General features: G+C 53.6%; 45 protein-coding genes, 1 pseudogene and 2 other annotated features. Of the genes and pseudogenes, 1 reads left to right on the top strand and 45 read right to left on the bottom strand.

The window, feature by feature from the left end:
- Nucleotides 1-473: 473 nt before the first annotated feature.
- From C162_RS34625 to C162_RS24880, 36 genes are all read right to left on the bottom strand, one after another.
- Nucleotides 474-2,018 (bottom strand): LysM peptidoglycan-binding domain-containing protein, encoded by a 1,545-nt coding sequence (locus tag C162_RS34625; protein ID WP_051493907.1) that lies wholly within the window; start codon nt 2,016-2,018, stop codon nt 474-476.
- Nucleotides 2,019-2,232: 214 nt separating this feature from the next.
- Complete coding sequence (ilvE, locus tag C162_RS25050; protein ID WP_036698996.1) at nt 2,233-3,114, bottom strand: branched-chain-amino-acid transaminase; 882 nt, start codon at nt 3,112-3,114, stop codon at nt 2,233-2,235.
- A gap of 4 nt (nt 3,115-3,118) precedes the next feature.
- Nucleotides 3,119-4,006 carry a prephenate dehydratase gene (pheA, locus tag C162_RS25045; protein WP_036698994.1) on the bottom strand — a complete coding sequence of 296 codons (888 nt, stop codon included), beginning with the start codon at nt 4,004-4,006 and terminating at the stop codon, nt 3,119-3,121.
- Nucleotides 4,003-4,983 (bottom strand): homoserine kinase, encoded by a 981-nt coding sequence (gene thrB / locus C162_RS25040; protein ID WP_036698992.1) that lies wholly within the window; start codon nt 4,981-4,983, stop codon nt 4,003-4,005. The genes pheA and thrB overlap by 4 nt, the downstream gene beginning before the upstream one ends.
- A 64-nt stretch (nt 4,984-5,047) precedes the next feature.
- Nucleotides 5,048-6,334 (bottom strand): homoserine dehydrogenase, encoded by a 1,287-nt coding sequence (locus C162_RS25035; protein ID WP_036698991.1) that lies wholly within the window; start codon nt 6,332-6,334, stop codon nt 5,048-5,050.
- A gap of 8 nt (nt 6,335-6,342) precedes the next feature.
- The gene (locus C162_RS25030; RefSeq protein WP_036698990.1) at nt 6,343-6,780 is read right to left on the bottom strand and encodes an ACT domain-containing protein; all 438 of its coding nucleotides are present in this window, start codon (nt 6,778-6,780) and stop codon (nt 6,343-6,345) included.
- Between the two features lie 271 nt (nt 6,781-7,051).
- On the bottom strand, nt 7,052-7,807 hold the full coding sequence (locus C162_RS25025; protein ID WP_036698989.1) for a hypothetical protein: 756 nt from the start codon (nt 7,805-7,807) through the stop codon (nt 7,052-7,054).
- 15 nt (nt 7,808-7,822) lie between these two features.
- Nucleotides 7,823-8,563, bottom strand: a complete 741-nt coding sequence (locus C162_RS25020) for a hypothetical protein (RefSeq protein ID WP_036698988.1) — start codon at nt 8,561-8,563, stop codon at nt 7,823-7,825.
- 5 nt (nt 8,564-8,568) lie between these two features.
- On the bottom strand, nt 8,569-9,744 hold the full coding sequence (locus C162_RS25015) for an SPFH domain-containing protein (protein ID WP_036698987.1): 1,176 nt from the start codon (nt 9,742-9,744) through the stop codon (nt 8,569-8,571).
- 225 nt (nt 9,745-9,969) lie between these two features.
- Nucleotides 9,970-11,277, bottom strand: a complete 1,308-nt coding sequence (gene obgE, locus C162_RS25010) for a GTPase ObgE (RefSeq protein WP_036698986.1) — start codon at nt 11,275-11,277, stop codon at nt 9,970-9,972.
- Nucleotides 11,278-11,292: 15 nt separating this feature from the next.
- Complete coding sequence (locus C162_RS25005) at nt 11,293-12,033, bottom strand: Spo0B domain-containing protein (RefSeq protein ID WP_036698985.1); 741 nt, start codon at nt 12,031-12,033, stop codon at nt 11,293-11,295.
- Between the two features lie 239 nt (nt 12,034-12,272).
- A complete protein-coding gene (gene rpmA / locus C162_RS25000) occupies nt 12,273-12,584 on the bottom strand; it encodes a 50S ribosomal protein L27 (protein WP_020429282.1) in 312 nt (103 codons plus the stop codon).
- A 17-nt stretch (nt 12,585-12,601) separates the two neighbouring features.
- The gene (locus C162_RS24995) at nt 12,602-12,937 is read right to left on the bottom strand and encodes a ribosomal-processing cysteine protease Prp (protein WP_036698984.1); all 336 of its coding nucleotides are present in this window, start codon (nt 12,935-12,937) and stop codon (nt 12,602-12,604) included.
- Nucleotides 12,938-12,949: 12 nt separating this feature from the next.
- Entirely contained in the window at nt 12,950-13,261 is a 312-nt protein-coding gene (gene rplU, locus C162_RS24990; RefSeq protein ID WP_036698983.1) for a 50S ribosomal protein L21, read from the bottom strand.
- A 14-nt stretch (nt 13,262-13,275) separates the two neighbouring features.
- Nucleotides 13,276-13,361: a sequence feature (ribosomal protein L21 leader region), on the bottom strand.
- A 105-nt stretch (nt 13,362-13,466) separates the two neighbouring features.
- Complete coding sequence (locus C162_RS24985) at nt 13,467-14,708, bottom strand: Rne/Rng family ribonuclease (protein WP_036698981.1); 1,242 nt, start codon at nt 14,706-14,708, stop codon at nt 13,467-13,469.
- A gap of 33 nt (nt 14,709-14,741) precedes the next feature.
- Nucleotides 14,742-15,584, bottom strand: a complete 843-nt coding sequence (locus C162_RS24980; RefSeq protein WP_036698979.1) for a M50 family metallopeptidase — start codon at nt 15,582-15,584, stop codon at nt 14,742-14,744.
- Nucleotides 15,577-16,443, bottom strand: a complete 867-nt coding sequence (locus tag C162_RS24975) for a M23 family metallopeptidase (RefSeq protein ID WP_036698977.1) — start codon at nt 16,441-16,443, stop codon at nt 15,577-15,579. The genes C162_RS24980 and C162_RS24975 overlap by 8 nt, the downstream gene beginning before the upstream one ends.
- Nucleotides 16,444-16,609: 166 nt before the next feature.
- Nucleotides 16,610-17,404 (bottom strand): septum site-determining protein MinD, encoded by a 795-nt coding sequence (gene minD, locus C162_RS24970; protein ID WP_036698975.1) that lies wholly within the window; start codon nt 17,402-17,404, stop codon nt 16,610-16,612.
- 5 nt (nt 17,405-17,409) lie between these two features.
- Nucleotides 17,410-18,069, bottom strand: a complete 660-nt coding sequence (minC, locus tag C162_RS24965; protein ID WP_036698972.1) for a septum site-determining protein MinC — start codon at nt 18,067-18,069, stop codon at nt 17,410-17,412.
- 81 nt (nt 18,070-18,150) lie between these two features.
- Nucleotides 18,151-18,681, bottom strand: coding sequence for a rod shape-determining protein MreD (gene mreD / locus C162_RS24960; RefSeq protein ID WP_083678233.1), 531 nt, complete (start codon nt 18,679-18,681; stop codon nt 18,151-18,153).
- Nucleotides 18,681-19,550: a rod shape-determining protein MreC gene (gene mreC, locus C162_RS24955; RefSeq protein WP_235218519.1), complete on the bottom strand. Its 870-nt coding sequence runs from the start codon at nt 19,548-19,550 to the stop codon at nt 18,681-18,683. Before mreC ends, mreD begins: the two co-directional genes overlap by 1 nt.
- A 67-nt stretch (nt 19,551-19,617) precedes the next feature.
- Complete coding sequence (locus tag C162_RS24950) at nt 19,618-20,652, bottom strand: rod shape-determining protein (protein ID WP_036698969.1); 1,035 nt, start codon at nt 20,650-20,652, stop codon at nt 19,618-19,620.
- A 39-nt stretch (nt 20,653-20,691) separates the two neighbouring features.
- Nucleotides 20,692-21,381 carry a RadC family protein gene (radC, locus tag C162_RS24945; RefSeq protein ID WP_036698968.1) on the bottom strand — a complete coding sequence of 230 codons (690 nt, stop codon included), beginning with the start codon at nt 21,379-21,381 and terminating at the stop codon, nt 20,692-20,694.
- A gap of 26 nt (nt 21,382-21,407) precedes the next feature.
- A complete protein-coding gene (locus C162_RS24940; protein WP_036698967.1) occupies nt 21,408-22,010 on the bottom strand; it encodes a Maf family protein in 603 nt (200 codons plus the stop codon).
- Nucleotides 22,011-22,046: 36 nt separating this feature from the next.
- A complete protein-coding gene (locus tag C162_RS24935; RefSeq protein WP_036698966.1) occupies nt 22,047-22,292 on the bottom strand; it encodes a DUF4321 domain-containing protein in 246 nt (81 codons plus the stop codon).
- A gap of 227 nt (nt 22,293-22,519) precedes the next feature.
- Nucleotides 22,520-23,875 (bottom strand): SPOR domain-containing protein, encoded by a 1,356-nt coding sequence (locus tag C162_RS34620; RefSeq protein ID WP_051493906.1) that lies wholly within the window; start codon nt 23,873-23,875, stop codon nt 22,520-22,522.
- 76 nt (nt 23,876-23,951) lie between these two features.
- Nucleotides 23,952-25,139, bottom strand: coding sequence for a glycosyltransferase (locus C162_RS24925; protein WP_036698965.1), 1,188 nt, complete (start codon nt 25,137-25,139; stop codon nt 23,952-23,954).
- 174 nt (nt 25,140-25,313) lie between these two features.
- Nucleotides 25,314-26,495, bottom strand: a complete 1,182-nt coding sequence (locus C162_RS24920) for a glycosyltransferase family 4 protein (RefSeq protein ID WP_036698963.1) — start codon at nt 26,493-26,495, stop codon at nt 25,314-25,316.
- Between the two features lie 182 nt (nt 26,496-26,677).
- Nucleotides 26,678-27,874, bottom strand: coding sequence for a GGDEF domain-containing protein (locus C162_RS24915; RefSeq protein ID WP_036698961.1), 1,197 nt, complete (start codon nt 27,872-27,874; stop codon nt 26,678-26,680).
- A 17-nt stretch (nt 27,875-27,891) separates the two neighbouring features.
- Entirely contained in the window at nt 27,892-29,091 is a 1,200-nt protein-coding gene (locus C162_RS24910; protein ID WP_036698959.1) for a GGDEF domain-containing protein, read from the bottom strand.
- 259 nt (nt 29,092-29,350) lie between these two features.
- Nucleotides 29,351-30,727, bottom strand: coding sequence for a UDP-N-acetylmuramate--L-alanine ligase (murC, locus tag C162_RS24905; protein ID WP_036698954.1), 1,377 nt, complete (start codon nt 30,725-30,727; stop codon nt 29,351-29,353).
- A gap of 7 nt (nt 30,728-30,734) precedes the next feature.
- Nucleotides 30,735-32,111, bottom strand: a complete 1,377-nt coding sequence (locus tag C162_RS24900; protein WP_036698953.1) for a bifunctional folylpolyglutamate synthase/dihydrofolate synthase — start codon at nt 32,109-32,111, stop codon at nt 30,735-30,737.
- A 5-nt stretch (nt 32,112-32,116) separates the two neighbouring features.
- A complete protein-coding gene (locus C162_RS24895; RefSeq protein WP_036699001.1) occupies nt 32,117-34,753 on the bottom strand; it encodes a valine--tRNA ligase in 2,637 nt (878 codons plus the stop codon).
- A 159-nt stretch (nt 34,754-34,912) separates the two neighbouring features.
- Nucleotides 34,913-35,197: a binding site (T-box leader), on the bottom strand.
- Between the two features lie 92 nt (nt 35,198-35,289).
- Complete coding sequence (locus tag C162_RS34615; protein WP_051493905.1) at nt 35,290-35,952, bottom strand: stalk domain-containing protein; 663 nt, start codon at nt 35,950-35,952, stop codon at nt 35,290-35,292.
- Between the two features lie 239 nt (nt 35,953-36,191).
- Nucleotides 36,192-37,445, bottom strand: a complete 1,254-nt coding sequence (locus C162_RS24885) for a LysM peptidoglycan-binding domain-containing protein (RefSeq protein ID WP_036698952.1) — start codon at nt 37,443-37,445, stop codon at nt 36,192-36,194.
- Nucleotides 37,446-37,580: 135 nt separating this feature from the next.
- Nucleotides 37,581-39,002 (bottom strand): glycosyltransferase family 4 protein, encoded by a 1,422-nt coding sequence (locus tag C162_RS24880; protein WP_036698951.1) that lies wholly within the window; start codon nt 39,000-39,002, stop codon nt 37,581-37,583.
- Nucleotides 39,003-39,200: 198 nt separating this feature from the next.
- On the opposite strand from C162_RS24880, the gene C162_RS24875 reads away from it, so the two are divergent.
- Nucleotides 39,201-40,442, top strand: a complete 1,242-nt coding sequence (locus tag C162_RS24875) for a GGDEF domain-containing protein (RefSeq protein WP_036698950.1) — start codon at nt 39,201-39,203, stop codon at nt 40,440-40,442.
- A 242-nt stretch (nt 40,443-40,684) separates the two neighbouring features.
- Here the strand turns inward: C162_RS24875 and ypfJ are convergent, their stop codons facing one another.
- From ypfJ to C162_RS24825, 9 genes and pseudogenes are all read right to left on the bottom strand, one after another.
- A complete protein-coding gene (gene ypfJ / locus C162_RS24870; protein ID WP_036698949.1) occupies nt 40,685-41,545 on the bottom strand; it encodes a KPN_02809 family neutral zinc metallopeptidase in 861 nt (286 codons plus the stop codon).
- 195 nt (nt 41,546-41,740) lie between these two features.
- On the bottom strand, nt 41,741-42,292 hold the full coding sequence (locus C162_RS24865) for a hypothetical protein (protein ID WP_036698948.1): 552 nt from the start codon (nt 42,290-42,292) through the stop codon (nt 41,741-41,743).
- Nucleotides 42,293-42,410: 118 nt separating this feature from the next.
- Nucleotides 42,411-42,854, bottom strand: a complete 444-nt coding sequence (locus C162_RS24860; RefSeq protein WP_036698947.1) for a hypothetical protein — start codon at nt 42,852-42,854, stop codon at nt 42,411-42,413.
- Between the two features lie 776 nt (nt 42,855-43,630).
- Nucleotides 43,631-44,434, bottom strand: a pseudogene (locus tag C162_RS24855) (RluA family pseudouridine synthase); the annotation flags it as partial.
- Between the two features lie 41 nt (nt 44,435-44,475).
- On the bottom strand, nt 44,476-45,777 hold the full coding sequence (gene hemL, locus C162_RS24850; RefSeq protein WP_200869236.1) for a glutamate-1-semialdehyde 2,1-aminomutase: 1,302 nt from the start codon (nt 45,775-45,777) through the stop codon (nt 44,476-44,478).
- An 18-nt stretch (nt 45,778-45,795) separates the two neighbouring features.
- Nucleotides 45,796-46,794: a porphobilinogen synthase gene (hemB, locus tag C162_RS24845; protein WP_036698946.1), complete on the bottom strand. Its 999-nt coding sequence runs from the start codon at nt 46,792-46,794 to the stop codon at nt 45,796-45,798.
- A gap of 122 nt (nt 46,795-46,916) precedes the next feature.
- Nucleotides 46,917-48,473 carry a uroporphyrinogen-III C-methyltransferase gene (gene cobA / locus C162_RS24840; RefSeq protein WP_036698945.1) on the bottom strand — a complete coding sequence of 519 codons (1,557 nt, stop codon included), beginning with the start codon at nt 48,471-48,473 and terminating at the stop codon, nt 46,917-46,919.
- A 98-nt stretch (nt 48,474-48,571) separates the two neighbouring features.
- On the bottom strand, nt 48,572-49,516 hold the full coding sequence (hemC, locus tag C162_RS24835; RefSeq protein WP_036698944.1) for a hydroxymethylbilane synthase: 945 nt from the start codon (nt 49,514-49,516) through the stop codon (nt 48,572-48,574).
- Between the two features lie 611 nt (nt 49,517-50,127).
- The gene (locus C162_RS24825) at nt 50,128-50,766 is read right to left on the bottom strand and encodes a precorrin-2 dehydrogenase/sirohydrochlorin ferrochelatase family protein (protein ID WP_036698997.1); all 639 of its coding nucleotides are present in this window, start codon (nt 50,764-50,766) and stop codon (nt 50,128-50,130) included.
- Nucleotides 50,767-50,851 lie beyond the last annotated feature (85 nt).

Genomic DNA, 50,851 nt, shown 5'->3' with positions numbered 1-50,851 from the left:
CTCTCCAAATTGGTATTTAGAAAGAGCGATTGCTCATTTTGAAACATCTGACGAGAATTTACATTCTCTAATTTGGATCTCACCGAAGCGATCTCCAGATACTCACTCGTTGTTCAGTTTTCAAAGATCAAGCTCGTTGTCAGCGCCGCTTACCGCGTCACCAGCAACTTTTATAATATAACATATCCTTCTTCTGAATGCAACACTTATTTTCGATGAAGCGAAATGTGTATTCATGAGAGCAACATGTCCAATCTTCTTGCAAGGCACCCGCCTTGCGACTGGATATATAATATATCATGATATGTACCTGCTAACAACCCTTAATTTTATACCATTTTTGAGATAGTACTATGGCCTTTCATAGATATCCTATACAAGCCTCTGTACCTGCATAACATTGCCCGAAAAGCACATGCCGGCCCTCATCTAGCAGGACCTGCATGTGCCACTCTCTCTTAGGGACTCTTCTCTTAATTCGGAATCCAAGGAGTCTGATTCTTTTTAGCTGTACTAGAACGTCCGCTAGAGTTCGAACGCGGCTTGGCGTGGGCTTTATCCTTGGCGGCAGAACCCTGGCTGGAGGTTTTCGCTTTTGCCGCTGCCGGTTTCGACTTCCCTGGTTTTGTATCCTTTGCTGCTGTGACTTCAGTGCGCCCCTTATCCGGTAACTCCTCCGCTTCCTCTACTACAGGCTCAGGAATCTGAATCTCAGGTACGCGGTTGTGAGCGAAGTTCTCCATGCCCGGATAAGCAGGATATGGTGGAATGTTAGATACCATAGGCGGTTCATACATCGGTGACACTGCGTTAGGCATGGCATTCATTCCTCCGGCATAAGGAGAAACCATCCCCATCTGCGGCATGCCATACACCGGATACCCGTTATACATCGGCTGCTCATAAGGATAGGGCTGAATCGACATTGCGCCGCATCCGCAGGATGGCCATGGAAGATTGACCTGTTCACTCTGGTACTGCGGAGCAAACGCAGCATTGTCACTGAAAGGGCTGACTGCAGACATATTCACATTGTTATAATCCGGTGCTGCATTAGGATACCATGCTTCGGGATATTGTCCAGGCGGACAAGGATTAACCGGTTGAGCATAGAACGGCGGGCAATCCGGCATAAACGCTGCGGGCTGAGCATAACTCGGAGCGTTATTCATGTTATTCATGTTGTTCATATTGTTCATATCCATATTGGCCATTGGCTCATATATCGGATACACGGGTGCATAATTCATGAAATACGGATTCTCGCTGAGGCCGGGATAGCCATCGGTCTTTCCCCATGGCGAGGTTTTACCCTCATCCCAGGCGGCAGGCTGGACCTCTGTCTTATTATGATGCACTTCTTTGGTTTTCTCTTCCTGCGCGGGAACAGAGATTTGCACATACAAACTTTGTTTCTTATGGACGACTTCCTGAACCGGCTTGACTTCCGGCATTTTATTAGGTGCAGGGTTAGGTGCAGGAACCGCCAACGGGATAGGGACTGCTTCTGCAGCAGGTGCAGGAGCTGGCGCAGGAGCCGGCTTTTCGATAACACCGGTGTAGGTTTTACCGCCAATCGCCGTTTTATCGACCACTGCCGGAGCGGTTGACTGAGCCTGAATCGGGGTCGTATTAGCTTTTACCGGATCGATGGATTGGGCCTGGATCGGAGAAGTACTGACTTTCTTAGGGATTTTCACGACTTCACCCGTCATCAGTGCATTAGGGTTCTTAAGCTGCGGGTTGGCATCAATCATATCCTTGAGTGTAACTCCCCAAGCTTTGGAGAGCTTCCATAAAGTATCGCCTTGCTTGACTGTATGCTTATAGTAGATATCGTTGTTGTCCGGAACAGGCAGAGCTACGGGCGCAGCCGGGATCTTAACCTTGTCTCCAACCGCAAGCACATCTGGATTGGTGATTTGCGGATTGGCCTCGATTATTTTTTGCAGCGGCACTCCATACTTCTGTGATAACGCAAACAGCGAATCACCTTGCTTAACAATGTGTATTTTCACGCAGCATTTACCTCCTAAAAGTATCTATTGATCGGCACTGCACCCCGGTTCAGGGATGATAGCCCTCCAGATTCGGTAGTTGCGGTACAGCCGCCTCCTTCGTTACTACATCTTATGCAGCCCATGGGCGAATGACATCCCTATATGCAAAAAAAATCCTTCCATGCTTGGCATGAAAGGATTTTTCTCTGTTCGCTCCTACGAAACTAATGTACTATTCCCAAACCTTATAGCCGTCTTTATCAACCACATTGCGGAATTCTTCCAGCAATTGCAGGGTAATCGGTCCGGCCTGACCGGAACCAATGACTCTGCCGTCGATCTCACGGGCAGCAATAACTTCAGCCGCTGTTCCGGTGAAGAAAACTTCATCGGCAATATAGACATCATGCATGGTGAACGGCTCTTCCTTAAGCGGCAATCCCAGCTTCTCACACAGCTCAATGATCGCCAGACGGGTGATTCCCTCCAGGGCACCCAGGTAACAAGGCGGTGTATAGACTACCCCTCTTTTGATAATGAAGATATTATCGCCGGAGCCTTCGGTTACATAACCCTGGGCGTTCATCATGATCGCTTCATCGGCTTCCGCCAGATTCGACTGAATCTTCACCAGAATATTGTTCAAATAGTTCAACGATTTGATCTTCGGATTCAGGGCATCCGGGAGATTGCGGCGCTGGGAGACCGAAACGGCACGAAGTCCGTTCATATAAGCCTCCTCCGGGTAGATGGCTAACTGCTCAACAATGATGATTACACTTGCTTTGGGACAACGGCGCGGATCAAGACCCAGGTTGCCGGGACCGCGTGATACGATCAGCCGGATGTACCCGTCCCGCATTTCGTTCAGGCGGATCGTCTCGGCCATAGCCTCCAGCATCTCATCATAGGCCAGCGGAATGTCCAGCATAATCGACTTCGCCGAATCATACAGCCTGTCCAGATGCTCCTTGCACTTGAAGATGTTACCGTTATAAATACGGATACCTTCAAAGATTCCGTCTCCATATAAAAAACCGTGATCGAATACGGACACCATTGCCTTGTCCTTCGTTACATGTTGTCCATCCAGATAGATCCATTGCTCAGCCATGAACTTACTGCACCTCCGCTTTCTCTTCCTCATAGGTGTATGTGGGATAGGACCCCAGAATCCGTACCTGACAGCCCAAGGCTTTGATCTCTTCAATCGCACCCGGGAGGAGTACCGATTCTATCGGTTCCAGCACATCAATATAGAAATAATAAGTACCCAGCTTCTTCTTCGTCGGCCGTGATTCAATACGGGACAAGTTCAGCTTACGCCAGGCAAAAGCAGCCAACACCTGATGCAGTGCACCAGGGAAATCCTCGGGCAGCGTAACAAGAATACTCGTCTTGTCTCCACTGCTCTTCTGTGGAAGCTCCAGTTGCTGCGGGCCCACCAGGACAAACCGCGTGTAATTGTTATTATGATCTGTAATCTGGCGTTCCACAACCTCCAGCCCGTGTGTAGCAGCTCCGAGCGCCGTACCGATAGCAGCCCAGCCTTTGCCGGGATTGCCTTTTACAATCTCCACCGCTTCAGAGGTGCTTCCCACAGACTCCAGCTCAGCCCAGGGCATAGCCTTACGGATGAACTGCGTGCATTGCGCCATAGCCACCGGATGGGACAAGATTTTGACAATCTTCGTATAATCCTTGTCCCCGTTCTCCTTCGTGAATTCCTGCGGACAGCTGATCAGATTCTGTATCGACGGAAAAATCCACTCCGCCTGCATTGGCAGGTTCACTTCATTAATGAGCCAGTCGATATGCAGGCTGACCGAGCCTTCTATCGTGTTCTCAATCGGAATGACACTGTAATCAGTGACTCCGCCGGCCGTGGACAGAAAGACATCGGAGATGAGCTTATGATGCTCCAGATGAACAGGGTTACCGCCAAATAAATGCAGCAGCGCTTCATGCGAGACGGAGCCCTGAGGCAATAACGCTATCGATTTCATGACTGTAATTCTCCTTTTATCATATCCAAAAATGATTCGTTTTGCATCCCGTTTCTTTCAAGCAGCTCTGCCGTGACACCTGTGGTGCATGGGGACAGCCATACGGTACGGGCAGAGATTCCGTTCTCCTGCATGGTCTCAGTCAAAAACAGCTCCAGCTCCTGCTTCCGCTGCTCGCTGCGGTCCACCATACATAACAGAGTCGGGCCTGCACCGCTAAGCGCAATCCCCAGCGCGCCGTGGCCCGGAGCTTCAGCCAGCAGCTTCTCCATCCCCGGTACCAGCGGTGCACGGTAGGGCTGATGGAGCCGGTCTTGCATCGCTGTACCCATCAGGTCCAGCCGTCCTGCGGCTAACGCTGCGGTGAGCAGTGAGGTACGGCTGATGTTGTGGACAGCATCGCTCATTGTAACCTCCGCCGGCAGCACGCCTCTTGCCTTGACAGTCTCCAGCTCGAATTCAGGGATGACCACAAGCACTTCAAGCTCCCGAGGAGGCTCGATCCGGATATAATCGGCATGCTCGCCGTCCCACACGGCCGTAATAATTCCCCCGAAGAGCGAGGCTCCAACATTATCGGGATGCTTCTCGATCGCTGTAGCCATATCGAACAGCTTCGCCTGACTCAGCGGTGAACCTATCATAGCATTCGCCGCAGCCAGCGCGCCAACAATGGCCGAAGCACTGCTGCCAAGCCCGCGGGTCAGCGGAATTGCCGAATACATGGAGATGGACAACTCCGGAACCTGAACCCCGGCCTCTGCAAAGACCATTTGCGCAACCTTGTAGAGCAGATTGCTTTTGTCCCGGGGAAGACCAGCCATCTCATCTCCATACAGATGAAACACCGTTTCAGCCGCTTCCTCCATTTCAATCCAGGCATACAGCGACAGAGCCATGCCCAGCGTATCGAAGCCCGGACCGAGATTGGCGGTACTGGCAGGGACCTTCACTCTAGACCTTCCGTAAATACTCATGGCGGGTAAATCTCCTTCATTATATTTGCGCGCAAGCCCAATGTTCTATGGACGCCTGCGATATTTAACCTTCTACACGGTAATGGCTTTTGATGCGGTGAATGACGTTCAATTGCTCTAAATGCCGCATTACTTTATTCATACTCGCCTTGCTGGCATTGTGCGTTACAATAATGATTTCTGCATCCGGATTATTAGTATTGGCCTGCTGCACTACGGAATCTAGACTGACATCATATTCGGCAAACACTTGAGTAATCTTCGCCAGCACACCGGCCTTGTCATCTACGTGCAGGAGGAGGAAGTTCTTGTAGAAAATATCCTCATCACTCTTCAGCTTCTTCTGCTTATATGGCACAATCTGCTTAAGCCCGTTGACACCCAGCTTCAGATTCTTGATAACCGCCACCAGATCCGCCACAATCGAGGTTGCCGTAGGCATCGCCCCTGCCCCCGCACCGTAGAACATCGTCTCCCCTACAGCCTCACCATATACATATACCGCATTAAACACGCCGTTCACGGAGGCAATCGGGTGGTTCGTACGGATCATCGTCGGCTGAACGCTAATGCTGAATGCTTCATCTTGGCGTTCAGCGATTCCGAGCAGCTTCATCTCGTACCCCAGCCGTTTGGCAAAAGCTATATCCTCCTTGCTGACGCCGGAAATTCCGCTTACACTGACATCGCTCAGCTCCACATTGGTCCGGAAGCCCAGCGTGCCCAGAATGGCCATCTTGCGGGCCGCATCCAGCCCCTCCACATCGGAGGTCGGATCAGACTCGGCATACCCCAGCTCCTGCGCTTCCTGCAGTACGTCGAGGTAAGACGCACCTTCCTGGCTCATTTTGCTGAGAATGTAGTTGGTTGTCCCGTTCACGATCCCCATAATCTTCATGATCTTATCCGAGGAAAAACCTTCAATCAGGGTGCGGATAATCGGAATACCTCCCGCCACACTTGCCTCATAGAACACATCGCACTGCTTCTCCTGCGCCTTCGCCAGAATCTCCGAGCCGTGCAGGGCCATCAGGTCCTTATTGGCTGTTACGATATGCTTGCCGCGCTCCAGTGCCTCCAGAATGTACTCCTTCGTGCCTGCGATCCCGCCCATGACCTCAACAATCACATCAATCTCCGGGTCACGGATAACGGCCCATGGATCATCGGTAATCTTGGACGGATCCACTTCGATATCACGCGGCTTCTCTGTATTCTTCACGGCAATACGTTCAATAAGGATCGGCGAGCCCACCTGGCTGCTCAAATCCTCCTGATTTCCTTCCACAATACGGACAACGCCCGTACCCACAGTACCCAGACCCAGCAGACCTACTCTAACCGGCTTCATTCGTATTCTCACCCCTGACCAATAATTAACGCACGCTTCACACCGGGAATTGCCTTGAGACTGTCCAGCAAGTCGCCCAGCTCTTCATTCAGATGGGAGATCTCGACAGAGATCACCACGTTAGCCCGCCCTTGCAGCGGGATACTCTGATGGATTGTCAGCACATTCGCCCCGTGAACAGCCACAGAACCGAGCACCTTGGACAGCATGCCCGACTCGTGCTCCAGATCAATCGAGATCGTCACAATGCGCTCGCGCTCCAGCTGATGAATTAAGTGTATCCCATCTTTGTATTTATAAAAAGCACTGCGGCTAAGCCCAACCTGTTCCACGCCCTCGTGTACGGTTTTGGCATCTCCTGCTTCCAGCAGCTGTTTGACCTGCATGGTCTTCAGCACCGCATCGGGCAATATGTCCTCCCGGACCAAATAATAGCGTTCTTTCACGAACGTCCTCACCCCAAAGACTTTTGTATGTACATAGTGGACATTATACGGGATTGAAGGCTTTTATTGCAATAACTTTCTGCAAACAAGCAAGTGGAACCGGTACCGTCCTTTTAAAAGGACGGTACCGGTTCAGCGAGAAATAGAAAGATCATTTATAGCGTGAAACATATAAATGCTTATATTTCGGAAAAGGCTGTCCCCCCTACAATCTAGGAGGAACAGCCTTCACTTGCAGAAATCAAAAAAATGTTATATTTGCCGCGCTCGTTCAGCCGTAAGCAATGGTCGTCCCGCAGTAATCACAGCTAGTGGACTGGTCGGGAGCTACTGTATTCTGTGCCCCGCAGCCGGGACAGCGTACCGATTTCGGAAGCTGCTGCGCTCTAGGCTGCTGATAGGACGGCTGCCCTGCAGGCGGCGTGAAAGGCGATACGGCTGCCTGTCCCGCCTGGGCCTGGGGCGCTGCATCCGCTCCCTCATGGAAGAGAAGCCCGGAGTCCAGGACCCCGTACTTCTGTAGATAGAGAAGGTCTCTGTTCACATCCCCTTCACTTTGCCCGGTGCGGTCCGCCAGATTCCCGGTATAGCGGACTCTCTCCACCCTGATCAGATGTACATACTGATTAGCGAGCTGCGAGAAGCGGAATCTGGCTTTGGCTGCGCTTCTAGCGAATGCAGAGGCGGGAAGGAGCAGCACCAAACCTACGAAGATCAAACCTGATATCAATGTGGTGGTGTCCATCGCGTCATCACTGAAGATGGAAATTACGACAATTCCCATCATTTGCAGGAACCCTCCTACAAATGCATGGAATAAAAGACTATAATTGACAGACTTGCGGTAATTTTTGTAATGGGTCGTGATTATGCGTATCAGCGCAAGCACAAGTCCGAGCGGCATAAACAAATACCCGGCGCCGATAGTTACAACATCAAAAGTGGTCCGCTCATACTTAGGCAGACTATCAGAGGGCTGCCCTTCCCGGCCCGGCAGTAGTCCGCCCGGCTGATTCCCTATCCCCATTGCTGTCTACTCCTCCTATTTAAGCCCCGCCAGCTCCAGGTTACGCCGCTGGAGCGTGCCGGCAATACTCTCGGTTAATTCCTCTGTCTCCGTGTCCCAGCTGGCTGGCAGCTCCTTCAGGACAAGCAGCAAAGCTACATGGTCATGCAGCAGAGAGATCTGCTGCCTAATGATGTCTTCCGTTGCATACAATCCCGGTCTTGATACCGGGTCACTATAGCGGAATTTCTCCTCCAGAGCCTCAATCAGCTCCACCAGCCTGCCTGCCTCAGGATGCTTCCAGCTGCCGGCAATCCCTCTGATCTCATGCAGCTCCTGCATGTGACTACGCAGGCTGCGCGAAGCGTCCGCAGCATTACGCTCCCCGAAGGCCGCATTCCAGCCATACCCGGCTGTAGCTGCAAGTACGAGGGCAGCTATAATGAGGATAAGCAACTGCTCTCCCGCATACCAGAGCGGACTCAGCTCCAGAATCCAGTCCAGCAGAATAGCCGAAGCAAGTACCGCAGCCAGATAGAAGGCTATAATTACAGCTCCGCTGATGAATACCGGTGAAGTCCGGCCCGCTTCAGGAGCACGGCGCAGCCATAGCATGCAATATACGTAAACCACAGTCTCTGCCATACATATAGCGAGCAGTGTCACTACGAAGCGCAGCAGCGATTCCATGAATCCAAATGTGAAGAAGGTACCCGCAGTAACTGCCAGAATAGCAACATAAATGCCAGTGATAAGACCTGTATATGACCTCTGCATTCTGTTCACCCGTTAGCCGCTCTGGTACCGCACTCTGGACAGAATTTCTGTCCAGACTTCAGCTCATGCCCACAGCCTGCGCACTTCAGGATCAGGCCTTCTCCGCAATGCGGACAGAATTTGGCACCAGGGATGACTGCCTTGCCGCAGCTATGGCATACCTTATTCTCCGCCTCCGGCGGGGGCTGCAGACTGCGGCCGCAGCCGGTACAGAAGCGTGCGTCTGCCGGATTAAGGGTTCCGCAGCCCGAGCAGGATTTAGAAGCAGCAGGTGCCGGCTGGCTGCCCGTACTGCCGTCCAGGGACATGCTCCTGGTCATCCGGGTGGCTATCTCAGCCGCAGGTCCGGCCAGCCCAAAGCCCATACCGAGCCCCAGTCCCGCATTCATCATGCCCACGCCTGCATTGCCCGGATTGCCTGCCGCCTCCTCCATAGCATCGAAGCTCCGTTCCTGCTGGTAGGTGAAGCCGATAATGTCCATCTCCGCTTTTTTGGCCAAGGCTTCCTTGAGACGCCGGGTTGCCGGATCATCATCGGGAATATTGATCGAGTCAATATAAAAATTATTAAGCTCAATACCGTTATCCAGGAACGAGGAGGACAAACGCCCCTGAATATGCTTGGAGATTTCAACCACGTAGGCGTTGATCTCCAGGATGCTGATTTTTTTGTGCACCAGATAAGAAGAAATAAGTTCATTAATATTGGACATCAACAGGCCGCGGAAATAATTGATCATTGTATCCTGATCAAAGACTGGCAGCGTCCCTACCAGCTTCAGCAGGAATTTGCGGGGATCTTCGATCCGCACGCCAAACTGCCCAAAGGCACGGACCGCTACCATGATCTTGTACTTGGGGTCCTGCAGCTGAAGCGGTGCACTGGTCCCCCACTTAACATTCATGGAGTTCAGCTTGTTCACAAACCATATCTCTGCGGTGAACGGAGACCTGCCGCCGAACGGCAGGTTCACCACATTCGACAGAATCGGAATATTCGCTGTGCTTAAAGTATGGCGTCCGGCTGTGAAGGAATCCAGCGCCTCTCCACCCTTGAACAGAATAGCTTCCTGGGATTCATTCACAATCAGCTGTGTCCAGGTCCCCAGCTCCTGATTCGGATACTTCCAGGCGAAGACACCCGGAGGTCCGTCATATTTGACTACTTCAATAATTGCCATCTGTCCATTCCCTCTTTCCTGACAGGTATGTATGATATACGCAGATTACATCCTTTGGATTCAACTTAACATCTCTTATATAATGATTGTAGTAAATTAATCCAGATATATAAAGAAAACTTTATTAGTATAAATGGCTAAACCCTCTGTGAAGCCCACCTGACTCCCATTAAAAAAGGCCGCATCCCCCTCTCGGAAGATACAGCCGGTATACTTGCTTCTCTATTAATAGTAGCTGCTGTTCTCGACAAATTCGAATTCAAAATCAGCAATGCGCACGATTGTGCCTTCGACAGCGCCGCGTCTGCGCAGCTCGGCGTCCACACCCATGTGACGCAAAGTACGGGCCAGCCTAAGAATGGCATCATGTGTGCTTAGCTGCATTCTCTTAATCATCCGCTCAATCCGCGGACTGTTGACTACAAACGCCTCGTTGTCACGGGTAATCGTGAATGAGTTATCCTCTTCTGCTTCCAGCTTATACACCTTGCGCTCTTTGCCAGCGACTTCTTCAACCACCGGAGCCACAGGAATACTGTCAAGAATATCTGTAGCACGGTAGAGCAGCTCCTGAACGCCCTGACGGGTCAGGGAAGAGATCGGCATAATCTCAAGGTCCGGACGAAGCTCCGCGACACGCTCACGGAAGGAAGCCAGGTTCTCCTCGGATTCAGGCATATCCATCTTGTTCGCCGCCACGATCTGCGGACGGTCAATCAGCGCCGCATTGTACTGCTTCAGCTCATCGTTGATCAGTACCCAGTCTTCAAAAGGATCACGGCCTTCCGAGCCGGACATATCCACGACATGAATGATGATACGCGTGCGTTCAACGTGGCGCAGGAATTCATGTCCCAGGCCCACCCCTTCACTCGCGCCTTCAATCAGTCCAGGCAGATCCGCCATTACAAAGCTGCGGCCGTCTCCAACATCCACTACACCCAGATTCGGGGTAATGGTGGTAAAGTGATACGCTCCGATCTTCGGCTGGGCAGCAGATACGACCGACAGCAGTGTAGATTTACCCACGCTTGGGAAGCCTACAAGGCCTACGTCGGCCATGACCTTCAGCTCCATGACGATGTAACGCTCCTGACCTTCTTCCCCATTCTCAGCCAGCTCCGGCGCGGTATTGTTCGCCGTCGCAAACCGGGTATTCCCCCGGCCGCCTCGGCCGCCGCGGGCCACTACAACCTGTTGTCCATGACGGGTTAAGTCGGCAAGGATCTCCTGGGTATCATCATCAATCAACACCGTTCCAGGTGGAATCCGCACGATCATATGCTCGGCGTTCGCCCCATGCTGACTCCTGTTGCGGCCCTTGATTCCCTTATCGGCCTTGAAGTGCCGCTGATAACGGAAATCCATCAGGGTACGCAGGCCTTCGTCTACACGGAAGATTACATCTCCCCCACGGCCTCCATCACCACCGGCTGGACCGCCATCCGGTACATACTTCTCACGGCGAAACGCTACGAGACCATCCCCGCCGTCGCCGCCTTTTACATAAATCTTAGCCTTATCTACGAACATAAATGTTCACCTTCCTTACATCTCCAGCGGTAACCGCAGTTCCATATAACCCTTAGCAGGCTGAACCTGCTCCGCCTTCATGATTTTTCCTTGTACTATATTATAAATTTGCCCCTGAAGCAGTTCGGGATTATCTTGCTCTCCCTCACCTTTGAAAGAGATCAGAATGTCCCTTCCCTCCTGTGAAAAGCTGAGCTCAAGCTTCCGCGTGTCTCCATGCTGTGTTATTCCGCTGTACTGGTACGCCCTGACCGTCTGCATAATTACTGAAGTCAGCTCAACCCCTACCTCAGGACTCAGCTTGTCCTCCAGCTGGAGCCCTTCCTCCACCTGTATGTCCAGCTCCAGACTGCTTCTGAACGTACGGAAGGATTGCAGATAGAATACCAAGGAAGGCACTCCTAACTTGGCTATACGGCTGTCGAGCGCAATACGCTCCTTTATTCTTTCCACACATTGTACGGATTTATCAGGCTTGCCCAGCTGGATATATCCGTAAAGCACCTGCAGATCATTCATCCAGTCATGACGATGATGATTCAGTGTCCGGTTTGCCGCCTGCTGCAGAGTGTTCTCCTGTATACGCAGTTCCTCTTCATATTGACGCCGGTTGTAAACAAAGCTGAATGCAAGCACTCCGGCTACCCAGACTCCGAGCAGCAGGCATGTGAAAAGGGAGGTTTGCCAATACACGAGACCTAAAGGAAACACTGCGGATAACATGACTGCCCAGACCTTACTTTTCCAGGATTTCATTCTTTCTCCCCGTCCCTTGGTTCGCAAAATTGATTCCAATGTAAGCACTGCTTATCTTGCTTCATATTCACCATTTCCCAGTATAACACAGGCTTTCTCCGCAATCACCAGAATCCCCCACAAAGTGAGGCTTAAGCTTCGATGCTTACTCAGGTACTTTGCGTGGACCCTGAAACAATTTCAAAAAAAGCCCCCGGCACTGATGCCGGAGGCTTCTCATCTTCATAGGTTCCGTAAGCTTACGCTTCCAGTGCCGCTGCTACCGGAGCGACATCCACCGGATACACGCTCACTTTTTTGCGGTCGCGTCCCCAACGTTCGAACTTCACTACGCCGTCCACAAGTGCGAACAGTGTGTCATCTTTACCGATGCCCACGTTCGTGCCCGGGTGGATTTTGGTTCCGCGCTGACGAACCAAGATGTTGCCGCCGGTTACTGCTTGACCGTCAGCCCGTTTCACGCCAAGACGCTTAGAGTGGGAATCACGTCCGTTCTTTGTGGAACCAACACCTTTTTTCGATGCGAATAATTGAAGATCCAATTTCAACATGTTGTCAACCTCCTTCTTCAAATGATGACTTCCTGTATCTGAATATATTTCCTGTAGGATTTAGCAATATCCTTGAGCATCAGCACCATGGATTCCAGCAAGAGCTGTACCTTGGCGGAAACTTCGGGATCATTCACGGGAACTAGAGTTCCGCTTAAGAATCCATCCTTCATCGAAGTATCCAGAACCACTCCGGTCAGGCTCTCAATCGCATTCACAGTTCCAACGGTAACCGTCGAAACACCCGCGCAGACGATATCCCTGCCATTCCTTGCGTATTCCGCATGCCCCTTGACGGCAAAACCGACAATGACACCCTGAGCAGAAGCCCGTGTAATCCGCACGTTAATCATTAACGCACCTTCTTACGCTTGAATCTTCTCGATAGTTACTTTGGTGTACGGTTGACGATGGCCTTGTTTCTTGTGGTAGTTCTTCTTAGGTTTGTATTTGTAAACTACAACCTTATGTCCCTTACCATGCTTCTCGACTTTGGCTGTTACAGACGCGCCGCTTACCAGCGGAGTTCCTGCAGTCAAACCACCTTCGTTAGAAACAGCCAAGACACGGTCAAACGTTACGCTTGCGCCGTCTTCAGCTTCCAGCTTCTCAATGAACAAAACATCGCCCTCTTGGACTTTGTATTGTTTACCGCCAGTTTCGATAATTGCATACATTGTACTTGCACCTCCTCATGTCTCAGACTCGCCTAGTCAAGGTGGCAATCCCCGGAGGAATTACGCTTCATCTACCCGATCGGAGCGGTTACAGCATGTGCAGGAATGGAACAACCAAACACATACTTGAAGATATTATCATACATATCAGCCCAAGTCAATATCCCCTCACAAAAATAGAGCTTTGGCTCCGATCTTCACTTCCCTACTCCAGCCAAGTCCCAACCTTGCCTGTACCGCCGCAGCACTGGCAGATTACCGGGGCAAATCCGGCGGAATCATGTCTGGCCTTCTTACGGGTCATCTCCAGCAGACCGAGATGGGTCCAGCCGAGAATATGCGTCTTGGTCCGGTCCCGGCTGATAATGCTCTCCAGCTTGTCCGTCACCTGCCTGCGGTGCTCTTCCCGCTCCATATCAATGAAATCAACAATGATAATACCGCCCGTATCCCGGAGCCGGACAAGCCGCCCGATCTCCTCCGCAGCCAGCAAGTTAGTCCGTGTTACAGTATCTTCAAGGTTGGTCCCGCCAGTGTACTGTGCTGTGTTAACGTCAATCACAGTCAAGGCTTCTGTCTCGTCCCAGATCAGCGTAGCGCCGCCTTCGAGGATGATTTTACGGCTGAAGCTCTTGTGCAACTGATCCGTCACCCCGTAAGCAGAGAAAATGGGCTCCTGTCCCCTGTAGAATCCCACAGGCTTGTACCCTTCAGGAGCCATATCCGTCAGGAAAGCTTCCGCTTCCTTAACCGCCTTAGCCGAATCAATCAACAGCTCATCACGCTGCGGATTGAAGGCATCCCGGATGAACCGCTGGACGATGCTCAGATCACAGTGCAGCAGAGCCGGTGCCTCCACTTCCTTGGAACGCCGGGTAATCACTTCCCACTGCGCCCGCAGAAAAGCCAGATCTCCCTCCACGGCCTCCACCGGCTCATCCTCGGAGACGGTGCGCATAATGAGTCCTTCCTCACCCTGGCGCAGCCGCTCGCCTATGCCTTTAAGCCGGCTGCGCTCGGATTCCCGGCATATTTTCTTAGAGACCCCGACATATTCGGCAAAGGGCATGTACACCATCCAGCGTCCGGGCAGCGTATAATGCGTGGTTACCCGCGCGCCCTTGCCGCCCCGCGGTTCTTTTCTCACCTGAACAACAATCTCCTGACCGGGCTGCAGCAGCGTCTCAATCGAAGGCTTGACGGCCGGCTGCTTGTCCAGATGGGGATGCAATACATCGTCTACATATAGGAACGCATTCTTTTTCTGTCCGATATCTACAAAGGCCGCCTGCATACCAGGCAGCACATTCATTACCCGGCCTTTATAATAACTCCCGACCAGACCCTGCTGCTGATCGCGTTCAGCCGCATATTCCACCAGCCTCCCGTTCTCCAGAAGTGCCATTCGGGTAATATGCTGTGTACAGTGAACGATCATTTGTTTCATGGCTTCACCTCTGGTTTGAATCAATCTCGCTTGTTACTTTCCGAAATACGAAGCAATCAGTCGCTGCTCCGGCACAACGGCTACGATATCCCTATCGTTGTTCATCACATAGATATAATGATAATGGTTACGTTTAAATAGACGCAATATCTCATCCAAAGGTTTCGCGAGCGAGGCAACTATTGGGCGGGCAATGTTCTCCGCCACTAGATACCGCTCATAAATCCGCTCACGGTTCATCAAAAACCCGACAAACCGATACGGCAAATTGCGCTGGTCCGTCCAATTAGAATAGAGCAGAAACGCTCCGATCATGAGGAGGTTAAGCCGGAGACCATCCCCGTTCCCAAGCGGAAGCAGAGCGAAACCTATCACAAGCAGGCTGGCCGCAATGCTGACTCTGCCGGTCCACAGCAGCGTGTAATAATACGGAAGCAGCAGACTCAGGGCTGCCTGAAGGATTTTGCCGCCGTCCAGCGGAAGCACCGGGAGCAGATTGAACAGAGCGATCATTGCATTGGCTCCGATAAAATAATCCAGATAGGCGATATTTCCATACTCCACCTGCTTAAGCGCCAGCGCCATCAGAATCATAATTCCGTTCTGCAGCGGACCGGCCAGGGCAATCCCGATCTCACGGACAGCCGTAAGCCGCCCATGATCCTCTATAACCGCAACGCCGCCGAAGGGCAGCAGCTCCACCGATCTGACGGTAATGCCGGCCAATAGCGCCGCACATACATGTCCAAGCTCATGAATGAATACGATCAGGAACAAGGTGAGCAGCTCCAGAAACTGTCCGGTAAGCACGGATACCATGAGAATCAGCACGAAGAGCGGATGCAGTGACAATTCAATGCCGCAGACCCTAATCAAACGATACCACTTCGGCCGGATCAATATAAGTCTTGTCTTTCATAACTGCAAAAAATAGCAACGGGACCCGGGCATCCTCCATCCCCTGAATCCAGCCTATTTCGTCTCCGCTCTGTACCCAGTCATCCACCGCGAGCCGTGTCCCGCTCAAATGACCGTATTCTGCCGTGATCTCCCCGGTGTGGCGGACCGTAATACGGATGCCTCCCCGGGCTTCCTTCGAAACGGCCAGGATACGGCCCGTATCTACACTTTTCACCGTGATGCTGGCACTTGAATCGTCTGCCGGTATAATTTCAATGCCATTAAGCGTAGTAGCAAAGGGACGTACAATGCTTCCTGTAAGCGGAGCGCTAAGCTCATGAGCGGCTGTCACCTTCTCCGCTGGTACCTGTTCATCTCCGAAAATGGGAATGAAGGACGGGGCTCCATTGAAATGTTCCTCGTACCACACCTGTGCCGCTGCAAAATCCATATCATTGCTGAGGATGTCTGTAATAAAGTACTGCGCCTTCACTGCCCACGGCTTCTGCACGGCAAAAATGCCCCATACAGCGCCGAAGACCAACAGACTGGCCACCGTCCGCCGCAGCAGACCAGCACGGAATCCCTGCCCCGGTCCCCTGCCATCTCCATCTTCCCAGTGATTACGCTGCTGTTTCCACATCGTCTCAGGGTCAGGCTCAGGAGAAGAGTCAAATTCATTCCTGTCCCCAGCCCCCCATTCTCTGAATGAGGGAGGACTGCCTGGCAGACGGAACCGCTCTGATGCTGGTGCTGCCCCGGCTGCCGGCTTCTCCTCCAGCAGATTTTGTATACGTTTCTTGCGGCGGTTCTTGGACTCTCTCGGGTATTTCATATTGATCCCTCCGGCGGGCTTGTTTTACTTCCATTTTATGAGTGGCGGAAGCCGCTTTAGAACAAGCCCTGTCCAAGTTACTGCACAACAAAAATAAGCCCGCCGGTGATTTCTCAGCAGCGGGCTCTTAACAGAAGATTGTCATGTATAAGTGCGTGGCCGGGATTCAGCCCATTCCAAAAAATTTCTTAAACTTTTTGAAGGCGCCCGTCTTCTGATCAAGCTGCATCAGCGGCACCGCATCGCCAAGAATACGCCGGGCAATATTACGGTAGGCTATCGCAGCTAAGGAGTCCGGGTTCATCACGGTGGGCTCGCCGTTGTTCGCCGCCCGGATGACCTGTTCATCATCGGGTACAATCCCGATCAGATCGATATTAAGCACCTGCAGAATGTCTTCAATATCAAGCATGTCCCCTGACTTGATCAAGGTCTGACGAATCCGGTTGACCACCAGCTTCGGAGATTCCACCGATGACTGCTCCAAAAGACCGATAATCCGGTCCGCATCCCGCACCGCAGCATGCTCCGGAGTGGTGACGACAATTGCTTTGTCGGCACCGGCAATCGCATTGCGGAAGCCGTGCTCAATGCCGGCCGGACAATCGATCAGAATATATTCGTACTCTTTCTTGAGCTCCAGAATGATATCCTTCACCTGCTCCGGTGTAACTGCAGTCTTGTCCTTGGTCTGGGCAGCGGGCAGCATGTACAGCTCATTGAAGCGCTTGTCCTTGACCAGCGCCTGATTCAGCCGGCAGCGGCCCTCTGCCACATCGACCAGATCATAGATAATCCGGTTCTCCAGCCCCATGACAACATCCAGATTCCGCAGTCCAATGTCCGTGTCCACCAGACATACTTTTTTGCCCTGCAGGGCAAGTGCGGTCCCAATGTTGGCTGTTGTAGTTGTCTTGCCAACTCCGCCTTTACCCGAGGTTACGACAATCGCTTCTCCCATGGAGGCTACACCCCTTTAAACACATTTAAATCCTGACGTAACTTCACTATATTATGAATTTTGTCGATTTGCATAGCACCGCCTGATAAATAGGCAAATTCCATACTGCTCTCCCGGGTTCCCCATTCATCCGGCGGTCTGCTAATAATCTCAGCAATCCGGAGCTGGGTAGGCGCTAGGAGAGAAGCGGCAATAATGGCCTCCTGGTTACCGTTGATTCCGGCGTGTGCCATTCCTTTGAGTGCTCCAAGAATATAGATATCTCCTGAACAGGTAATCGTGCCTCCCGGATTCACATCGCCAAGGAACAGCAGATTGCCCTCATGATGCAGCACCTGGCCCGAGCGGAGCATTCCGCTCATCATGAACAAGGCTTCCGTATCCTTCTCTTCAGGATCTTCAATAGCTTCAACCGAACGGATTAACAGATTTCCCTGACTCTTGAGGATCTCCAGTACCGCTTCTTTATCTTCTTCAGTAACAGCACGGTTGCCCAGCTTAATATCCACATGCACAATCGGTCCGGTCAGAATATTTTGATGGCTGTGCTCCAGCTTGTAGCGAAGCTCGCTTAAGAGATCTTCAAAGGGACACTTGTCGTCTAGCAGGAATACCAGGCCATCCTTGATGCCCTTAATCCTTACGTGCTTGGATTTAACTGTCATATGCCTGTCCCCCTATCCTCATTCATTCGTGCCGGGCCGGGCAAACTCCTTCTTTGGGCGATAAGAAAATACCGCTGCCACTTAGGCAGCTTCCTCATCAAGCGTCTCTTTCTTCAGCAGCTCCAGCTGTCGCCGGAGCGGAATGTAGACAAGCAGGCCTGCAGCAAAATGAATGAGCATGGTAGGCAGCATATAATGCAAGAGCGCCCAATTATATGGCTCCTGGCTTAGATTAAACACATTATAAATGGCAAAAAGAATACTGTCCTCCAGCAGACTGCCCAGCAGCACCACTGTCATCATGAGCGGCAGCGGAGCGCGGGGAATCTGGAATATCAGCCCGATCAGGTACGCAGATAAACCCATAGCGAAGGAATGAGCACCCAGTATGCGGCCATAGAAGACCACATCATGCAGCATACCGAACGACAAGCCCAGAATAAGTGCAGTATGCCGGTGATGGTATACCGTTACAAACAGAATGACGATGAAGACGAGATTAGGAATAATCCGCATCTGCCAGCCGTCAGGAATCAGCCAGGGAAGCACTGTGCCTTCCAGAATAAATAAAATGAATAACAAAAGTACCAGGACAGGTCTGCGCATCCTCACTATTCTACACGCTCCTCCGTATAGACAACGAAGAGTTCCTTCCAGTCCTGGAATCCTGCCGCCGGCTTGATAATCGCTGTAGAGGTGAACCCGTATTGTCCTACCTTGACTTCTTCCACCTTGCCGATTGTCATTCCACGGGGATACATCCCCCCGCCGCCAGACGAAATAATCATATCACCCTCGGCAATCGGATCGCCTACGGGGATTTTGTTCATCAGCAGCATTCCGGTCTGCTGGTCGTAGCTCTCAATCATCCCAAAGGTCTTGCCTTCCTTGTTAACAGCGGTTGCCGATATAGGAGGCTGTGAGTTGGGGTCTTTGCTATCCATCATTGTCATCAGTTTCACAGTAGAGGTAAATTTACTTACATTACTTATGACTCCTACAAGGCCCTCGACAGAAGTTACAGACATATTCAGCCGGATGCCATCCTTCTCCCCAAGATCAATGACAAGGGTATTATTGCCTGATTCTGTCGTTACACTGACAACATTGGCGATTAGATATTCATATTTATACATGTTTTTTTGGGCTTCCGTAAATTTAAGATCCTTTTTGTAGCCCTCATTCTCAGCTTTAATAAAATTTAACTGCGCCTTATCCCGGGCGTACTGTGCAGCGAGAATCTTAAGCTGCTTGTTCTCTTCGGCCAGCTCATTCAGAGTGCCGATATCTTGGAAGAAGCCCGCTACGTATCCAGCGGGCTTGTAGAACAATTTCTGCACGAATCCGGTCGTATCTCTGAGGAAGTTCTCCGGCCAGGACAGGGTCTTTCTCTGCCCCAGGCTGAAGCCCATCAGAACGATAAACGTAACCAGCGTAATCAGCAATATAAACAGTCGTTTATTGTTAAACAGCTTGAACAATCTCGAGCACCCTCTAATAACCGTATTTCTCCAACCTCAGGGATTGACGTTCACAGTCCGCATGTTCCTAGCGTTTGGAGCGGAGACCCGAACTGCTGCGGCTCTTGAACAAGTGGATATTCTCCAGCGCCTTGCCTGTGCCGATCGCAACACAGTCCAGCGGATTCTCGGCCACAATCACCGGCATTCCGGTCTCGCGCGCCAGCAGCTTGTCCAGGTTGCGCAGAAGCGCACCGCCGCCCGTAAGCACAATGCCGCGGTCCATAATATCAGCGGCCAGCTCCGGCGGACATTTCTCCAGCGTAACCTTCACGGCTTCAACAATCGCATTCACAGTATCGGACAGAGCTTCGCAGATTTCATCGGAGGTAATGGTCAGCGTCTTCGGCAGACCGGTTACCAGATCGCGTCCGCGGATCTCCATCGTCTCAGCCTTCTCAAGCGGCAGGGCAGAGCCCACATCCATCTTGAGCTGCTCGGAGGTGCGTTCACCGATCATAAGGTTATACTGACGCTTGATGTATTGGATGATAGACTCATCCGCATCATCCCCAGCCACGCGTACAGAACGGCTGGTAACAATACCGCCGAGTGAGATTACAGCAACCTCGGTAGTTCCGCCGCCGATATCTACAACCATACTGCCGGTTGGTTCCCATACCGGAAGATCTGCACCGATGGCAGCAGCAAATGGCTCCTCGATAATGTAAGCTTCCCGTGCTCCGGCCTGCTTCGTAGCATCCTCTACCGCACGTTGTTCAACGGCTGTAATTCCGGAGGGCACACACACCATGACATTCGGATGGCGCTGGAACATCGAGCGCTGCTTCTGGGCCTGGCGGATGAAATATTTGATCATAGTTGCTGTAGTATCGAAATCAGCGATGACCCCGTCCTTCATTGGTCGGATGGCACGGATGTTGCCCGGCGTGCGTCCGATCATTTTTTTGGCAGATTCCCCTACGGCTTCAATCGTCTTGCTATCTGTATTAATGGCTACCACGGACGGCTCTCTGACAACGATCCCTTTACCGCGCACGTAGACAAGCGTATTCGCTGTCCCCAAGTCAATTCCTAAGTCTTTCGTAAAACCACCTAACATCTTGTATGCTCCTTTTCCATGTGAATCTAGACAATTGTATTACATGTAGCCTTTCTCTTTCAAACTTACGTAGCTGCTGTCTCCGATCACCAGATGATCCAGTACATCAATGCCGACAATTTCGCCTGCCTGCATCAACCTAGAGGTCAGGGAGATGTCTTCAGGGCTCGGCGTAGGATCACCACTCGGATGATTATGTGCGCATATAATTGCTGCGCTGCTGCATTTCATGGCTGCCCGGAACACCTCGCGGGGATGCACAATGGAGGCATTAAGGCTACCCATGGACAATGTTTCCTGCGCAATAACATGATTCTTCGTATTCAGGAACAGGCAGATAAAATGCTCCTTCTGCAAATAACGCAGCTGTTCGGTCAGAATCTCCGCCGCGTCCTGGGGACTGCGGATAATGACCGGTTCGGTAAGCCGGGAATTCGCCATGCGTCTTCCCAGCTCTATGCCTGCTTTGAGTTGCACGGCCTTGGCAGGGCCGATGCCGTTGATTGTTGTCAATTCTTCAATGCTCAGATCCGCCAGTCCGCGGAGACCGCCTGCATGGCTCAAGAGCCGCTGGGCGATAAGAAGGGCAGATTCACGGTGCGCACCTGTGCGCAGCAGAATAGCCAGAAGCTCCGCTTGACTTAATGATTCCGCCCCATAATGCATCAAGCGCTCTCGTGGTCGTTCTTCATGGGGGAGGTCACGCAGCATAAATGTTTGCGACTCCATCCCTAACCTTCTTTCTTCGGCTACCCTTACCGGTTCAGCACCGAAATGCCAAACCCGGACAACATACCGCTCAGCAGTGACAGCGGCAGCCCGACCACGTTAAAATAGCAGCCTTCAATTTCTTCCACCAGGGTGGCTCCCAGTCCTTGTATCGCGTAAGAGCCGGCTTTGTCGGCAGGCTCCCCGGTCGCTATGTAAGCGGAGATTTCCTCTTCGCTCATTGCTCTCATAGTTACAGAGGTTACCCTATGATCTACCAGGGTACGTCCCTCTGCGGAACCGATGCAGGCCACCCCGGTGTATACCTGATGCGTCCGGCCTTGCAGCATGCCCAGCATTCTGGCGCTGTCCTGCTCATCCGCTGGCTTGCCGAGCACCATTCCGTCAAGCACAACAATCGTGTCGCTGCCGATGATAACGGCATCACGGTCTCCGGCAACAGGAATCACAGCTTCTGCCTTACGCAGAGCCAGATTCCGTACAATAGCTTCAGGGCTCCATTCGGGCGGTGTACTCTCATCAGCATCGCTGGACAGCACCTCGAAAGGCAGTCCAAGCGAGGCTAACAGCTCACGCCGCCGCGGCGAACCTGAGGCCAGAATAATATGCCGCGAATTGTCATGCTCCACTGTAATTACGTCCCTTCCTGATGCTGCCAGCTAAGGCTACAGCCTGCGGTACAGCCATACGGCTGTAATAATTCCGGCAAGACTGAGCAGGCACAGTTTCAAATGGATTGTGATGTCATAGGTTATGATGTCTAAATCGGCTTGCGGCGACCACTTGAGAACAGTCGAAGCTGTAAGAAAAGACAGAGCTTGTACAGGTTCCAGCAGCTTGGCAATCCAGGCTCCGGCCAGCCAGCCTAGAATAAGAAATAACAGCAGTGTTCCTACATTTTTCTTCTTCATTCAAGTCTTCCCTCGCCATTTTTTGACACCCTAATTATTATACGGTGAAACGGAGTGCAATACAAACTCAAAATCCATCCAGGGAATGTTTACCACGTAAGCAGCCTGCGGATTTTATCACACCACAGGATTACCTCTGGAAATATAGCAATCCCCCGCCGGGCATACGCCTGGTACGGGGGATCATTTATTAAGCCTATAGTCAGCGGCGCTTTACGCCTCAGTTGTCAGCTCATGGCGGACAACAGGCTTTTCTGGCCGGTCAGGAAGCTCATCATGGCCTCCTGCACCTCCCAGAGCAGCCCCTCCGCTTTATTCTTGCTGTATTCGTTCAAGGCGGCTATTCCCTGGCTCATGGATTTCTCCAGCCCGTCAGCGATTCTCTGCCCTTCCGGGGTCAGGCCCGGCTCCAGCGCCTTGACCGCCTGGGTCCACTGCATATGGAGATCACTTACCTCTCCGCCAGCGTTTCCGCTGCTCCCCCCGCCAAGCAGGGAAGCAGACAAGCTGCTCAGCTCGCTTAACAGCTTGCTGCTGAGTGTGAAGTAACTGTCCACCGCCACCGCCGTTCCGGTATAACGGACCTGATTCACAGCTGGCAGGGCCACTTCTCTCACGTACAGCTCGATGCCCTGCCCCTTTAGGCCATTGCTGAGCAGCTTGGCCTGCTCACGATCAGGAGACATTCCGGCGTACACACGGTTGCCGTCTGCCGGGTCAAGACCTGCGGCAAGGCCTGCGGCCAGCAGCTCCTGCCGGGCCTGCTCCGCTCCTGCCGGTGTACTGAAGACACCATATTGCAGTAGATAATAGCTCTGCGGGGCAACCTGAACCGGAATTTGTGCGATCACCGCTTCTCCCATCTGCTCAGCAGGCACACCCGTTATGTCTGCCGGTGTACCGCCGTTTGCCGCCGTTTGCCCCTGAGTGATTCCCGTCTTAACCGCCGCATTGCCGGCAGCTTTACCATTCTCTCCCGACCCTCCTATGATGAACGACAGGGCTGCGTATCCGAGCAGAATTCCCGTTCCCAGTGCTCCAGCGATGGACAGTGCGAACTTCCACCAATACGAGGGGCGGCGGGTATGATAAGAGCCGCCGTAGCTATCCCCTTGAGCGCCGGATTGATCATAACTGTCTGTAGCAGATTCACGGTTATCGTCATGCAGCGGGTAGTAGTCATCTGCTGAATGCAGTCCTTCTTCATCTGACCCTCCATAGAAGGAATGCTCCTCCGAATCTTCACTCTGTTCCCATAGATTCCTTGCAGAAGCAGGACGGACAACAGAATACAGCCCCAAATCATAGTTATCCTCAGGAGCTTTCATTTTCCGGCGGCCAGAGCCTGGGGGCTTCATGTAAGCTGCCTCTACTGACCGGGGCAACTCCACCTTGGCCAGATCCACAATATATTCATCGGCCTTGGAATAGGAGGATGTCTTAACTCCCCCGCGCTGGACCTTGTCAGTCTCCTTGTCCTCCAGAACTATACCGGTTTCGTTCACCGCCCGGCGCTCTACCGTCTCTGTTCGCTGTCTACCCTGGTCCCCGTCGAAGCGGAATGTCATTCTTCCGTTATTCAATACCCTCACCTCGCGATCTTCAGTTCTATACTGATAGATATGAAAGATGCGAGAGAGATATGCTATTTTAATATATTTACACCAGACTAAGCAGCTTCGCCTTCACACCGTCTGCGGCATAATGTTTGCTGAGCGTCCGGTAGGCCTGATTAGCAATAATGGAGCCAAGCTCCGGCGTCGTTAGCAGCCTGATCAGATGATCGGCAGTGCCAGCCGTTGTTCCTGCCAGCAGAATATTTCGCCCCGGCTCGCAGATCAGCTCCTCCGAGCCCTTCAGGCTGCTGACCACCGGAGTACGGAGGGCCCAGGCCTCCAGAATGCTGCTCTGACTCCCGCAGTCCTCGCAGCATGAGGTAACCACAGCTCTGGCCATGCGGATATAATCAGCTGTCTGTATAGCTTCGCTGATGATTAGAATAGAAGAGTCCTTCTGGACGACAGCTGCGACCTCTGCATGCACCTCACTACTGATAATGCAGCAGCGGATATCCGGCACTGCCGCCTGAATCAGCGGATATACCTTCTTGAAGAACAGCAGTGCTGCATTCTTACCGTCAGTGGAATGCATGTCCCAGTGCAGAACAATGGAGTTATCCTTGACAGTATCTCCGGCAGCCGCATAAGGAGGCTCGCTCAGATCAATGTACGGCGGAACTACATGCACCTTGCCTGCATCAGCAAAGGATACCGCCTTAAAGGACAGTGCCTCTTCTTCTGAAGCAGCCAGCAGCAGGCTGGTCTTGTTCATTAACCGGCGCTCTTCCCGGCGGATCAGCGCATCATTCAGTTTGCGGTAGCCTGTGCTGATTCCCCGCTTGCCAGCCGCCCGGCTCTGCACCCGTATGCCACCGGCACGGCGAGCGTCTGTGACGATAACGGCTCCGGGAAGCAGTGAGGCGACCAGATCCAGCCCATTGCCGAGCATCGCATACGAGACAAACACATGGCTGTAGTCGTGCTGGCTGCACATCTCGGTAATTACTGCCCGCAGCGACTTGTCATTGCCGATCACCGAGGCATCCTTGCGGAGCCTGTTCAGCGGAAACAGCAGGCTTCTGCGGGTGGACGCAGGCCGCTTCACCTGATGCACGGTCAGGGCAGGACTGCGCAAAATCTGCGTCTCGCGGCGGTGGTGGCAATACTCCAGCAGATCAATGTCAAACCGCTCCAGCAGCATATCAAGGAAATTTTTTGTTCTGATGTCTCCCTCCCGGTCTTCCGGCGTGTGACTCCGGGCGGAAAGGAACAACATTCTCTCTCTCATGGCTATAGCTCCTTGGTTCTATGTAAATGTGTATGAATGTGTACGAAACAAAAAAGGCCGGATGACATCCAGCCCAGAAATGTGAAACTTTCGATGTAGATCTATAGTAACGCAGTCCTCCTGAGAAGGTTGTCGATTTATGGGGAAAAATATTTTTTTACCTTCCCTATCCCTTCAGACCAGACGAAGCAGCTTATCCTTGACACTTTCCGCCTCATAATTTGCCAGCAGAGTCTCGTATGCACGGTCCGCGAGCACTACTCCTCTTTCATGATCCTGAAGCAGCAGTGTCACACTATCGGCAAAGGAAACCGGGTCATCGGCAATCATAATATTCTGTGAATGCTCATAGAGCAGCCCTTCTGCCCCTTTGGAACTGGATACGACAGGGGTCCTCAGCGCCCAGGCCTCCAGAATTTTCAGCCGTGTCCCACTGCCTTCCAGGAGCGGAGCTATGACCACCTGCGCCTTGCGTATATAATCTGCCACACTGTACACATACCCGGTGATGACGATAGAGGAATCCTTCAAGGCCAGCGCCGCTACCTCAGGATGCACATCCCGTCCGACAATATACCACTTGATGTCCGGTACCCTTGCCTTAACCAGAGGATATACCTCACGGTAGAAGTAGAGGGCTGCGTTAATATTGGGGAAGTAGTTCATATTACCCGGAAGAATAATCCACTTTTCCTTGGACAACTGCGTCTTGGCCCGGTAATCCTCCATGCGTATGAAATTGGGAATGACATGGACTTTCTGCGACTGGCTGGGGGCCAGTGCCTTGAAGGCCAGAGCATCCTCTTCCGAAGTGGTCAGCAGCAGATTAGTCTTATCCATCAGCTTAAGCTCATCCTGGCGCGTCCATACAGCATTAAGGGAATAATAGACTTTGGCGATCCCCTTTTTCCCGCCTGCCAGCTGTGCAGACAATCCGCTCTCGAAATTATGCGCATCGGTAATGATCACAGTGTCAGGCAGGCAGCGCTGTACAATATCGATGCAGCAGCCCAGCAGGCTGTGCGAAATAAATACATGACCATAGGACTTCCGGCTGCAGAGCTCTATAATCTTAGCCTTCATGTCCACATCGACATGGCTCATATAAGAACAATTCCGCCAGGTATACAGGGAACGGAGAAGCGCACTGCGGTAGCTGACCGTACGCTCTACTTCATGTACCGTAAGTGGCGGAAGTTCCTCCGGCGTCCCTGTCTTCCTGGGGTTGGCATAGGTGATAAGCTCCACCTCATATTTGGCGAGCAGAAGCTTCAGAATATTGCCTGTTCTCAGCTTGCCCCCGCTATCCTGCGGATATGGATTCTCTGCGGAAATGAATAGCAACGGCTCCTTCATGGCTTGTTCTCCTACTTTCCATTGATCAATTGCCCTGGACGGCCCGGGACATCTAGGATCTATTACCCAAATTCAGGTTGTACCGTTTCAGCAAAAATAGAAGGATCATATATAGCTAAAAAAAGCGGTCCCCCGGTAAACGGAGAATCGCTGACATTCGGCTTGCTAGCTAACTGCCATTTCTACTTTGTCAAAATACCGGCTTCCGGCACCTTGCCCGGATAGCTGTAATTCCTGACTACACAGTTCCTTCCCCGCTGCTTCGCCTCATATAGGGCGGTATCGCTCAGTTTGTATAGGGTGCTAAGCGGCACGCGTTCCCCGGAGAGAATCGTAATCAGACCAATGCTGACTGTATAGGAGAGCGGCATGCCTTCGACAGTCGCACCAAGCACCGAGCAGCGCAGCCGCTCTGCTATTCTCTCACCGTCTTCCTCATCCGACCTGTGCAGCAGCACCGCGAATTCCTCGCCCCCGAATCTTCCGAAGAGGTCCCCGCTGCCGAGCTCGCGCTCAATTCTGCGGGCGAAATCCTGCAGCACCCGGTCCCCCGTATCATGGCCATAGGTGTCATTAACCTGCTTGAAGTGGTCCACATCCAGCAGCATGAACGAGAAGGGCACCACCTCCTTCGCGGCGGCAGCAATCAGAGGCTGGGCACGCAGCACGAACGCCCTGCGGTTCAAGACGCCCGTCAGTTCATCATACGTCGCCACACGCTCCAGCTCCGCATAGGACTGTTCCCGGGAGAGCAGCATGAAGCCCGCAGTTCCAAGGAACATCAACAGATAGATCCCGGCATAGAAAAAGCTCTGCAGCCATGCCGCTGCAATCGAGCCGGCCGGCGAAAGATAGAACAGGCCGCTGGCCTTACTGAGTAGAGAAAGGATAGCCACGCCGTACAGCATACCCGTAATTTCCTGCAGCGGGGTCTTTCTCACCTTCCAGGATAACAGATAAGCCGGATAGAGCAGCAGAATGGCACCCGTTAGCGCAGATGCTGCGATCAGCCGGGGAACATCCGGATGCAGCAGGTAAAGCAGCAGCAAACCTATCGCCGATATTCCGGCCAGCGCGTAATACCTTTGCTTCATTTGTTCGGAATCGGCTTCCAGCTTCTTCAGCAGGGCCAGAATCTCCGCAGTTCCTGCAGCCACGCTCAAGAGAATAATACTTGGAAGCACGAATGGAAAATCTTGAATTTCCTCTAATAACAGCAGCTGCAGAATAGCGAGCTGCAGAATTTTGGCTGTCAGGAACAGCGGGGTTGTCTTCTCTTTCGGATAACTGGGCCGGTATGCCAGAATAAGCAGAACCGTAAATAGATTGCCGAAAAAAAGACAAGCCAGCAATGTCTTCAAATCCAAGCCGGCTGCCATTATGCCCACCCCTTTGTTTAGCGATATGTATATGTATGATATGTATTCGAAGGTTCGTCTACCCGGACCCTGACCACACGGTCCCGGCCTTCTTGCTTCGCCTGATAGAGTGCCAGATCACAAAGCTTGTAGAGTGTGTTCAAGCTGGTATGCTGTTCGGGCAGCACTGATATTATACCGATACTGACCGTATATCCGCTGGGCAGACTGTGTACAGAAGCCTCCTTAAGTGTCTCCCGCAGCGCTTCCGCCTGATGGCTGCTGCTCTGCGCGTCCTGCCCGTACAGCAGAATGGCGAATTCCTCTCCGCCTACCCGTCCGAACAAGTCGCCGCCCGCAAGCGTACTCTCGGCAGTGAGCGCGAAATCCTGCAGTACAGTATCGCCTGTGTCATGCCCGTAGGTATCATTCACTTTTTTGAAATGATCCAGATCCAGCAGCAGTAAGGTACAATATTCACTCTTCTTGGCGGCAAGCGCCAGCTTCAGTTCGGCTTCCAACAGGAAAGCCCTGCGGCCCAGAATCCCCGTCAGGCTGTCGTAGGTAGCGATACGCTTCAGTTTCTGGTAGGAATGCTCATTGGAGAGGAGGATAAAGGCGGCAAGCCCTCCAATCAGCATCAGGAACATCCCGAGATAATATAAATACTGCGCCGGATTAGCCGTCAGCGGGCCCATATCCGGTTCCACCGCCAGCGCAACAAATGACCTGAGGAGCATCACCGCTGCAATCGCATAAAATACGGCGGCGAGTATCTTCTGGAGCGGAGAACGCTCCGGGCTCGCTGTCAAGCGGCAGCCTGGGTAGAGCACAAACAGCATGACCCATAGCGAGGTTGTTGCGACCCGTATATTGGGATGGTTGAAGAACAGGGCAACGACAACGAAGCTGAGTATGCTCCCTGCCGTGATTACCAGATAATAGAGCTTCGCCCGGCCGTCCAGCATGCCCATCATCATCATCAGCGCAGCAATCTCCAGCCCTCCGCCGGCCAGAATGAGCGCATTGCTCAGAGGTACAGCGATTCTATGGGGAATATAGTCCCACAGCAGAATGGAGCTCCAGAAGATCACCTGAATCCACTTGGAGGCAATGAATAGACTGGAGGCAATGTCTTTGGGGAAGTGGTAGCGGTAAAACGTAATCATCAGGCCGGAAAATAAATTTCCCAGAATGAACAAGTATAACAGCGACTTAATATCAAGCTGAAAGCCCATCAACACACCACCGAACTATGCGGATATACCTGCTCTATCCGAACGATAACATTCACAGCTTATATCGGCAATATCATTGTTAACTTTGAGCAGGATCAACGTGGGCACTCGGGTGGACGCTCTGCTGTTTAAGCGGGATACGAAACAACCAACCATATGGATAATGTCACATAAGTTCTTATCTATTTAAACAAAAAGCAGCAATTCTCCCATAACGGGAAAATCGCTGCTACTTTAACGTTTGATGTTTCGCGAAATATTACCGGTTCTTCAGGCTGTCTGCCAGCGCATAAGCGACCTTCCAGATATCGCCTGCACCCATGGTGATGACCAGATCACCGGGAGCAATACGGTTCTGCAGGTCTGCCAGCACATCTTCCTTAGTCGGCAGATGCCGTGCACCGGCGTTGCTGTTCTGCACAATCAGCTCTACCAGCTTAGCGGAGGTGACTCCCTCTATCTGCTTCTCTCCCGCAGGGGAGTAGATATCGGTAATAATCACTTCATCCGCTTCGCTGAACGCGCGGCTGAACGCATCCAGCAGGAAGAAGGTACGTGTGTAGCGCTGCGGCTGGAACACGGCGATAATGCGTTTGCCGGTTGCCTTGGCGGCGCTGATCGTAGCCTGAATCTCTGTTGGATGATGTGCGTAATCATCAATGACGAGAATCTCGTCAACCTCGCCCAGCACCTGGAAGCGTCTTTTGGCGCCGTGGAACTTCACAATCGCAGCCGCAATGGCTTCAAAGGCAATGCCTGATTTCAGACAAGAAATCACTGCCGCCATAGAGTTATACAGATTGTATTGTCCCGGAATAGAGAGCTCAATACGGCCTAATACCTCAGTTCCATGATTCATGGTATACGATACCTGACGGTCACCGAGGACAATATCAGTCGCTGTATAATCAGCCGTCTCTGATTCGATCCCGTAGCTGATCACTTTACCTTTTACCTTAGGCAGCAGGGATTTCAGATTCTCATCATCCGCACATACGATAGCTGTCCCGTCCTCGCGCAGCTGATTCATGAACTGAACATAAGCATCCTTCAGCTTGCCGAAGTCGCCGCCGTAGTTCTCCAGATGGTCCGCTTCAATGTTCGTAACGATTCCCAGCCAAGGATGGTATTGCAGGAACGAGCCGTCACTCTCATCGGCCTCTGCCACGACGAATTCCCCTTGTCCCGCTTTGGCATTCGTGCCGACATTCATAATCTCCCCGCCGATAATGTAGGTAGGGTCCACGCCGCAGTCTTCCATAACCAGAGCAATCATGGATGAGGTGGTAGTCTTGCCGTGCGCTCCGGCCACCGCAACGCCCTTGCGTTCATTCAGCAGCCGGGCCAGCATCTGCGAGCGGTGCAGAACCGGTATTTTCAGACGCTCTGCTTCCACCCATTCCACATTATCCGCGGCAAGTGCCGTGGAATAGACGACCAGATCCGCACCTTTTACCTGCTCCGCCGTATGCCCGATGAAGACCTTGGCACCTTTTGCTATCAATTTCTCCGTTAACTCCTGGGCAGCTACGTCAGAGCCTGTAACTGTATATCCCATCTCCAGCATCACCCGGGCAATCGCGCTCATACCATAGCCGCCGATCCCTATAAAATGCACACGTTCAGTAGTATCCAACAGTTCGTCACCAGCCTTTTTCAGAATCGGGTTGCCGTAAAAGCGTACTGCGCACATCAGAAATCAAATACAGCGTTCCGGACACAACTGCGAGGTCATCGTCCGCTGTGATCGTCTGCAGCTTCTGCAGCGCTTGGCCCCAATTACGTTCTACTATGATTTCCAAGTTTTCCTTGGCATATTTACTCCGCAGATTTTCTGCGATCGCCTGCAGATCTTCCGCGTCCATTTTCTTACGGAAATCCGGTTCGGTCAGGATGAGCGTATCCACTATAGGCAGTATATGCTTGAGATACGACTCGTGATGCTTATTTGCCAGCATCCCCATGAGCAAATTTAATTTACCGTAAGGCTGGAACTGCGGAAGGCTCTTCGCGAGGCTCTCAGCCCCTTCCGGATTGTGCGCGCCGTCCAGAATAATTCTGGGCGAGGTGCTCACTTCCTCCAGTCTTCCGGCCCAGAATGTGCCGCGGAAGCCCTCCAGCACATCCTCGTCCTCCAGCATGAAGGCCATATACTGCCTCAGCACCTCAAGGACCATCATTGCTCCGGCTGCATTCTGCAGCTGGTGTTCGCCTTTCATGGCAATGTCCAGCTCAAGCCCCCGGAACGGCCCGTTGAAGGTGAAGTGCTGGCAGCCGTCTCTCAGTTCAACTCCGCTATAGCTGAAATCTTCTCCCGCTAAATAGAGTGTCGAACGGGTAGCCGCCGCCTTGGCCTTCAATACAGCTACAGCTTCGGGCTGGCTCACACAGCTGACTACAGGAACGCCCGGCTTAATAATCCCGGCCTTCTCGCCGGCAATTAGCGTAAGCGTATCTCCCAGCACATCGGTATGGTCATGTCCCACATTAGTAATGACCGACACAACCGGAGTGACGATATTCGTTACATCCAGCCTTCCCCCAAGCCCCGTCTCCCATACGACTACATCGGGATAACAGACTTCGCCGTAATAGAGAATCGCAAGCGCCGTCGCCACCTCGAACATGGTCGGTGAGCCCAGCTCAGTGCCCGCAATCTCCCGGGCCAGCGGACGCAGCTGATTGGCAAGCGCAAGCAGCGTCTCCTCAGGAATATCCGTCCCGTTGTACTGGAACCGGTTCGTGAACTTCGTGATATAAGGAGAGGTAAAGGTCCCCACCGAATATCCGCTCTGAATAAGGGCCGAGGTCAAAAAGGCGCAGGTTGAGCCCTTGCCGTTCGTCCCGGCCACATGAATGAACTTAAGCTTCCGGTGCGGATGTCCCAGCTTCTCCATTAGAAGCTCTATCCGCTCCAGACCCGGCCGGATTCCAAAAGGAATCAGACTGTTGATCCAGTCTACCGCTTCTGTATAAGAATTTAAGGGAGCGGCAGCGCCGCTCCAGGTGATCTCTTCCATGTCTGTTATCCTCTCAGCTCTGCAATACGGGCCAGCACTTTCTCGCGTCTGTCGGAATAATCCGCCTGCTTCGCCCGTTCCTCTTCGATAACTTTCGCCGGAGCTTTGGCCACAAAACCCTGATTACTGAGCTTCTTCTCCACACGCTCCACTTCGCTGTTCAAGGTCTGAACTTCTTTTTCGAGACGGATAATCTCCTGATCGATATCGATCAGACCGGACAGCGGCAGAAGCAGCTCCGCTCCGGTAACCACGGCGGACATCATTTTATCCGGCGTCTGCGGCGCAAGACCTGCTTCGAACGAAGAGGTGTTGCAGAAGCGCCCGATGTAATTGTCATTGCGGGAAATAATGTCCAGGGTGTCCTGGCTGCCGGCCTTGATGATCAGCTCAACCTTCTTGCTCATTGGCGCATTCACTTCCGCACGGATACCGCGAACAGCCCGGATGATATCCATCAGCAGGTTCATCTCTGATACCGCCTGCGGATTCTCAAGCGCCGCATCGTACTTCGGCCATTCTGCCAAGGTGATGGATTCGCCCTGATGCGGCAGATGCTGCCAGATTTCCTCCGTAATGAAAGGCATGAACGGGTGAATCAGGCGCAATGTGCGGTCCAGTACATAAGCCAGAACAGACTGTGTCTTGGCCTTGGCAGCTGCGTCCGCTCCGTACAGCGAGAGCTTGGCAAATTCGATATACCAGTCGCACAGATCATCCCAGATGAAATTGTAGAGCAGGCGTCCGGTCTCGCCGAACTCGTACGAGTCAATTAGACGCGTAATATCGCGGGAAGTTTCGTTCAGGCGGTGCAGAATCCAGCGGTCTGCTGTGCCAAGCTCTCCTGTAATGTCAATATCTTCAAAGGATACGCCTTCCAGATTCATCAGCGCGAACCGGGAGGCATTCCAGATCTTGTTGGCAAAATTGCGCGCCTGCTCTACCTTTTCCATACGGAACCGCAGATCCTGGCCCGCTGTACTGCCGGTAGTAATCATATAGCGCATGGCGTCAGCGCCGTACTGCTCGATAACATCCAGCGGATCGATACCGTTGCCCAGAGACTTGGACATCTTGCGTCCTTCGGCATCGCGTACGAGTCCGTGCATCAGCACATCGGAGAACGGCTTCTGGCCTGTGAATTCCATGGCTGAGAAAATCATCCGCGCTACCCAGAAGTAGATGATATCGTATCCGGTAACCAGTACGTTGTTCGGATAGTAACGCTGATAGTCACTGCTCTCCCCGTCAGGCCAGCCTAAGGTAGCAAACGGCCAGAGGTTGGAGCTGAACCAGGTATCCAGAACATCTTCATCCTGCTTCAGGTCGGACAGCCCGCTGATGCGGCGCGCTTCTTCTTCATCATGTGCAACTACAAGCTCCCCGGTAGATTCGGAGTACCAGGCCGGAATCCGGTGACCCCACCACAATTGGCGGGAGATACACCAGTCGCGGACATTCTCAATCCAGTTCAGGTACGTCTTCTCGAAGCGGTCCGGCACGAAGTGGACCCCGTCACCGTCCTTCTGTGCAGCGATAGCTGCTTCTGCCAGCGGCTGCATTTTGACGAACCACTGGGTGGACAGATAAGGCTCTACAACAGCCCCCGAACGCTCACTGTGCCCAACCTGATGTACGTGATCCTCAATGGAGATCAGCACGCCTTGCTCCTTCAGGTCAGCTACGATGGCCTTACGGCAGTCGCTGCGGTCCATTCCCTGGTAAGCGCCCGCTTCCTCGTTCATCACTCCGCCTTCATCCATTACGTTGATCTGCGGAAGGTTATGGCGGACTCCCATCTCGAAGTCGTTCGGATCATGCGCCGGTGTAATCTTAACCGCACCGCTGCCGAACTCCTTATCTACGTAATCATCAGCAATAACCGGAATCTCTCTGCCTATTATCGGCAGGACCAGCGCCTGGCCAATCAGATGCTTGTAACGGTCATCTTCCGGGTGTACTGCTACGGCTGTATCGCCCAGCATCGTCTCAGGCCGTGTGGTAGCCACCGTGATATGGCCGCTGCCATCCTTAAGCGGATAACGCAGATGGTACAGATGCCCGTTCACTTCCTTGTATTCAACCTCGATATCCGAGAGCGCTGTACGGGCAGCCGGGTCCCAGTTAATAATCCGCTTGCCGCGATAGATCAGGCCCTTCTGGTACAGCTCCACAAATACCTTACTTACCGCCTTCTTCATTCCATCATCAAAGGTGAAGCGTTCGCGGGAGTAATCGAGGGACAGGCCCATCTTGGCCCACTGGTCATGAATGGTCTGGGCATACTGGTCTTTCCAGTCCCATACCTGCTCCAGGAACTTCTCGCGTCCCAGATCATGGCGGGAAATTCCCTGCTGGCGCAGCTTCTGCTCTACCTTGGTCTGCGTAGCAATCCCTGCATGGTCCGTACCCGGCAGCCACAGGGTATCATATCCCTGCATCCGCTTGGTACGGATCAGCACATCCTGAAGCGTGAAATCCAGCGCGTGTCCGATATGCAGCATTCCTGTTACATTCGGCGGCGGAATCACGATGCTGTAAGGCTCCGCATCCGGCCGCTTGCCGGCTTCGAAGAAGCCCTTCTCCATCCAGTACGCATACCATTTCTTCTCTGCCGCTCCCGGATCATATGTAGTCGGCATGTCGCTCTGCTTGTGATTAGCTGAAGCGGTAGCTTCTACCGCTTCCTGCCCGTTCGGCAGCTCTGCTGCTGCATTGTTGTTATCAGCCATTGTGAACCCTCCACTGTTAAATGTATTGAGTAGCTAGCGGTTTCTGAGAATACAAAAAGGCCCTTCGTCTCAAAGGACGAAAGGCCATTCTTTCGCGGTACCACCTTTGTTTCGCGCCAACAAAAAATAAACCACTGCCTTAAGTTCCCTTGCAGGTTCCTAAAGCTTAGCGCGACACTCATGCAGGGTAACGGCTGCAACCGGCCGCATCCTAACCGGTCTTCATGATGAAGACAAGCTCAGAAGGGCAACTCCGGGGCGACTTCGGGGGCTGCATCCTGCGGGAATTCACACCAATGATAATCCCGCTCTCTGAAGGGCTGACCGCCTACTCTTCCCGTTCCCAGTCTTTAAGCTAGTTATTACTTAGTTCAATAATACATTCAGTGTTATCCCTAGTCAACCAGCATATACACAAAGGGCGCGCAGCAGACGAACCTTGGCGCTTACTCCCCGCTCCAGATCACTTGAACCACATTGAAGCCCTGATTGCTGCCTGTTCCGGGAGCGCCATCCAGCGTAACGGAGAATGTGCTTCCGGCATCAATAATCGAGAAGGCTGAGGCTGAGACTTCCTCGGACTTGGAGGTAGCTCCTTTTTGTACAAAATAGTCCTTATACGTATTGCCGAGCGTCTCCAGACTCTGCTTCGTACGGTAGCTGAAGGTCGCAGACGGCTTGCCGGTCGCCGAGCCTTCGATCAGATCATATATCTTCGCGTCCGCCGGAAGCGGGAAGTCCGCCGGCAGGCTCTTCGGGCGCTTCACAGAATCCGCTGGTGTTCCTGCGGACGAGCCTCCGGAGGAGACAGCCGGAGCAGCCGCATCACCGATGATGACCCGGCTGGTTGCAGCATCATAAGTGACAGCGGTGTTCAGTGCTTCGCCGATAGAGCGTACAGGCAGATAAGTGATGCCGTTGTAGGTAATCGGGGCGAGGGTTTTGCCGTTGCCGTCTTTTGGCGTGTATGCCTGACCATTCACGACGATCCCGATTTTGTTGTTCAGGAGCGCCTTGATCTCCTGCAGATTGCTGGCGGCGTAGACACCGGCCGAGACTGTGAGCGTCAAGCTTAGTGCGGCCGCAGTGGCTGCCACTTTTCTCTTCATGTGAGTGATCATCCTTCCAGAAGTGGTGTACCAGCGCATAGCTGCCTGAATGTGTAATGTATGTAGGCCGGTAGTGACTATTACCCCCGGCTGAACGGTTTGTAAACCAGAAGCGGAGATCTTATATACAGACCGCATAATAAAAATCACTTCATCGCTTCACAAAGAAACAGGAACAGCCCCATCCGTAAGGAAAGGGCTGTTCCTGTTAAGCCTGAATTCTCCGCGCATCATCAATCTCAAGGGATGTATAATACCTGTCCCTCTTCTACAACCTGGCCGGACAGCCGGTTATACATGGTCAGCTCCCGGGTGCTTAGCTGGTATTTCTCGGCTATGGTATCCAGCGTCTCTTCCCGCTGCACGATGCAGAGCCTTACCTTCCGGAACAGCTCCGTTCCGCCCATGCCGCCGATGAACCGGCTCTTCCACGCTGTATCATTGCCGGGCTCAGGGACAGCCTCCGCTACAGAGTCAATATCGCCCGCGAGCAGTTCCTCCTGCTCTCTGTTGGCGCGGCTTGCGCTGAGCAGCGAAGAGAAGGTGAGCGGCTCCTGCTCGGCGGCTCCCGGTTCTTTTTTGCTGCCAAGGGCAACCTTGAGATCCTGCTTCTCTTCCGGGGGAGCCAGAGATTCCGCAGACAGGAAGACCTCATTGTCTGTGGCCTGGATCTCCTCTGCCGCCTCCCCTTCTTCGTTCCCGGCAAACAGCGCAGCAGCATCATTGGCAGCGGAGGTTAGCACCGGCTCAGGCTGCGTTGCGGCATGAAGCTTCGCATTGCCCCAATGATCCACTGTGTTCAAGACGGCGCTGCCTGCCGAAGAAGCCGTATCCAGGCTATGGGTCCTTGCTCTGGGTTCCTTGTCCTTCAGGGGTGTGGAGAGATAGGCAGCGGGCTGGGTGTACGCAGCGTCTTCCGCATACAGCGGCTCAGCTGCAGCCTCAGCCGGATCAGCAGAGCTCTGATCTTCTTCAGAGCCCTCGGACGCCCCCTCGCCATAGGTCCAAAGCGAATTCTCATACAGGGTATCATTCTCCGGACTGCGTAATTTCTCCTCAGACGTATTGCCGTCTCCTGCCTCCGGCGAATACGCTACCGTGTATTCCTCCTGCTGCCAGGCCGGCTGTGCATCTGCACTTCCGATTCCGCGCAGCGAGAGCACTCCGGTAATGTTGACGGTTCGCATTGTCAGCAGATCAATATCGAAATTCTCGATCTCCACCCCTATGTCATCAAGTGAGCTGACCCGGGTCAGCGGAACAGTGATTTCAACGGGAATTGCATGCTCCAGACGTTGTGTAAGGTCATCCTCCCCCCGGTAGAGTCCGGTGAGCAGCAGTTGTCCGTGCAGTTCAGCCCGGTCCTCACGCTGGATGACCTGGATGTCGGGAACCAGCTCGACTTCCTCCAGCTCTGCTATTCCCGGAAGCTCTTCCGAAAGGTGAATGCGTTCATAAATATCAAACCGCAAGCCATGGGACTGGTCAAACACGGGAAATGTCCTCCTTCTTGGCATAATCTATCCCTGAGACAAGCCCAGAGTATAAGCCCAAAATGTTACTCCCCTCATGTATATGCTTCAATCAGGCAGGCATGACAACTTTGCCGCTTCAATTGCGGACAGCGTCTATCCCAGGGGAGAAAGGGCTGTACGTGCATCAGGAATAGAGTAGTGCTGTGGAAGCTTGACACGCAGCGTTACGGCAAGCGGATTCCCCGGACTACACTCGTTAAGCACATCCGCCGGATGAAAAGCTGCCGGCAGCGCACCCGCTCCCGGTTCTTCCTCAAACCGGAGGTAATCCGGAATTGCCGGCCGGCCCGCCCGCAGACTGACCGCTCTCTGGTATACATTCAGCGTACCCGCAGCCATGACATCCAGCGAACGGGTCTGCTCTGCCCACTGCTTAGCCTGGAGGCCGGTGCGTCTTCTCAGTTCCTCATCCCCCAGCAGCTGCTCGATCTGCAGGGCGAGCTGCGCGGCATCTCCGGGAGGAACAATCCAGCCCGTCTCTCCCTGCCGGACCATCTCCGGCATGCCTGCGGTTCCGGCGACAATCGGCGCGATCCCGGCAAGCTGCGCTTCCGTAACCGAGAAGGGCTGCGTGTCCTGAAGGGAGGGCTGCACATAGATGTCGGCTGCCCGGAGTGCAGCCGGAATGTTGTTCAGCTTCCCGGTGAAATGGACCTTATCCGCGATACCCAGCCGGCGGGTCTGCTCCATGAGCTCCTCCAGGAGGCTGCCGATTCCAGCCACCGCACAGATCCACTGCTGACAGCGCTGCTGCAGAATCCCTAGCGCCTCTATCAGCACATGGACGCCTTTGATATATTCAAGACGCCCGGCATACATGATCACAGGGATTCCTTCTGCAAATTGAAGCGGCGGCGTCTCTGCGGCCCGGGCAGCATATTGATGCAGGTCCAGCCCGTACGGCAAGGTATGGATACGTCCTTGGCTGACGCCCAGACTCTGCGTAAGCTGTCCTATCCACTCCGATGAGACCAGAATCTGGTCAGCCGCCTGGGCCCCCAGTGTCTCAAGCTTGCGGAAATATCTCCAGATCGGCCGCTGCTCATAGGCCTCCCGGGTCAGTCCGGGCTCAAGTCCCTTGTACTCATAGTAGGTCTCCTTGGTCAATGCCCCATGAACACTTGCGACCAGCGGAACAGGACGGCGCATGATCCGCCGCAGCGCATAGGAGGCGATAGGGTCCTGGGCATGAATGACATCATATTCCTCCAGCCCAAGCACAGCGGCGCCGCCCTCGAATACGTAACGCCCCAGCTCAAAGCTTAAGATGCCATGCTCCAGATGCAGCGAGGGAAACCGGCCGATATCAAGCCGGGGCAGCAGAAGCGAATAGAACGCTTTTTTATCAAAAGACTCTGTCCGGTTCAGCAGATACAATGTATTGTTCTCCACATGGCTGCCCATCACTGCAACGGAATGGCCCTGCTCGCCCAGCTTCTCTGCCAGCTGCTTCATATACGTCCAAATCCCACCCATATTGGTGAGGCCCCAGTAGGTGACCAGCAATATTTTCATGCATTCCTCTCCCCGGCTTATAGATTTATTTAGAGGCACAGGAGCAGTCTGCTCCACCTTAGCCAGGATAGTATATGAAGGTTGCAGACAGGCGGAAATGGATATATGGTCATTCAATACAAATTTTGAAAATAACTTTTAATCAAGAATCGTCTTTTCGGGTATAATCGGTATAAATCCTGAAAGGAAATTTCCGACATGTCAAAAGCAAGGGTATTTGACCTCTTCCTATTTGTCGCCTCCCTGGCTATAGCTTTCATTCACGCGCATGCTGTAGTCCTGGACGCCACCTATATAAAAGCATTACTGCTATACACTATCTTCTCGAGCATCTACTTCCAATTGCGGATTGTGACCCGGAGCGGGAACTCTACAATCGATTATGCAATCAGCTATACCTCCTCATTCGGGATTTTTGCCGGTCCGCTCGGCACGTTCCTGTTCGAGACGGTATACCGGTTCATCGTATATTTCTATAAAAAGAAAACAAAAACCGACGATCCCGGAGAGTTGCTGGATACCTTCTATAATATCGGCGCGTTCACACTGGGCGGATCTGCTGCGTACTATCTGTATACGGCGCTCTCTCCCCTGGCGGACAAGCTTCCGCTCGGATACTGGCTGCTGTTCCTGCTTGTGGTCTGCGTCACAACCCTGCTGTCCTCCACCTTCCTGGTGCTGACCTTTGCCCTGTCGGGAGATATCAAGACACGCGGTGAAGCGCGGAACCTGCTCCTGCGGAGCCGGAGTCTGCTGGACTTCAGCAAGGTCGCCTTGAGCAATGCTCTGCTGCTGCGGCTGCTGCAAATGGAGAAATGGGAGATGCTGATCGCCCTGTTCGTGCTCAACTATGTTGTCAGTATCTCGTTCTATTCCAAATCACAGAGTGCCCAGCACAAGTATGAACGCGACAAATTCGAGCAGATGGCTTACCGCGACTTCCTGACCGGAACCTATAACCGGGCGCATATGGACAAGATGATGAAGGAGCTGAACCAGAGCGGGGAGTACATCGGAATTGTAGTGGCGGACATCGACCGGTTCAAAAAAATCAACGACACCTATAACCACGCCGTCGGCGACCGGGTCATTGTTCATTTTGCGCAGACGCTGCAGAAGCATTTGCAGGAGGGAGACATCCTGTTCCGCAGCGGCGGGGAAGAGTTCACACTGCTGCTGAGGGACAAGACCTTCGAGGAGTGCAGGACACAGATTCAGGAGATTCTGGACAGCCTTCATGATCACAGCGTAAGTGCAGAATTCGAGGAGCAGATGATCCGCGTGCCATATTCGGCATCCTTCGGACTCTTTTACTATAAGGCTGATCCGGACCAGAAGACTTCTATGGAAAAAGGGTACGTCTACGCCGACCAGCTCCTGCTGGAGTCCAAGAAGCTTGGCCGCAACCGCCTTTCTTACCGGAACGATGTGCAGCTGTAAGCACACGTTCCCGCGCAGGGGGACGGCCTGCGGGGGCCGGGCAGAACCCGCCGAATGTATGCTGTTTTTGGCATACATCCGGCCCGGGCGCCTGCACGGCAGCACATTGCATGCTGTTTTTCGCATACATCACAGCTTCGCGGCGGAGCAGAAACTGCTCCTCATAGTAATATCCCCAATAAGAACAAGAACCGCCCTCCGGCAACCGGAAGAGCGGCTCTTGTTGTTCCTGATGCAGGTGGCTACAGTTCAGCAGCCTTGAAGGTATCTCCACCGGCAATCGTGCCAGAGTTAAAACCTTTATAGAACCAGCGCTTACGCTCTTCGGAGGTGCCGTGCGTGAAGCTGTCGGGCACCACATATCCCTGCGCCCGCTTTTGGATCGTATCATCCCCCACCGCGCTCGCGGCAGTCAGCGCCTCTTCGAGGTCCCCTTCCTCAAGCAGATTCATCCCCTGGGCATGATGGGCCCATACCCCGGCATAATAATCGGCCTGCAGCTCGAAGCGGACCTGAACCTTGTTGAATTCAGTCTCGCTGAGGCGCTGGCGTTCTGCATTCAGCTGCTTGGAAGCGCCCAGCAGCGTCTGTACATGATGACCTACCTCATGGGCAATTACATACGCCATGGCGAAGTCGCCAGGCGCCTTGAACTGCTGCTGCAGCTCATCATAGAAGCTGAGATCGATATACAGCTTGGCATCCCCCGGACAATAGAACGGGCCGACGGCGGAGCTGGCGGTTCCGCAGGCAGAGTTCACGCTGCCGCTGTAGAGCACAAGCGTCGGGTCCTGGTAAGTCATCCCCTGCTCCTTGAAAATATCGGACCAGACATCCTCGGTATCGGCCAGCACCACAGATACGAACTCGGATAGCTCCTTCTCCTGTGCGCTCTGTTCATAGGGGACATTTGAGTTCGTGCCCGAACCGGTTGAGGTCAGATTCCCCATAATATCACCGATATTCCCTCCGCTCAGCAGCGTAACAATCACTATAATCACGATCCCGCTAATTCCGCCGCCGATCAGCTTGCCCCCGCTTCCGCCGCCGCGGCCTCTGCGGTCTTCCACATTAGAACTGCCTCTTCTGCCCTGCCATTTCATGGCCTTCCCCCCAGTTATGAATACTCACGAATACTGATGTCTTTGTACTTATTACTGTTATACCCATAATTGCAGGGGTGCCACTCTCTTGAACAGCGGAGCCGGTCTGGAGACAAATGGAAACAGCATAGCAAAACCCCTCCACAGCCGCAGCCATGAAGGGGTTAACATCGGTTAAATAGATGGAACTGTTAATTATTTTGCAGCTTTGGCTGCGCTTAGAATGGCCTTCAGGTAACCTTGGGTATCCACCAGAGTTGCACCGCTTACAGCATCAACGACTTGCTCTTTGCTTTTGTTAGTCAGTGTAGCTTCAAGGGATTTTATAGTTTTGCCTGTTGCGAATTTCTCGATGGCAGCCAGGTTCTTGTCATAGGATACTGTTGATTTGGCTTCTTCCGTCATGTGCTCACTGTAATATTTGGCGTTGGTCTTCTTGGAGGCCAGTACCATGTTCGGATCTTTGTAGTTCTGGCCGAAATCCTTGTCCGAGTTCGGTACGCCAGTGGCTACATCGGTGCCCAGGAACTGATAATCATCCAGTGAAGCCGCAACGATCACGCCATTCTGGACTACAGCAACCGCTACGGTGAAGCATTTGGTGCCATGGGCAGCCGCTTCCACCCGGCCTACCTTAAGCGGTGCGCTCGCTGCCGAAGTGACATTGTTCAGGGCGCCGCTGTTCCCTACCCCGACAAGTGCCAATGAGATGCCGGCCACGAGCATTAACTTAGTAACTTTTTTCACAAATATTCCCCCAGTTCATCAAATAGACTGCGCTTACATAATATATTTATCAATATATTGGAAGCCCGTCAGTTACAAATGTTACTAGAAATCTGCAAATATATGGATTGTGTATAGATTAGCTGCAGTTTTGTTCGATTGTCACCTTGTCATTCGTAATAATAACCTTGGAATAGCCGGATAAAGTCTCGGTGTAGGAGCATACTCCGACGGTTCTGGAAACATCCGGTTCTCTCGGGTCTGAATACTTCAGGTAAATGCCGCCCTCACCGCTTAAGGTCAGCCGGGGTTTGATTTTTATTGTTTTTCCGCTTTTGAGAATCTTGCCAACTTCGTCTACTGACGCCTCCGCTGCTGCGCTGGTTACCACTCCTGTCTCCAGAATACTCAGCTCAAAGTCTGACTGATTGTCTACCCTCACCTGGAAGCTCTGAAGCTGGGCAACCAGACCCAGTACGCCATATTTATTGTCCAGCTGCACAACCAGCATTATTCCGGCGGTAATCACCAGGGTCGAGGCGGCTAAAATTCCTAACACTCTGCGATTCCATCTCATGCTCACTGCCAAATCATCTCCTCATACTAGTAAGACGGGCTTGAGAGCAGAATTGTATCAGAGGGGAGGCGAGCGAACAGGTAGCTTCAATTAATTAAGTGGAAAAAGGGCAACTGTTCACCAGTAAATCTACGAATATCCGGCAACAGTTGGAAAAACATCACTTATATAAGCTGCAAATGAACACATACGACATATTGAGAAAATTAGATGCCCTAAATCCACTTAACACTTCTCGGAGAGCAATGGGGCGTAAATTAAATAGCATAAATCCACTTATTGTTCGATGTTCCGGCTGGAGGGGAGGTCATGCTGAACAACAACTAAAAGCCGAGCCGCAATCCTCCAGATATTAGAGAAACGCGGCCCGGCTGGGCATAGATTATATTGACTTACCTTAGCTTCACAGAAGAATTACCTTAAGTTCACAGGCCCACTTGGTTAATGGCCTACTCCTGATCTACGCCGCCGATTTGCTGGCGCAGACGGCGCATATCCTCCGGCCAGGGATCAGATACTTCGATCTTGATGCGGGTCCAGGGATGGGCGAAAATCAGCTTCTCGCCATGCAACGCCTGGCGGTCGGAACTCTCCTTCTTCGCCGTGACTCCCAGCTTGGAAGGTGGAGCTGGCTGCTTGCCGGAGACTTGCAGACCAGGGGTAAGGCCTGCCTTCTCCTGCTCTTCAAACCAGGCTGTAATGGCAGACTTCACCTGACCAGGCTTCGTACGCGGGGGCTTCTCATCATATAAAGAGGGAATACCCGCGGTATGCCAGCCCGATCCGCCGTAGAGATCATCCCCGAACAGCGGATGACCCGCATGGCTGAGGTGGACACGAATCTGGTGCGTCCGGCCCGTCTCCAGCTGCAGCTTCACTACGGTTCCGCCGGGCAGGGCTTCACGCCCCACAATCCGTGTTACCGCCGCTTGCCCTCCAGGGGATACCCGTCTGCGCGCCGCATGATGGCGGTCACGGCCGATGGGGGCATCGATCACTGTAAGCTCAGGCGGCACTGCGCCTTCAACAATCGCGGCATACAGGCGGGATACCTTCTTCTCACGCATATCTTCATCCAGCACAAGCTGGGCATATTCGTTCTTCGCATACAGCACGGGTCCGGTAGTATCCTTGTCCAGCCGGTGGATATGGCGGATGGCAATCCCTCCGCCGGAAGCCGCATAATGCGCAGCAACGATATGATCCAGCGTCACCTCGGTGCTGCTGCCGTCCGGATGAACTGCCATACCCGCAGGCTTATGGACCACGAGGCAAAAGTCGTCCTCGAACAGCACCTTAGCCGCAGCTTCCTGCCATACCGGCTCTATTCCCGCTTCCCTGTGGGGGAACAAGGCCAGCCGCAGCCGGTCGCCCCTCCACTGGATGCCGTCCTCGCGGCGCAGCCGGGCGTGCAGCTTCTCCGGCATGCCAGCTACGCCCAGCAGCCAGGCATCGATGGCTGCCGTTCTGTCGGCAGCCGACGTAATGACCCGGCCAGGCATGGCTTCCAGCCATTCCCCGCGCCGGGTCCACTTGCCGCCCCCCGCGAAGGGGGCACTGGCGGTATCACTTCCGTCTTGGCCCATGCTGCTGCCATGCTGGCCGGAGCGGTCCTCCGGTCCCGCCGTCATAGCGATTTCAGGGCCTGGTAATGGCCCGCAATCGTATCGTCAATATCCTGCTCGCTATGCGCAGCGGATACGAACATTCCTTCGAACTGGGACGGCGGAACGCTGATACCCTGATCCAGCATTTTGCCGAAATAACGCTTGAACAGCTCCAGGTTACTGGTCTTGGCCGTCTCGAAGTTAATGACTGGCTCCTCCGTGAAGAACGGACATACCATCGATCCCACGCGGTTAATCGTCAGCGGAATGCCCGTCTCCTGCGCATTGCGCTTAAGTCCGGCTTCCAGTCTCGCGCCAAGCGACTCCAGACGGGTGTAGACCTCCGGGGTCAGCAGCGCAAGCGTGCTGTAGCCCGCCGCCATCGCCAGCGGATTCCCGCTGAGTGTGCCTGCCTGATAGATCGGACCGGAAGGAGCGATCTGCTCCATGATCTTTCTTTTGCCGCCATAAGCCCCTACTGGAAGCCCGCCGCCGATAACCTTGCCGAAGCAGGTCAGGTCCGGGTCCATTCCGAACAATCCCTGCGCACATCCCCGGTCCACACGGAAGCCGGTCATCACCTCGTCAAAAATCAGCAAAGCCCCATACCCCGTAGTTACCTTACGAAGCCCCTCCAGGAACCCCGGAAGCGGAGGCACCACGCCCATATTTCCGGCGATCGGCTCAACGATGATAGCGGCAATCTCGTTGCCGTAGCGCTCAAACGCGATTTTGACCCCTTCCAGGTCATTATAAGGTACCGTGATCGTGTTCACGGCCACACCTTCCGGCACACCCGGACTATCCGGCAGCCCCAAGGTAGCCACCCCGGAACCGGCCTTAATCAGCAGGCTGTCGGCATGGCCGTGATAGGAGCCTTCGAATTTGAGGATTTTGCTGCGTCCGGTGTAGCCGCGGGCCAGTCTGATCGCGCTCATCGTCGCTTCCGTTCCTGAGTTCACCATGCGGACAATGTCCACCGAGGCTACGCGTTCTACCACGGTTTTGGCCATTGCGGTCTCGAGCAGGGTCGGCGCGCCGAAGCTTGTCCCTCTGGCCGCAGTCTCCTGCAGCGCCTTCACCACCTTAGGATGGGCATGTCCCATAATCAGCGGTCCCCACGAGCAGACGTAGTCAATGAAGCTGTTGCCGTCAATATCGTAGATCCGCGAGCCTTCGCCCCTCTCGACATACACCGGGGTCAATCCTACGGATTTGAATGCCCGGACCGGGCTGTTCACCCCGCCGGGAATATATTGTTTTGCCTCTTCAAAAGCGGTGCGGGAAGCCTCTTCCCGGCGGTTCAGCGGCATATTGCCCATGCTTGTTCCCTCCTGATCCTAGCCGCGCAGCCAGCGGGCTGCGTCCTTGGCGAAATAGGTAATGATTACATCTGCTCCGGCGCGCTTCATGCCGGTCAGCATTTCCAGCACAACGGCCTGCTCATCGATCCAGCCCTGCTGCGCAGCCGCCTTGACCATCGAGTACTCACCACTGACGTTGTAGGCTACAAGCGGCAGATCGAATTGGTCACGGATCGTACGGATTACATCCAGATAAGCCAGTGCGGGCTTCACCATCAGCATGTCCGCGCCTTCCAGCACATCGGAATCCGCTTCGCGGATAGCTTCCCGCAGGTTGGCCGGGTCCATCTGATACGTCTTGCGGTTGCCGAACTGGGGAGCCGAATCCGCCGCTTCACGGAACGGGCCATAGAAGGCGGAGGCGTATTTTACCGAATAGGACATGATAGGTACCTGCTCAAAGCCATTCGCATCGAGTCCGGCACGGATCGCCTGCACGAATCCGTCCATCATGTTGGACGGTGCGATAATATCCGCCCCTGCCCGGGCCTGCGAGACCGCCGTGCGGGTCAGCAGCTCAAGCGAAGCATCGTTGATTACATCCCCGTGAACCACGCCGTCCACCGTATGGGTATGCACCATGCCGCAGTGGCCGTGGTCGGTGAATTCACACAGGCAGGTGTCGGCTACGACCAGCAGGTCGGGATACCATTTTTTGATCAGACGCGTGGCTTCCTGCACAATGCCATCGTCTGCGAAGCCGGACGAGCCGACTGCATCTTTCGTCTCGGGAATACCGAACAGCAGCACCGCTGGAATGCCCAGGGAAGCAATCTCATCTACCTCTGCCTTCAGCGTATCCAGCGAGAAATGATAGACGCCGGGCATGGAGCTGATCTCATTCTTCACACCGGTTCCATAGGTTACAAAAATCGGCTGGATGAAATCCAGCACATTCAACACCGTCTCGCGCACCATGCCGCGAATACCGGCCGACCCGCGCAAACGGCGGTGTCTGGTTATTGGAAAGCTCATTGCTGTAAACCTCCTGTTGAGTAAGTATTTACACACATCTGTCTATGTTAAGCAATTATTATCTCTAAACGGGCATGACTTGTCCCAGATTCCCTCAATTGTACCGCTGTATTTTTCCAGGTTCAATTTATATCGTGAAGCCTTGTCGATTCATTCCAGCGGCACAGCTCCTGCACCAGCCCTTCGATGGTGGCTTCTTCCGGGAGCAGTCCCGGAGTGAGTCCTGCTTCGACTGCGGTCTGCTCGGTAACCGGACCGATGCAGGCAATCTTAACGCCTGCCAGCAGCGCCAGCGGATCTTCCAGGCCCATCCGCTTCAGGATGCCGAGGAAATTGCGCACTGTAGACGAGCTGGTGAAGGTCACCGCATGGATGCGCTTCTCCTCCAGCAGCTTCACCAGCTCAATATCATCCTCGCCGGTGACAATCGTCTCATAAGTATCCACTTCCGTCACTTCCAGCCCCAGCTCCCCGAGCTTCGCAGGCAGCCAGTCGCGGGCCAGATCACCGCGCGGCAGCAGCACCTTCTGCCCGGGCTTAAGCTCGGGGCCGAAGGTTTCGATCAGCCCTTCGGCCTGGAAGCGGCCGGGCAGCTCCTCGGAGATCAACCCTCGCTCTGCGAGCGCCGCGGCCGTACCCGGTCCCACAGCGCACAGGCGTGCCCCGTGCAGGCTGCGGATATCCAGCTTCTGCTGCGTCAGATGACGCATGAAGAAGTCTACGCCGTTCGGACTGGTGAAGAACACCCAGTCGTACGCCGGAAGCCCGCCAAGTACTGCAGCGATCTCCGCCTGCTTGTCCGCATCCCGCTGCATCACCGTCTCAATGACCGGGAACTCATACGGCTCGCCGCCCAGCTCCTCGATCCGGTCCACCAGCTCACTTGCCTGCGCGCGCGCCCGCGTCACTACAATCCGCTTGCCGAACAGCGGCAGCGCCTCCACCCACATCAGGTGCTCCCGCTGGAGCACAACGTCACCGACTACAATAACCGCCGGCGGCTGAAAATCGGCCGCCGTAACCTTCGCCTCAATATCGGCCAGCGTACCGGTCAGCGTCTCCTGATCCGCACGCGTCCCCCAGCGCACCAGCGCTACCGGAGTCTCCGGCGGACGGCCGTGCTTCATGAGCTGGGCGCTGATGTAACCAATTTTGGCGACACCCATCAAGAACACCAGCGTGCCTGTAGCATTCGTTACTTTATCCCATTGAATGGAATGATCCAGCTTATCCGGGCTCTCATGGCCGGTAATAATCGACAGGGAAGATGATGCCTCACGGTGAGTCACCGGAATACCTGCATACGCCGGGACACTAATGGCCGAGGTAATGCCCGGCACAATCTCGTAGTAGATGCCGTTCCTGCGAAGCAGCTCCGCTTCTTCACCTACCCGGCCAAAAATCACGGGGTCCCCGCCCTTCAGACGCACCACCGTTTTGCCCTCCAGCGCGAGATCGACCAGCAGCTGATTAATATCCTCCTGCTTCATCGTATGGCGGTCCGAGAGCTTGCCTACGTATATTTTCTCCCCGCCGGGCTTCATCCATTTCAGCAATCTTGGACTGGCCAGCCTGTCATAGACCAGTACATCAGCCTTCTGGATACACTCCAGCCCCTTGACTGTAATCAGCTTCGCATCCCCCGGACCTGCACCTACCAGATATACCTTCCCCGCCATCTCCGTCATCCCCTTATCCCTATACACATACGATCCTGGCCTGCATAAGCTTCTCCCCAACCCACACTATTTCCTGTCTAACTCTTAACCCTTATCCCTTATTCCCTTACATCTGCCAAAATCTTCTCCGCACCTCTAGCCACCAGCCTACGCGCGACCTCCGCACCGAGCTCCACCGGATCTTCACCGGTGCAGGTCTCCTTCAGAATGACTGTGCCGTCTGGTGTTCCGACCATCCCAGTCAGAGTGATTCGCGGACTCGCAGCTTCACCTTCCGGCTCAAGGATCGCGTAAGCGCCGATCGGCACCTGACAGCCGCCGTTCAGAGCGCCGAGGAAGGTCCGCTCCGCCGTCACCGTGAGTGCCGTACGCTCATCATTATACAGCGCCAGCAGCCTCAGCAGCTCCTCATCGTCCTCACGGCACTCAATACCAAGTGCTCCTTGGCCTACAGCGGGCAGGCAGACCTCAGGCGGCAAATATGCCGTAATCCGGTCCTGCCACCCCATCCGCGACAGCCCCGCCGCTGCCAGCAGAATCGCGTCATATTCACCGCTCTCCAGCTTCTTCAGCCGGGAGTCGATATTGCCGCGTACCGGCTCAATGAGCAGATCCGGCCTTAGCGCAGCCAGCTGGCTGGAGCGCCGCAGGCTGCTTGTGCCTACGCGCGCGCCTTGCGGCAGACCCTCAAGTCCTGCTCCGCTGCCCGAGATCAGAACGTCGCGCGGATCTTCGCGCTTCGGCACCGCTCCATTCATCAAGCCTTCCGGCAATTCGGAAGGCATATCCTTCATACTATGTACTGCCATATCAATATCCTTCGCCAGCATCGCCTGTTCAATTTCTTTGACGAACAGACCTTTGCCGCCCACTTTGGACAGGGTCACATCTAGAATCCGGTCACCCTTGGTCACAATCTTATGCACCTCAAAAGTAAAATCAAATCCATGCGCTCCGCTAAGCCGCTCCAGATCGGCAATCACATGCCCCGTCTGCGTTAAAGCCAGCGCACTTTGTCTGCTGCCCACGATAATCTTCCGCATGCCCAATTCCCCCTGTTCAAGTCAGTCCCTTATTCCAGCCGCCGCCTTATAACTCTCCCGTGAATCAGCACGCTCGCTTGAGCTGCTGCGGCCAAAATGAAGTGTATTCATACACTTCGTTTACTCGACTGAGCCGCTTTCGCCGAAATCAAGGGTATTTTTACTCTTCATTTGCCCGACAGGGCCACTTTCGCCCGTATTCAAGTGTACTTATACTCTTCATTTGCTCGACTGAGAGCCGCTTTCGCCGTATTCAAGTGTATTTATACTCTTCATTGGCTTGACTGGGCCGTTCTGGCCAAATTCAAGTGTACTTATACTCTTCATTTGCTCGAATGAGCCGTTCTGGCCAAATTCAAGTGTATTTATACACTTCATTGGCTTGACTGGGCCACTTTCGCCCGTATTCAAGTGTACTTATACTCTTCATTTGCTCGAATGAGCTGCTTCGGTTAAATTCAAGTGTACTTATACTTTTCATTGGCTCGCCTGAGCCACTTCGGCCGAATTCAAGTGTACTTTTGCCCTTGATTCGTTCACCTTGGCGGCTTTCGTAGAAATCAGGGGCACTTTTGCCCCTCATTCGGCACACTCCCAGTCACTTCCGCCGCCTATTCCTCCCGGTTGCGCGCCACCCAAGCCTCAATCTCCCCGGGTGTCCATGGTATAAAGGTGCCCTGCCGCAGCTCATTCAACACATCCAGCTTCCCCAGCCGCCGCAAGAGCCGCGACCGTGTCTCTGCCGCTGGCTCCAGCTGCTTAATCGCTGTCCGCAGCTCATGCAGGAAATCCAGATACGGCTCGTATTCCTCGCCGAGCAGCCCCGCAATCTGCTGCGTAATCTCCGCAGCCGCAGACGGTCCCGCCCCGGAGGTCGAGACCGTAACCGTCAAGCGCCCGCGGCGGAGCACGCCGGGCGTAATGAACGTGCCCGCCTCCGCATGGCTGGCCACATTAACGGGCAGCCCCAGCTGCCGGGCTTCCGCAGCAACGGCCTCGTTCACCGCCCTATTATCGCTGGCGGCATAGACCAGAACAGCTCCCTGGAGATCCCCGGGAGCATAGGGGCGGCTGATCCATTCCAGCCGCCCCTCGTCAGCCAGCGTCCCGCTGAGCGAGGGGCTGACAATGACCAGCTCCGCGCCCGCTTCCAGCAGCGGAGCCGCCTTGCGAGCAGCCACTGCCCCGCCGCCAACGATCACCACACGCCGGCCTTCCACATCCAGCATAATCGGCAGATACTTTTTCATCCCGCTCACTCCAGCTCCCCCGGCACTCCCAACTCACTCTCATCCATCTTCCAGCCCACTGGCAGGCTACTCTCCATCCCGCTCA

Source organism: Paenibacillus sp. FSL R7-269 (assembly GCF_000517865.1).
GTDB lineage: Bacteria > Bacillota > Bacilli > Paenibacillales > Paenibacillaceae > Paenibacillus_AQ.
Note: the sequence above shows the minus strand (reverse complement) of the source record. Positions and strands in the feature narration are given on the sequence as shown.

Coding starts and splice junctions, on each gene's coding strand:
- ilvE (WP_036698996.1), bottom strand. CDS start 3,114: ATGGCTGAGCAATGGATCTATCTGGATGGACAACATGTAACGAAGGAC.
- pheA (WP_036698994.1), bottom strand. CDS start 4,006: ATGAAATCGATAGCGTTATTGCCTCAGGGCTCCGTCTCGCATGAAGCG.
- thrB (WP_036698992.1), bottom strand. CDS start 4,983: ATGAGTATTTACGGAAGGTCTAGAGTGAAGGTCCCTGCCAGTACCGCC.
- C162_RS25035 (WP_036698991.1), bottom strand. CDS start 6,334: ATGAAGCCGGTTAGAGTAGGTCTGCTGGGTCTGGGTACTGTGGGTACG.
- C162_RS25025 (WP_036698989.1), bottom strand. CDS start 7,807: ATGGGGATAGGGAATCAGCCGGGCGGACTACTGCCGGGCCGGGAAGGG.
- C162_RS25020 (WP_036698988.1), bottom strand. CDS start 8,563: ATGCAGAGGTCATATACAGGTCTTATCACTGGCATTTATGTTGCTATT.
- C162_RS25015 (WP_036698987.1), bottom strand. CDS start 9,744: ATGGCAATTATTGAAGTAGTCAAATATGACGGACCTCCGGGTGTCTTC.
- obgE (WP_036698986.1), bottom strand. CDS start 11,277: ATGTTCGTAGATAAGGCTAAGATTTATGTAAAAGGCGGCGACGGCGGG.
- C162_RS25005 (WP_036698985.1), bottom strand. CDS start 12,033: ATGAAATCCTGGAAAAGTAAGGTCTGGGCAGTCATGTTATCCGCAGTG.
- rpmA (WP_020429282.1), bottom strand. CDS start 12,584: ATGTTGAAATTGGATCTTCAATTATTCGCATCGAAAAAAGGTGTTGGT.
- C162_RS24995 (WP_036698984.1), bottom strand. CDS start 12,937: ATGATTAACGTGCGGATTACACGGGCTTCTGCTCAGGGTGTCATTGTC.
- rplU (WP_036698983.1), bottom strand. CDS start 13,261: ATGTATGCAATTATCGAAACTGGCGGTAAACAATACAAAGTCCAAGAG.
- C162_RS24985 (WP_036698981.1), bottom strand. CDS start 14,708: ATGAAACAAATGATCGTTCACTGTACACAGCATATTACCCGAATGGCA.
- C162_RS24975 (WP_036698977.1), bottom strand. CDS start 16,443: ATGAAATACCCGAGAGAGTCCAAGAACCGCCGCAAGAAACGTATACAA.
- minD (WP_036698975.1), bottom strand. CDS start 17,404: ATGGGAGAAGCGATTGTCGTAACCTCGGGTAAAGGCGGAGTTGGCAAG.
- minC (WP_036698972.1), bottom strand. CDS start 18,069: ATGACAGTTAAATCCAAGCACGTAAGGATTAAGGGCATCAAGGATGGC.
- C162_RS24950 (WP_036698969.1), bottom strand. CDS start 20,652: ATGTTAGGTGGTTTTACGAAAGACTTAGGAATTGACTTGGGGACAGCG.
- radC (WP_036698968.1), bottom strand. CDS start 21,381: ATGGAGTCGCAAACATTTATGCTGCGTGACCTCCCCCATGAAGAACGA.
- C162_RS24935 (WP_036698966.1), bottom strand. CDS start 22,292: ATGAAGAAGAAAAATGTAGGAACACTGCTGTTATTTCTTATTCTAGGC.
- C162_RS24925 (WP_036698965.1), bottom strand. CDS start 25,139: ATGAGAGAGAGAATGTTGTTCCTTTCCGCCCGGAGTCACACGCCGGAA.
- C162_RS24920 (WP_036698963.1), bottom strand. CDS start 26,495: ATGAAGGAGCCGTTGCTATTCATTTCCGCAGAGAATCCATATCCGCAG.
- C162_RS24915 (WP_036698961.1), bottom strand. CDS start 27,874: ATGGCAGCCGGCTTGGATTTGAAGACATTGCTGGCTTGTCTTTTTTTC.
- C162_RS24910 (WP_036698959.1), bottom strand. CDS start 29,091: ATGGGCTTTCAGCTTGATATTAAGTCGCTGTTATACTTGTTCATTCTG.
- C162_RS24900 (WP_036698953.1), bottom strand. CDS start 32,111: ATGGAAGAGATCACCTGGAGCGGCGCTGCCGCTCCCTTAAATTCTTAT.
- C162_RS24895 (WP_036699001.1), bottom strand. CDS start 34,753: ATGCCGACTACATATGATCCGGGAGCGGCAGAGAAGAAATGGTATGCG.
- C162_RS34615 (WP_051493905.1), bottom strand. CDS start 35,952: ATGAAGAGAAAAGTGGCAGCCACTGCGGCCGCACTAAGCTTGACGCTC.
- C162_RS24880 (WP_036698951.1), bottom strand. CDS start 39,002: ATGAAAATATTGCTGGTCACCTACTGGGGCCTCACCAATATGGGTGGG.
- C162_RS24875 (WP_036698950.1), top strand. CDS start 39,201: ATGTCAAAAGCAAGGGTATTTGACCTCTTCCTATTTGTCGCCTCCCTG.
- ypfJ (WP_036698949.1), bottom strand. CDS start 41,545: ATGAAATGGCAGGGCAGAAGAGGCAGTTCTAATGTGGAAGACCGCAGA.
- hemL (WP_200869236.1), bottom strand. CDS start 45,777: ATGGGCAATATGCCGCTGAACCGCCGGGAAGAGGCTTCCCGCACCGCT.
- hemB (WP_036698946.1), bottom strand. CDS start 46,794: ATGAGCTTTCCAATAACCAGACACCGCCGTTTGCGCGGGTCGGCCGGT.
- cobA (WP_036698945.1), bottom strand. CDS start 48,473: ATGGCGGGGAAGGTATATCTGGTAGGTGCAGGTCCGGGGGATGCGAAG.
- hemC (WP_036698944.1), bottom strand. CDS start 49,516: ATGCGGAAGATTATCGTGGGCAGCAGACAAAGTGCGCTGGCTTTAACG.
- C162_RS24825 (WP_036698997.1), bottom strand. CDS start 50,766: ATGAAAAAGTATCTGCCGATTATGCTGGATGTGGAAGGCCGGCGTGTG.